The following is a 56192-nucleotide window of genomic DNA, read 5'->3' on the forward strand; positions in this document are numbered from 1 at the left end:
CAGCGCCATGCCCACTACACGGTGGAGATGGACCCGGCCGAAGGCTGGGCGCCCGAGATCTTTCGCTGGTACGACGAAGAACACATGCCGGGCCTGGCCGCCGTGCAGGGCAACATCCATTCACGCCGCTACCTGAACCACGACGGCGGCCCGCTGTCCCTGGCCTGCTATGACCTGCAAAACCCCGACGTGCTGGGCAGCCCGGCCTGGCTGCAGGTGCGCGCCACGGCCTGGAGCGACATCACGCGGCCGCATTTCACGCACACCGTGCGCACCATGTTCGCGACCGTGGACGCGGGGGATGGGGCCTGGCCGCCCTATTGAGCGCCCTATTGAGTGCCCTATTGACCGCCCTGCCCGGGAATCAGCAGCAGCTTGCCCACGCTCTGGCCCGACTCCATGCGCCGGTGCGCCTGCGCGGCCTCGGCCAGCGGCCAGGTGCTGTCGATCACGGGGCGGATGGTGCCGGCCGCCAGCGCGGGCAGCCAGCGCTGGGCAAAGCGCCGGACCATGGCCTGCTTGACTTCGGGCGGGCGCGACTTCATCACCGTGCCGAAGATCCTCAGGTGCCTGTACAGCAGCACGTCCATGGGCACGGCCGCCGCCAGCGCGCCGCCCAGCAGGCCCACGCAGACCATGCGCCCGCCCATGGCCATCGAGCGCAGGTTGCGCTCCAGATACGGGGCACCGATGAAGTCCACCACCACATCCACACCCTGGCCGCCGGTCTGCTCGGCCACCACGGCCTGGAAGTCTTCGCTGCGGTAGTCGATGAACACGTCGGCGCCAAGGCCCAAGACAGCCGCCCGCTTGTCGCCGCTGGCCGTGGCGAACACGCGCGCCCCGGCCGCATGCGCCAGCTGCACCGCCGCCGAGCCCACGCCGCTGCCGGCCGCGTGGATGAGCACGGCTTCGCCAGGCTGCAGTTGGGCCAGGTGGAACAGCGCCTCATGCGCAGTCACGAAGACTTCGGCCACCGCGCCGGCATCCGTCAGCGAAAGGCCCTCGGGCACATGCATGGCCATGCGGTGGTCGATGCGCGACAGCTCGGCATAGGCGCCGCCGCCCACGATGCCCATGACACGGTCGCCCACGGCGAAGCCCTGCACCTCGGCGCCCACTTGCACCACCGTGCCGGCGATCTCCAGGCCCATGAGGTCGGATTCGCCAAAGTGGGCGCGGCCATAGGCGCCCTTGCGGTGCGAGACATCGGCACGGTTCACGCCGATGGAGGCATTGCGCACCAGAAGGTCATGGGGCCGGACTTCGGGCCGGGCCACGTCGCGGGCCACGAGCACTTCGGGGCCGCCGAAATCGTCGAAAACAATGGCTTGCATGCGGGCGTCGTCATTCATGGCGAAAGAGTGTCCAAAAACAGGTTGAAGAAACGAATGCCCCGAGCTTACGACTGCCGCCAGCCGCTCGAACGCAGCGATTTCGCTCTACAGTGCTGCAAATCTGCATCACGCCAAACGCCATGAACTGGGATGACACCCGCATCTTTCTCGCCCTGACACGCGCCCCTTCCCTGCGCGCGGCCGCACGCATCCTGGGCGTGGACCAAGCCACCGTGGGCCGCCGCCTGAACGCGCTGGAGGCCGAGCTGGGCAGCAAGCTGTTTTTGCGCGCCAGGGATGGCTACCTGCTCACGGCCGCTGGCGAGGCAGCGCTGGGCGCGGCGCGACGCATGGAGGGCGCGGCGCTGGACCTGCGCACGCGCATCGAAGGCCTGGACGACAGCCCGGCCGGCTTGGTGCGCGTGACCAGCACCGACTCGATTGCCACCGAATTCCTGCTGCCCGCCATCGAGCGCCTGCAGCAGCGCTGGCCCGGCATCCGCGTGGACCTGGAGGTGTCCACCCAGATGCTCAACCTGGGCCGCCGCCAGGCCGACATCGCGTTTCGCAACGTCCGCCCCGAGGCGCCAGAGCTGGTGGTGCGCCGCGTGGCGGCATGGCCGGTAGGACTGTTTGCGAGTGCCGCCTATGTGGCGCGCTTTGGCGAGCCCGTGGCCGAGGACGAACTGCGCGGCCACCACCTCGTGGTCTACGGCCCCTTCCTGGAGCAGCGGCCCGTTCCCACCATGGTGGACGTGCCCGCGCGCCAGGCCAGGATCGCCATGGCCGCCAACTCCAGCCTGCTGGTGCGCAAGGCCGTGGCGGCCGGCATAGGCCTGGGCGAAATGCCCGTGAGCATGGGCGAGCGCGAAGGCCTGCTGCGCATCTGGCCGCAGCGCCAGCGCTCGGACGACTACGAGGTCTGGCAGGTCATGCACCCCGACCTGCAGCGCACGGCCCGGGTGCGCGTCACGGCCGAGTTCCTGGCCCAGGCGCTGGGCGCGGAGCCTGCGTGATGCCGAGCTTGTCCAGGGCGGCGGCAATCACGGCGGCAGGGATGCAGGCATGCAGCGGGAGCCGATGATCGGCAGAACCTGCGCCAGCGCACCGGACAGGCTGCCCGGTGGCCACAGGCTTCGCCTTCAGTCTTGGGAAGCAGGCCTGTGCCTGTCCTTGCGCAGCATCTCCAGATAGAGCGCCTCCACCTTCTCGCGCGCCCAGGGCGTCTTGCGCAGGAACTTCAGGCTGGAGCTGACGCTGGGGTCCAGCGCAAAGCAGCGCACCGGAACCTGCCGCGCAAGCCCGGCCCAGCCGTAGCGGGCCTCCAGGGCAAGGACGATGGCTTCGAGCGTGACGCCGTGCAGCGGATTGCGGGGCTGGGCGGCGGGAGGCGGGGTTTCTTGCATGGCGCGATTTTCGCCCGCCTTTGCAGTGCTGCGGACCGCAGCTTTATTTGTAATTACATGCAACCATGCCGTAAGTTTCTGTAGCATTGTGGCGTTCCTGGCCTTCTGCTGCACTCCCCGACCATGCCCGCCCTGTCCCTTCGCCAGAAACTGCTGGCACCGCTGGTTTTCTGCCTTCTCGCGCTGCTTGCGCTCACCCTCTTCAACGCCTACCAGGCACGCGACAAGGCCTACGAGGCCCGGCAGCAGGCGCTGCGCGACTTCGTCGATGCGGGCGACAGCCTGATTGCGGCGATTGCCGCCGAGGCCAAGGCCGGCAAGCTGACAGAGGAAGAAGCCAAGGCCACCGCCATTGCCCGCGTGGGCCAGTTGCGCTATGCAGGCGGCGCAGGCTACATCACCAGCATCACCACGGATTCCGTGGTGCTGAACAATCCCGCAAGCCCGGGCATCAACGGCAAGAACATGGGCGGCTTCCAGGATGCCAAGGGCAACTACCTGTACCGCAACATTGCCGCCGTGGGCGCGTCGGCCCAGGGCAGCGGCTACCTCACGTACTGGTGGCCCCGCCCCGGCGCCAAGGAGCCCAGCGAGAAGCTGGCCTATGCCAGGCGCTCCACGGCCTGGAACTGGGACCTGATCGCTGGCGACTATGTGGACGACATCCAGCAGGCCTTTGTCGCCACCATCACCAAGTCGGTGGCGGCACTGGCCGTGCTGGGCGCACTGCTGTCCCTGATCGCGTGGCTGGCCACGCGCAGCGTGCTCAATGCCATTGGCGGCGAGCCGGCGGTGGCGGCCGAGATTGCCAACCGCATCGCCTCGGGCGACCTGTCGCAGTCGGGGCTGGCGGGCGCAGCCCAGGCCCCCGAAGGCAGCGTGATCGCCGCCGTGCAGCGCATGAGCGAGCAGCTGCGCCAGCTGGTGACGCGCATCCATGAAACGGCCGGCGTCATCCACCGCTCGGCCGGCGAGATCGCCACGGGCAGCGTGGACCTGTCGCAGCGCACGGAGCGCCAGGCCAGTTCGCTGGAAGAAACCGCCGCCTCCATGGAGCAGCTCACGGCCACCGTGCACCAGAACGCCGAGAACGCCCAGCACGCCAGCCAGATCGCCTCGGGCGCCTGTTCCGTGGCCGAGCGCGGCGGCTCCGTGGTGGACCAGGTGGTGGCCACCATGGGCGAGATCAACAGCTCCTCGCGCCGCGTGGTGGACATCATCGGCGTGATCGACGGCATTGCCTTCCAGACCAATATCCTCGCGCTGAATGCGGCCGTGGAAGCGGCGCGCGCGGGCGAGCACGGGCGCGGCTTTGCCGTGGTGGCGGGCGAGGTGCGCACGCTGGCACAGCGCAGCGCCTCGGCCGCGCGCGAGATCAAGACGCTGATCCAGACCTCGGTGGAAAGCGTGGACGCCGGCGCCACCCTGGTGGACCAGGCCGGCCAGACCATGCGCGAGGTGGTCACCACGGTGCGCAACATCACGGGCATCGTGACCGAAATCGCCTCGGCCAGCCGCGAGCAAAGCAGCGGCATCGAGCAGGTGGGCCATGCCGTGACCGACATGGACCGCGTGACCCAGCAAAACGCCGCCCTGGTCGAGCAGTCCTCGGCTGCCACGCAGGTGCTGCAGGAAGAATCGGAGAAGCTGTCGCGCCTGACGGCTTCGTTCAAACTCTAGAGCCGGCTCTGCCCTCCCTGCCTCCCCTTTCCTTTCCTCCCCTTCTTCCATCCCCATGATCACCTGCTACCTGCGCTACATCATCGACCCGTTCAAGGCCAAGGAATTCGAGGAGTACGGCAAGACCTGGATTCCTCTGGTCGAGAAATTCGGCGGCAAGCACCACGGCTACTTCCTGCCGTCCGAAGGCGCCAACAATGTGGCGCTGGCCATGTTCAGCTTCCCCAGCATGGCGCTGTACGAGGAGTACCGCATCAAGTCCATGCAGGACCCCGAGTGCCAGGCCGCCTTCCGCTACGCGGAGGACACGCGCTGCATCCTGAGCTACGAGCGCAGCTTCATGCGCCCGGTGTTCGGCTGAACCTCCCCCGCGCCACGCCCATGTGCGTGGCGCGCGTTTGCAAATACGGAATCGGTATTTTCACAACTGAAGCACGCTAACTAGCATCCATCCCATTGCAATCTTTTGAGGATGGAGCGCGTGAACAAGCGTCGTTTCCTGCTGGCCGGCCCTTCTCTGCTGGCCGCTGCCGCCCTGGCTTCCACCACCGCCGCGCGGGCTGCGGCCGACCCCAGGACCCGATTGGTCGTCGCCGACCAGAGCGAGCTGCTGCGCCACCTGCTGGATGCCAGCGGCGAGCGCAAGCGCCTGGGCTTTCAGCTGGAGCTGCCCAACTTCGCGGGCGGCCCGGCCATCTTCGAGGCCATACGCGCAGGCGCGCTGGACATTGCCTATGTGGGCGACACGCCGCCCATCCAGGCGCGCGCCGCCGGTGTGCAGCTGCCCATCATCGCCACCTTCACGCGCGAGCGCGCCCAGTACCGGCTGGTGCAGCGTGCCGATGCAGGCATAGAGCGCCTGGCCGACCTGCGCGGCAAGCGCCTGAGCTATGTGGAAGGCTCGGGCCGCCAGGTCTTCCTGATCGAGGCATTGACACGCGCGGGCCTGACGCTGGCCGACGTGAAGCTGGTCAACCTGCGCGTGGCCGAACTCAACGACGCGCTGCGCGCCAAGGCCGTGGACGTGGCCGTGCTCATGGAGCCCCATGTCACGCGCCTGGGCAAGCAGATCGGCGCGCGGCCCGTGCCCGATCCGCAGGAGCGCACGCTGCTGCCCGCCACCTCGTACCTCTATGCCCGGCCCGAGGTGCTGGCCGACCCGGCCAAGTCCCAGGCCATCGTCGATTTCCTTGGCGCCTTCGTGCGCGCAGGCAAGTGGAGCAATGGCCACGAGCAGGAATGGGGCCGCCACTACTACACGCAGTTCCAGCGCATCGATGCGGAGAGCACGGCGGCCATCCTGGCATCGCAGTCCGACCTGCTGTTCCAGACGGCCGCCGAGGCGCAACCCCACCACCAGAAGCTGATCGACATCCTGCACGCCGCCGGCAGCCTGCCGCAGCGGCTGGATGCGGCCGGCTCCTTCGTGTCCACCTACGACCGCGTGATCGTGGCCAACCGATGAACCGGCCAGAAAACACACGATGACGCAAGCGCAACTGGATATCAACGCGGCCGGTCTGGCACCGGCCACCGCAGCCACCGCTCAATCCGAGCCCGCCACCCGGGCCGCCGTGCAACTGGTGCCCGCGCGCCTGTCGCAGGGCGCGCTGCTGGTGGGCCCCGGCCTGCTGCTGGTGCTGTGGGAGGCGGCCTCGCGCCTGGGCTGGCTGTCGCCCGAGACACTGACCGCGCCCTCGCAGGCCCTGGTCGCCGGCTACGGCATGGTGGCCGACGGCAGCCTGCTGCCCCACCTGCTGGCATCGGCAGGCCGTGCCTACAGCGGGTTGCTGCTGGGCGTGGTGGCTGGCGTGCTGCTGGCCCTGGCCTCGGGCCTGACGCGCACGGGCGAGGCCCTGCTCGACGGCTTGGTGCAGATCAAGCGCGCCGTGCCCACGCTGGCGCTGATTCCCCTGGCCATCATCTGGCTGGGCATTGGCGAGTCCATGAAGATCTTTCTGATCTTCACGGCCGTGCTGGTGCCCGTCTACATCAATACCCACGCGGCCCTGCGCGGCATCGACATCGGCCATGTGGAGCTGGCCCAGACCCTGGGCCTTTCGCGCGCCGAATTCATCCGCAAGGTGGCGCTGCCGGGCGCGCTGCCGGGCTTCTTCGTGGGCTTGCGCATTGCCGTGTCGCTGTGCTGGACGGCGCTGGTGGTGCTGGAGCTGATCAACACGCAGACCGGCATCGGCTACCTCATGAACCGCGCCCGCGACTGGGGGCAGACCGATGTGATCGTGGTGGGCATCCTCATCTACGCCCTGCTGGGCCTGCTGTCCGACGCCGTGGTGCGCCGCGTCGAGGCGCATGTGCTGTCCTACCGGAGGTCGCTGGGATCATGAGCCATCACCCCACCCCGGGCGCCGTGCGGCTGCAGCGCTTCACGCGCAGCTTTGGCGGCAAGAACGTGCTGGACGCCATCGACCTGGACATTGCCCCGGGCCAGTTCGTGGCCCTGCTGGGCGAGTCCGGCTCGGGCAAGACCACCTTGCTGCGCGCGCTCGCCGGGCTGGACGGCCATGCGCAGTCCAGCGGCGCGGCCAGTGCGCAGGGCAATGTCTCCGTGCTGTTCCAGGACGCGCGCCTGCTGCCCTGGCTGTCGGTGCTGGACAACCTCACGCTGGGTCTGGACGCCCGCGCCGTGCTGCCCGCAGCACGGCAAATCCTGCACGACGTGGGCCTGCAGGACAAGGCCGGCGCCTGGCCCGCCACGCTGTCGGGCGGCCAGAAGCAGCGTGCATCGCTGGCCCGCAGCCTGCTGCGCGACCCGCACGTGCTGCTGGCCGACGAGCCCTTCGGCGCGCTGGACGCGCTCACGCGCATGCGCATGCACGGACTGCTGCTGCGCCTGGTCGAGCGCATACGGCCCACGGTCATCCTCGTCACCCACGACGTGGACGAATCCCTGCTGCTGGCCGACCGCATCCTGGTGCTCAGGGACGGCCGCATCGCCGAGGACCACGCCGTGGACCTGCCCCATCCCCGCCGCCCCGACCATCCTGCCTTCATGCAGCTGCGCGCCACCTTGCTGCGCAGCCTGGGCGTCGAGACAGAGATCGCCTGACGCCGGCCCCGCCCGCGAAACACCCCACACAACAAAGGACTGCTCCCATGTCTCGGCAACTGCACCTGAACCTGTTCCTCATGACGCGCGGCCACCATGAAGGCGCCTGGCGCCATCCCGGCGCCAACCGCAAGGCGCTCACCGACCTGGAGCTGTACGTCGATGCCGCACGCATCGCCGAGGCCGCCAAATTCGACGCCGTCTTCCTGGCCGACAGCCTGGTCGGGCCCGAGAACGGCCAGCAGATCACCTCGGGCCTGCTGGACCCGCTGGTGCTGCTGACGGCACTGGCACTGCGCACCGAGCGCATCGGCCTGATCGGCACCGCCTCCACCACCTACGGCCATGCCTACACGCTGGCGCGCCAGTTCGCCTCGCTGGACCATCTGTCCAAGGGGCGGGCGGGCTGGAACATCGTCACCTCCTGGGCGCCCAATGCGGGCCTGAACTACGGCCTGGCCGACAGCGTGGACCACGGCGACCGCTACCGCATCGCCGAGGAATTCGTGTCCGCCGTCGATGCGCTGTGGCGCAGCTTTCCAGCCAGCGCCCTGCTGGACGACACGGCGGCCGGCCAGTTCCTGGACGCATCGCAGATCCGGCCCATCCACTTCGAGGGCAAATACATCCGCACGCGCGGCCCGCTCAACGTGCCCGGCAGCCCGCAGGGCCGGCCCGTCTTCGTGCAGGCCGGCCAGTCCGAATCGGGCCGTGCCTTTGCCGCGCAATGGGCCGAGGCCATCTTCACGGCCCACGGCTCGCGGGAATCGGCCCAGGCCTTCTATGCCGACATCAAGGGACAGGCGCAGCGGCTGGGCCGCCGCCCGCAGGACATCGTGATCCTGCCCGGCATCAGCGCCGCCATCGGCTCCACCGAATACGAGGCGCGCCAGGTCTGGGAAGAGCTCGACAGCCTGACCAGCATCGAGGTCGGCCTGGCCCGCCTGTCCGCACGCTTTGGCGGCCACGACTTCTCGGCCGTGCCGCTGGACCGCCTGCTCACGCGCGACGACTTCCCCGATCCCGACAAGGTCGAAGCCTCGCGCAGCCGCGCCGTGGGCTACGTGGAAACCAGCCTGCGCGACGGCCTCACCCTGCGCGGCCTGCTCAAGCGCCTGGCCGGCGCCCGCGGCCACCTGGCCGTGGCCGGCACGCCCGAACAGGTGGCCGACATCATCGTAGACTGGTTCAGGCACGGCGCAGCCGACGGCTTCAACGTCATGCCGCCCATACTCAACCAGCAGTTCGAGCTGTTCACCAGCGAAGTCGTGCCGATCCTGCGCAAGCGCGGCCTGTTCCGCGAGGAATACGAAAGCCGCACGCTGCGCGGGCACTTCGGGCTGGGGGAGCTGGCGGGGACGGGGGCGGGTGGTGCCCCAGCCGCCCGCCCAAGGGAGCAAGCGCTGGCGGCTTGACCGATGCGGCGCAGCGGCTGCACAGACAGGCCTACAGCAGAATGTCCGCCGTGGGGTACTTCCAGAAGTCGCGCAGCAAATAGCTGATCGGCAGGTTCAGATTCGTGGAGTTGGGTGGAATCGGCTGCAGGAACCACTTCTCGTAGATGGGGTGGATTTCGCGGCTGGTGATGATCCGCTTCATCTCTTCATCGACCAGTTTCTTGAACGCGGTATCGGCCTTCGGCAGCATGATCGCCAGGGGTTCGGTGGACAGGAACTTGCCCACCACCTTCAGGGCACGTGGATCGGGCCGTGCAGCGGCCAGCCCGTTGAGAAGCACGTCATCCATCACGAACGCGTCGGCTTCGCCCTTCTCCACCATCTCCAGGGCCCTCGCGTGATCGGGGGCCTCCACAATGGTGATGCCCATGAGGCGCTGCCTGTTGGCCTGCGTCACCAGGGCCATCGGGCTGGTGCCCTTGGTGGAGACCAGCTTTTTGCCCTTGAGATCCTCCATCGCGTTGATGGTGCTGTCGGCCTTCACGAGCATCCGGGCGCCGGTGATGAAATGGGGAACCGTGAACGCCACGGTCTGGCGCCGCTGCGCGTTGTTCGTGGTCGAGCCGCACTCCATGTCGGCCTTGCCCTGCTCGATCACGGCCATGCGATTGGCGGGCGTGACCATCAGGAACTCCACCTTCATGTCCTTCCTGCCTGTCTGCTTGCGCACCGCCTCGGCCAGGCGAAGGCACAGATCCAGCGCATAACCGACGGGCTTGCCGCTGCGGGTGTCGATGTAGGAGAAGGGAACCGACGATTCCCGGTGCGCAATCACCAGCGCGCCACCGGCCTGGATCTTGTCCAGCACACCGGCTGCAGATACACCGCTCAAGGCCCACAGGCCCAACGCACCCAACGCGATTCCCCACTGGCGAAAGATCATCTGAGTCCTTGGCTCGCAAGCGCCGGGCGGCGCCCAGCAGGTTGTGACAGGTTATACACGTATTGTTACCAGGTGCGCAAACCTGGGCTGCTGGCGGTTTCGGTGGCAGCTTGGGCACTGGCTTTTCCCCCTCCCCCGTTATGGCAGGATCACCAGCACCAGAATTACCGAGGGAACTCCCATGCTGATCAACTGCGTTGCCTACGAAAACGGGGCCAAGCTGGCGGACATTCCTGTCGCCGACATCAGCAACTACATAGAGCGGCCCGGCTGCTTCGTCTGGGTGGCGCTGGCGGACGCCACGCCGGCCGAACTGGAGGAGATGCGCCAGGAGTTCGGCCTGCACGCCCTGGCCGTGGAGGATGCGCTGCACGGCCACCAGCGGCCCAAGCTGGAGGAGTACGGCAGCTCGCTGTTTGCCGTGATGCACCTGCTGGAGCCCGAGCCCGAGCGGCCCGGCCACTTCAACCACGGCGAGGTCGATGTCTTCGTGGGCTCCAACTACGTGCTGTCGGTGCGCAACCGCAGCAAGCGCGGTTTCCTGGGCGTGCGCGAGCGCTGCGAGAGCGAGCCCGAGCTGCTGCGCCATGGCTCGGGCTTTGTGCTGTATGCGCTGATGGATGCGGTGGTGGACCGCTACTTTCCCATCATCGACGCGCTGGAGGTGGAGCTGGAGCAGATCGAGCAGCAGATCTTCACCAAGGGCGCGGCGCGCGACAACATCAAGCAGCTGTATGAACTCAAGGGCCGCGCCATGGACCTCAAGCACGCCGTGGCCCCCCTGCTGGAAGCCGTGGGCAAGCTCAACGGCGGGCGCGTCCCCCAGATCTGCGTGGGCTCCAGGGACTACTTCCGCGATGTGATGGATCACCTGGGCCGCATCAACGCCCAGATCGACACCATGCGCGACACCGTGGGCACGGCCATCCAGGTGAACCTGTCCATGGTGTCCATCGAGGAAAACGAAGTCACCAAGCGGCTGGCAGCCTGGGCCAGTATCTTCGCCATCTGCACGGCCTTCTTCGGCGTCTGGGGCATGAACTTCGAGAACATGCCCGAACTGAAGTGGCAATACGGCTATCCGGCCGCGCTGCTGTTCGTGCTGGGTGTTTGCGGCCTGCTCTACTACAAGTTCCGCAAGGCGGGGTGGCTGTAGGCGGCGGGAAGGCGAGCGGTGCCAGGGTATTCACCCAGCCGCACCGTCACAGCCGCGTCACACATCCACGCCACCATCCCAGGCGCCAACTCCTGGACGCCCGGATTCCCCACCATGTACGACGAACTTCTGCCCGACCACCATGATTCGCTGATGCAGCGCATCGAACGCGATCTGCTCGACAGCTACGACGAAGAACTGGAGATGGAGATAGACGACGCCCGCCTGGGCAGCGGTGGCGACGATCTGGACGGTGCCGACACCGTGAGCCGCCAGACCTACTTCCGCGAGCTGCTGCGCCTGCAGGGCGAGCTGGTCAAGCTGCAGGACTGGGTGCAGCACCACAAGAAGAAGGTGGTCATTCTCTTCGAAGGCCGCGATGCGGCCGGCAAGGGCGGCGTGATCAAGCGCATCACCCAGCGCCTGAACCCGCGCGTATGCCGCGTGGCCGCCCTGCCCGCGCCCAACGACCGCGAGCGCACGCAATGGTATTTCCAGCGCTATGTCTCCCACCTGCCTGCGGGTGGCGAGATCGTTCTCTTCGACCGCAGCTGGTACAACCGCGCGGGCGTGGAGCGTGTGATGGGCTTTTGCTCCGACGAGGAGTACGAGGAGTTCTTCCGCTCCGTGCCCGAGTTCGAGAAGATGCTGGTGCGCTCGGGCATCACGCTGGTGAAGTACTGGTTCTCCATCACCGACGAGGAGCAGCACCTGCGCTTTCTGGGCCGCGTGCACGACCCGCTCAAGCAGTGGAAGCTCAGTCCCATGGACTTCGAGAGCCGCCGCCGCTGGGAGGACTACACCAAGGCCAAGGAAGCCATGCTGGAGCGCACCCACATCGCCGAGGCGCCCTGGTGGCTGGTGCAGGCCGTGGACAAGAAGAAGGCCCGGCTCAACTGCATCTCCCACCTGCTGACGCAGCTGCCCTACGAGGAGATAGAGCACCCGGCCATCGTGCTGCCCGAGCGCACGCGCAACCCGGAGTACACGCGCAACCCGGTTCCCCAGCACATGTACGTTCCGGACAAGTACTGACACCCCCTGAGGCGCTTCGCGCCTTCCCCCTCTCTACCCGCTTTGCGGGGGAGGGGGACGACACCCTCGGTGCGGGGGCGGCCCTTCCTTGGTGTCTCTGGCTTCAGCAAGTGCCCATTTCATGCGCACGGCCGACTTTCAGACCTTATGTGCCTCGCCGTCCTCCACGGATGCCTCGGGCCACTCAGAGGACGCGGAGGGCTCGGAAGACTCGGACGCCTCAGGCGTCTCTGGCGCTGGCTCTGCCTCGGCGACTGCAGCCGCCTGCGGCACCTCGGCAACCTCTACAACCTCGGCCGCACGCTTGCGCCGGTCCTGCTCCAGCAGCGCGGTCAGCGCCGCGTGGATGCGTTCCAGCGTGCCGCCCGGGTTGACCCACCAGTCCGTGGACCAGATGCGCAGAATCTGCCAGCCCAGGCCGCGCAGCACCTGCTCGCGCAGCTTGTCGCGGTCGCGCGCCGTGGCCGAGCGGTGGTAGGTGGCGCCGTCGCACTCCACGCCCGCCAGGTAGCTGCCCGCATGGTCCGGGTGCACCACGCCCAGGTCCACGCGGAACGAGGATGCGCCGATCTGCGTGTGCACGCGCCAGCCCTTGCGCTCCAGCGCCTGGGCCACGCTGGCCTCGAAGGGGCTGTCGAAATCGCCCTGGCTGCCATGGTGCGACTCGGCCAGCGCGCGCGGGCCGCGCTCGGCAAATTCCAGGAAGTGCTTGAGATCGCGCACGCCCGCCGCCTGGGTGCGCGACAGGTCCATCTGCTCGCCGCGCAGGCTGGAGAAGATGCGCAGCTCCTGCCTCGCGCGCGTCACCGCCACGTTCAGCCGCCGCTCGCCGCCGTCGCGGTTGAGCGGGCCGAAGTTCATGGACACGGCGCCCGAGATATCGGGCCCGTAGGTGATGGAAAAGTACATGATGTCCCGCTCGTCGCCCTGCACGCTTTCCAGGTTCTTGACGAAGACGGGCTCCAGCAGTGCATCGGAGAAAAACGGCTCCAGCCCCGGGTCCTTGCGCCGCTCTTCGTCCAGCAGGTCCTCGATCAGGCTTTGCTGCTCGGAGTTGAAGGTGACCACGCCGATGGTGGCACCCGACTGCGCAAACCCCGGCGACTTCAGCCGCGCCACCAGGTCGGCCACCAGGGCCTTGGCCTCGGGCTGGTTGATGCGGGCGCCACCTTTTTCATAGCGGCCCTGCACGGCGTGGAAGCTGACGGCGCGGTCATCGGTGACGGGCGAGGGAAAGGTCACCAGCCCGCCGCCGTAGTAGCGGTGGTTGCTGAAGGCGATCAGGCTTTCATGGCGCGAGCGGTAGTGCCACGACAGGTTGCGCGTGGGCAGGCTGGCACCCAGGCATTCGTCCAGGATGCTTTCCATGTCGCCTTCCACGCCCTGCGTGTCGTCGTCGAAGGTGTCGGAGGTGTCGGCGCGGCCGAAGAAGCTGGTGGGCGGCAGTTGCTTGGGGTCGCCCACCATCACCACCTGCCTGGCACGCGCCATGGCGCCGATGGCGTCCCAGACGGGGATCTGCGAGGCCTCGTCGAAGATGACGATGTCGAAGTTGCTGGTCTCGGCGCTCAGGTACTGGGCAATGGACAGCGGGCTCATCAGCAGGCAGGGCGTCAGGCGCAGCACGGCCGACGGGATCTGCTCCAGCAGCTGGCGCAGCGGCAGGTGCTGGCGCTTCTTGGTGATCTCGCGCCGCAGGATGCCCCACTCGCTGTTGCGCTGGATGCTGTCGGCCGACGGCAGGCCCGCGCACAGCCGCGCACGTATCCACTGGCGTGTGACGGAGGTGAATTCATCGTCCAGCGCGCGGAAGTCGGCAATGCGCCGCTCATGCTCGGCAGAGACGAAGCGCTTGAGCACCTCGTCCTCGTCCACGGCCAGCGCCAGCCACCAGCGCGCGTAGTTGACCTCGAAGGCCTGGGGCGCCTGGGCCGGTTCCAGGCTGCCGGACTCGATGGCGTCGGCCAGCGCACCCAGCCCGCCCGCGCGGGCCGCGGCCTGGGCATTGCGCCAGGCGCACCAGGCATGCAGGCCGCCCTGCCCGGCCAGCACGCCGCCCGCCGTGGCCGCCAGCTGCTCGGCCGTGCGCTGGGCCAGGGCACGCTGCTGCGACTCGCCATGGGCTGCCGCCGCGCTGAAGGGGTCTATGGCCGCGTGCAGGCCGGCCAGGCTGTCCAGCAACTGCTGGCAGGCCATGCCGACCGCGGCACCCTCGCCCAGCTCGGCGCTGCGCAAGGCCAGCACCTGGTGCAGCGCCTGGCGTGCCTGGGCCAGCTCGGCCTCCTGCCAGCCCAGCCCGGTCAGCCCTGCCTGCAGCGATCCCTGCAGGCGCAGCGCATGCTCCACGGCTTGCGGGCGCGTGTCCAGGCCGTCCCAGACGCCGGGGCAGCGCAAGCGCAGCTCGTCCAGCGCCAGCAGTTGTTCCTCGATGGCGCTGCGGGCCGCCAGTTGCGCATGGGCCTGCTGCAGCGCCGCGCCACAGCGGCCCTGGGCCACGGCGGCGTGCGATGCCATCAGGCCGCCGCGCCGCGTCAGCTGCAGGCGCTCGCGCTCGAAGGCCAGCGCGTCCTGCAAGGCCTGGGCATCGGTTTCCAGGCCGCGCCACAGGCCGTGGCTGGCATCGGCCAGCGGCAGGTAGCCATCGAGCTGGCGGTCGATCTGGTACAGGGCCTGCAGGCGCTGCACTTCGGCCGCCCAGCGCTCGCCGCCATGGCCTTCGGCCACGGCCTCCAGTCCATCGAGCGAGAAGGACTTCTGCGCACGCGCGGCCAGCAGGGCCGCATTGGCCTTCAGGGCGCTGCGCGCATGGTCGGTGCGCGTGCGGTGTCCGGCCCACAGGCCGTCGGCTGCGGCGCCGGGCTGGATCTGGTCCAGTTCCTCGCGCAGGCCCCGGATGCGCACCAGGGCGGCCAGGTCATCGGCCACGCGCGGCTCGCCCGCGCCTTCGATGGTGGCCTCCAGCGCCGCGCGCACCTTGCGCCGGCCCAGCCAGGACAGCGGCCACAAGGACTTGCCGGCTCTGGCCCATTCGCGCTGCAGCTGCGAGACATTGAGCTGGCCCACGCCCGCGCCGTACTTGACGGACAGGCCCTGGCGCAGCGCCGCGATCTCGTCGATGCACTGCAGGCCGCGTTCCAGCTCGTCGCCCAGGGCCACGGGCCAGGGCGTGCCCAGCCCGGCCTGCAGGCGCCGGCGCTGCGCCAGCAGGTCCAGCGCCTGGGCCAGGCGCGCCTGCAGCTCGGCCGGCCAGGGCGCCAGCATCTGTGCGGACAGATCACCGTGCTGCGCCAGCAGCTGCAGGCCCGATTGCAGGGATTCTCCAATGCGCGCGCCGTCAGGCAGCACGCAGAAAGCCAGGTTGCGGCCTGCGGCCGCAGGCAGCGCGCGCGCGATCACGCCCAGCGCCGAGCGCGCCTGGCGTCCCAGCGCCGGCCACTCGATGCGCAGCAGCCGGCCCAGCTGCTGCGCCGCCTCGGCAAAGCCCTGGCCTGCATCGTGCAGGGCCTGGGCGGCATCCACCATCTGCTGCTGCCAGCGCACGGACCAGTCGCTGGCCTGCACCGTGGCCAGCGGCCCGTCCTTCAGATGCTGCGCGCCAACGGCCTGGGCATTGGCCTGCAGGCGGCCCGCAGTCTCGCGCAAAAGGGCCAGGCCCGCTTCGTCATGGGCCTGGGGCGTGGGCCAGTGAAATCCCAGGCGCGGCAGCGCCTGGCCACCGGCCACGGCGCCAATGGCGCGGTAGATGGTCCAGCCGTTGGCGTGGCGCCGGTGCAGGCGCTCCACATAGGCCGACAGCTGCTCGCGCAGGCGGCCGAGCTGGCTGGCCTTGGCGGCCCAGGCCTCGGCATCCACCTGGCCATGCGAGTCCCAGGATTTCTGCAACTGGCCCAGCACGTCGAGCTTGCGGCTCTTGTTGGAGTGCAGCTCCAGGCAGAACTCGCCCAGGCCCACTTCGCGCAGGCGGCGGTAGACCACGTCCAGCGCGGCGATTTTCTCGGCCACGAAGAGCACGCGCTTGTCCTCGGCCAGGCACTGCGCGATCAGGTTGGCAATGGTCTGGCTCTTGCCCGTGCCCGGCGGGCCGATGAGCACGAAGTCCTTGCCGCGCGCAGCGGCCATCACGGCCGACAGTTGCGATGAATCGGCCGGCAGCGGGCTGAAGACCTGCTGCGGCGCGAACTCCTGGTCCAGCCGCCGCGTGTCGGGAAAGGCGATCTCCGAGCGATAGGGCTCGCGCGGCGTGTCGATCAGGTGGGCGACCACGGGCGAGCTGCGCAGCTGGTCGGCGCGCTCGGCCAGGTCCTTCCACATCAGGTATTTGGCGAAGGAGAACATGGACAGCACCACGTCCTCGCTGACCTCCCAGCCGCGCACGTCCTTGATCGCCTCGCGCACGCGGGCCCAGATGCCGGTGATGTCCAGCCCGGCCTCGTCGCGCGGCAGGTCGCCTGCGGGCACGCCCAGCTCCAGCTGGAAGTCCTGGCGCAGCATCTCGACCAGCGTGGGGTTGAAGCGCGGCTCGTCCTCATGCGCCTGCAGCGTGAAGCCCGAGCGCGCGCTCTTGCGCTCCAGCGTGACGGGCAGCAGGATCAGCGGCGCGCGCACGCGCACATCGGGCTTGTCGGGCCGGCTCCAGACCAGAAAGCCCAGGGCCACGAACAAGGTGTTGGCGCCGCCTTCCTGCAGCGCGTTGCGCGCGCCGCGAAACAGCTCCACAAAGCGGCTGTCCAGCTCCAGCGGCTCCAGGTCGATGAAGACCTCGCGCCGCTGCAGCGCCTCTTCGGCGTGCGCGCCGCGCAGGTCTTCCAGGCTGCGCGCCTCGTGCAATGGCTGGCTGCGCGGGTCCTTGCCCTGCATGAGCTCGGGGCTGGGCAGCAGCTTGAGCACCTGGCCCCGGGCCAGCGTGTCCTCCAGCGCGGGCGCGGCCACCTGCAGCAGCAGCGATTTCTTGCCAGGCTTGAAGTTGAGCAGCGCATTGCGCAGCGACAGGTCCAGCAGCCGGCGCTGCCAGCGCGCCAGCCTGTCCTTGGGATCGAGCTGGGAGGTGGGCACTTCGCGTGTCTGCGCCTGCGCCAGGAGTTCGGGCGGCGGCTCCACGGTGAGCCGTGGCTCGGCCTGTCCTTCACCGGCCTCGGGCGCGGCGTCCTGCGGCTGGGCCAGCGCCAGCGGGCGGATGCGCTGCATGCGCGCGCGCCGCACATCCACCAGCAGCTCGAACTGGTCCTCATGCTCTTCGGCCAGCTGGCGCGCGCCCTGGGCAATGGCCTGGCTGAAGGCCACGGCCTGGCCTTGCGCGGCCAGCGTGGTCTCGAAGACCACCAGCTCCTGCAGCTTGAGCCGCTTGCGCACGGCCGTGATGTCATCGACCACGGCGGTCGAGAATTCCTGCCTGCCCAGCCACAGGCCCACGAAGGCATGGCCGCGCGTGAAGACCAGCAGCGGGTTCAGGTGCGCCTGCTCCAGGCAGGAGGCGAACAGCAGCGTCAGGTCCAGGCAGGTGGCCAGGCCCGCATCCAGCACCTGGGACGCGCCGCGTATCTTCTGGCCCGCATGCTCGAAGCTGGCCGGCGGCAGCGCGTAGTTGAGTTTCTTCTGGAGCACGGAAGTCCAGATGGCCGAGGCCAGTTCCCAGGCGCGCTGCGGCCCCTGCTCATAGCCGTTGATGGCGCCGGACTTGCCCGCCGCCTCCAGCGCCTGCGCCGCGCCCTTGAGGATGCGGTCCACGGCCGGATCGTTGGGTTGCACGAAGGCCGCCACCATCTCGGGCAAATGCCCCAGGCCGCCCCACTGGTTGCGGGCCAGCAGTTCCAGCGGGTGTTCGTGCCGGGCCAGCACCGTCTGTGCCGGCTGGCCGCTGCGCAGCTCCAGCCGCAGCACGGCAGGCTCGGCCTCGGTCAGGCGCGAGAGCAAGGCGCCGTCCAGCGCCACATCCAGGTCGGTCAGCGCATAGGTGCTGTGCGCGGCCACCGACTCCAGGCGCCAGGTGCGCGGCTTGATGAAGGCAGGCTCCGAGGCCAGGTGCAGGCTCAGCGCCTGCAGCGGCAGCTCGCCCTCGTTGACGATGGCCAGCTCCAGCAGCGCGGGCACGGCGTTCTGGAAGTCGGCGAGATTGAGCTTGGCGACGGTGCCGATGCGCAGCTGTATGGCCGTTTGCGGCGCCTGGGCGGCGGCGGGGGCGGCATCTGCGGGGGAATCTCGGCGGGGGTCTTCTGTCATGCGCGGTAGTCCTTGGCTGGCCAGCAGGCGGCGGGAACTGTCGAAATCCCGTCATATTCCTGGCCCGACGATTGTCCGCTGCGAATGGGGCGCCGTGTCCGAGATGGGCGGTTTTCAGGGGTCACTGTTTGCAAAAAATGAGAGCAGGAAACCGCGCCGAGAGCGCCAATCCGCAGGGCCGGCCATCACTTCATCAATCACTTCATGTACGAGCGCATCACCGACAGCACAAGGTCCACCTCGTCATCACGGGCCTGGCCGCCGGCCGTGCCATCGGCCAGATGGGTGCGCACATGGCCCTCGAGCACCTCGAAGATCATGCCGTTGACGGCGCCGCGCACGGCTGCCAGTTGCTGGAGGATGGCCGCGCAGTCGTGCTCGGCCTCGAGCGCGCGCTCCAGCGCCTGGGCCTGGCCCTGGATGCGGCGGATGCGCGTGAGCAAGCGCTTCTTGTTCTGAATCGTATGTGCCATGAAGGCCATTCTAGGCGCCTGCATATACTGGGGTACAGTATCTGCATGCGCAGCATTCCATCCCTCTCGACCGCTGGCGGCGCCAGCCCCAGGCAGCATTCACACCGTTTCGACGAAGGCAACCCGCTGGGCGAGCGCCGTGCCATGCTGGCTGCGGGGCTGACGGCGGCCATGATGGTCGGGGAGATCGCAGGCGGGTACGGATTCAACTCCATGGCGCTGCTGGCCGATGGCTGGCACATGGGATCGCACGCGCTGGCGCTGGGGCTCTCAGCTGGCGCCTATGCGGCCGCGCGCAGATTGGCGGGCGATACGCGCTTTGCCTTCGGCACCTGGAAGATCGAGGTGCTGGCCGGCTACACCAGCGCCATCTTGCTGCTGCTGGTGGCGGGCGGCATGGCCTGGCAGTCGGTGCAGCGCCTGTTCTCGCCCTCGCCCATCCATTACGAGCAGGCACTGGGCGTGGCCGCACTGGGCCTGCTGGTCAACCTTGTCTGCGCCTGGCTGCTGAAGGGCGGGCACGGGCATCACCATGGTCACGACCACGGACATCACCACGGGCACGGCAGGCATGCGCACGGCGGCCACGCGGGCGACCGCCATCACGGCGACCACGGTGACCATGACGACCACGGCGATCTCAACCTGCGCTCGGCCTACCTGCATGTGCTGGCCGATGCCGCCACCTCGGTGATGGCCATCGCCGCCCTGTTCGGCGGCATGGCCTGGGGCCTGGGATGGCTGGACCCGGCCATGGGCCTGGCCGGCGCCGTGCTGGTGGCGGCATGGGCCATGGGCCTGCTGCGCGACAGCAGCCGCGTGCTGCTGGACGCCGAGATGCACGCCCCCGTGGTCAGCGAGGTGCGTGAGGCCATCGCCCAGGCGCCGTTTGCCGCGCAGATCTCCGACCTGCATGTCTGGCGCGTGGGCAAGGCGCGCTACGCCTGCATCGTGGCACTGGACGCGCCCGCAGGCGTGGACCCCGATGCCGTGCGCCAGTTGCTTGGCGTGCATGAGGAACTGGTCCACGTCACGGTGGAGGTCAACCGGCCGCAGCCGGCTGCGACACACTGAGCCTATTGCGCGCCGGCCACCGCAGCCTGGCGCGCACCGGGCTGCTTGAACAGCTTGAAGTACGGCGTGTTCGACGGATTCACCGGGATGTCGAACTTGCGCACCATGGCATAGGTCTGGATCTGGTCGTGCAGCGGCAGGTAGATCAGCTCCTTTTGCACCGTGCTCCAGATGGAGTGGATGGTGGCATCGCGCTTGCGCGCATCGCCCTCGGAGGCCAGGGAGACGATCTGGCTGTCCAGCTCGGCATTGCTGTAGCGCGTGGCATTGGTGTTGCCCCGGCCATTCTTGCCGCGCGTGTGCACCAGGTAGTCGAAGACGTAGGCCGAGTCATAGGTGGGCACGCCCCAGCCGTAGAGGTAGAAATCCGTCTCCTGGTTGTTGATGGCCGCCGTCTGGATGGCCAGCGGCCGGGACGACACGGCCGTCTTCACGCCGATGCGGCCCAAAAAGCCGGCGATGGCCTGGCAGATGGCCTCGTCGTTCAGGTAGCGGTCGTTCGTGCAATGCAGGGTGATGCCGAAGCCGTTGGGATAGCCGGCCTCGGCCAGCAGCTTCCTGGCCTGGGCCAAGTCGGCCTTGCCCACGGCGCCAAAGGATTTCTCGTAGCCATGCACAAAGGGCGGCGCAATGATGTTGGTGGGCACGGACAGGCCGCGCATCACGGCGCGCTGTATGGCCTGCCGGTCTATGGCCAGCTGGAAGGCCTGGCGCACGCGCAGGTCAGCCAGCGGGTTCTTGTCCTTCACATCGGAATGCGACAGCGGGGCGGCGCCCACGTTCAGGCCCAGGAAGATGGTGCGGTTCTCGGCGGCCTGGTTGATGCGAAAGCGCGGGTCGGCGCTCAGGCGCGCAATGTCCTGGATGGGCAGGTCCTGCACGAAGTCCACCTCGCCCGACAGCAGCGCCGCCACGCGCGTGGCCTGGGACTTGATGGGCAGGTAGACCAGTTCGTCGATCTCCAGCGGGAACAGCCCCTTGCCCCAGTAGCCGGGAAACTGCCGCAGCACGGTGCGCGTGTCCTGCTCGCGCGAGGCGATGACGTAGGGCCCCGTGCCGTTGGCGTTGCGCGTGGCGTAGTTCTCTTCCTTGGCCAGCGCGTTCTGCGGCTGCTCGGCACCATGGGCCTTGGCCCAGGCGGCGCTCAGGATCTGGATGTTGATGAGGCTGGCCGGCAGCAGCGGGTTGGGCCCGTTGGTCCTGATGTGCACGGTGAAGGCATCGACCTTGGTCACGTCGGTGATCGAGGTCAGCAGCGAGCGCATGTCCGAGGTGGCCGAGCGCGCGCGGCGCAGCGAGAACAGCACGTCGTCGGCCGTGAACAGGCTGCCGTCATGAAACTTCACGCCCTTGCGCAGCTTGAACTCCCAGACCGAGGGGTCGGCAGTCAGCGCCCAGGACGTGGCCAGGGTGGGCAGCAGCTTGCCATCGGCCGTGCGGATGATCAGCGGCTCGTAGATCTGGTGCAGCAGGTTGTGGTTGGGGCCGTTGTTCAGCGCGTGCGGGTCCAGCGTGGATGCGTCGGTGGAGCGCGCCCAGCGCAGGGTTTCGGCCTGGGCGGGCGGTGCGCACAGCAAGGCTGCGGCCAGGGCGGGGAGCAGTGCGGAAGTTCGCAGGGTGCGCAAGTGGGTGCGCAGCAGGGAAAGGCGAGGCAGGAAGCGTCTTTGGGTCATGAAGTGTCCTGGCAGCCGGAACAAGATCGCAGAAAGGCGGCGGCGGGTGCCGCGCCGGCTGCACCAGACGGCCGATTGTGTGGAGCCACCAGCCCGCCGCAAAGCCCGATTGCGCCTATGCAAATGCGCTGCGCGCAGATGCAAAGCGCTGCGACAGCAGGGCGTACAGCGCGCGCAGGCCCTGGGCTTCGCCGCCCCTGGGCCGGCCGGGGCGCTCCTCCAGATTCCAGGCGAACAGGTCCAGGTGCAGCCAGGGCAGCTCGGGCGGCACAAAGCTCTCCAGGAACAGCGCAGCCGTGATGGCGCCGCCCTGTGGCGTGCTGGCGGCGTTGAGCAGGTCGGCCTGGTCGGAGCGGAGCATGCGGCGGTACGGCGCCCACAGGGGCAGGCGCCACAGCGGGTCGGCCTGCGCGCGGCCCTGGGCCAGCAGCTCATCGGCCCAGCCGTCATGGTTGCTGAACAGCGCGGGCAGGTCCGGCCCCAGCGCCGTGCGCGCAGCGCCCGTGAGCGTGGCCAGGTCGATCAGCAGCGCGGGCGGCGTGGGCGCGCTGCGAATGGCGTGGTGCAGCGCATCGGCCAGCAGGAGCCGGCCTTCGGCATCGGTGTTCTCGATCTCCACGCGCCGGCCGTCACCGGCCTCGATGATGTCGCCGGGCCGCAGCGCACCGGCACCCACGGCGTTCTCCACCGCAGGCACCAGCAGCTTCAGGTGGATGGGCAGGCCCGCCTGCATTAGCAGATCGGCCAGGGCCAGGGCGTGTGCGGCGCCGCCCATGTCCTTCTTCATCCAGCGCATGCCTGCGGCGGGCTTGAGGTCCAGCCCGCCGGAGTCAAAGCACACGCCCTTGCCGATGAGCACCACATGGGGCAGCGCGGCATCGCCCCAGGTCAGCTCGGCCACGCGCGGCGCCTGGGCCGCCCGGGACGCCGCCCGACCCACGGCGTGCACCAGGGCAAAGCCTGCGGCGGGCAGCTCGTCGCCCACCCATTGCCGGTAGCGCGCGCCATGGCGCGCGGCCAGGTCGGCCACGGCCTGGGCCAGCTGTTCGGGACCCAGCTGGTTGGCAGGCAGGTTGACCAGCCGCCGCACCTCGCCAATGGCGGCGGCCATTGGCGCGACGGCGGCCTGCTCATCGGGGCTTGCCACCAACCGAGCGAGTGATAGAGCGAGTGATGGAGCGGTTGCCGCATCCGACTGCCGCGCCTGGCGGGTCGATGGCAGCGCGCCCAGTGCCCAGCCCAGCAGCAGATGCGGCCTCTGAGCCTCATCCGCATCGGCGAGCGCATAGGTGCCGGGCGGCAGCGCAGCCGGCAGGCCGGCCAGCTGCCACAGCAGCTGGTCCGGGTCCACGCCGACCAGCACGCCAGCGAGGGCAGTGCCCTCGCCCTGCCCTTCCCTCTGCACTTCGCTCTGCATGCCGGGCAACAGCAGGATGCGGCCCGGCTGCGCATCAAAGCCTGCGGCGCGCGCCCATCGGGCCTGGGCCGGGGACAGTTGCTCCAGCACGGCCGCCAGCGTGGCGGGCGTGGCACGGTGCAAGGCCGTGGCGGGTTGGGATGAAATGGCAAAGGCGCCGGGGCGGGAATCGGAATGGACGGTTGTGACGGGGCTGGACATGGCGTGGTCAAAGCGCGCCAGCCTAAAGGCCAACCTGGCTATCGCAAACAAGCCTGCCGCATATGGATATGCGCAAACCCCTGATGGAAGGCAGCGCCAGAGCACAGCCATCGACGGCACAGGATGCCTGCCATGGTGCCAGCATATAATTAGCTGCCATACAATATACCAGCATCACACCCGGCGCACAGCGCCTCAACCCCAGGAAACACCATGTCCCACTATCTGGTCGAGCTCTATTCCCCCAACCCCGCCTGGCTGGCCCTGCCCGCCGCGCAGCGCCAGCAGTTTCTGGACGCGGTTGCCAGCGCCATGGGCGGCCTGGCTGCCATGGGCGTGCAGGTGCTGGCCCTGGCCGAGACCGAGCGCGGCCTGGACCAGGCCAGCCCGCACCGCTTCCTGGGCATCTGGCGCTTTCCCGATACCGCCGCGCGCGATGCCCTGCTGGCGGGCATCAAGGCCAGCGGCTGGTACGGCTACTTCGACCATGTGAACGCGGCCAGCGGCACCGGTGGCCTGGAAAGCCATCTGAAGGCGCTGGCCGAGGTCTGAGGCGGACGGGCGATGGGTGATGAATGGGTGCAGGATGGATGCTGCAGCGCCGGCGCTACGGCTGAATCGGGCAGCCCAGACGCTTGAGCGTCTCGTCGATCCATGGCGCGCTGTAGGTACCGGCAGCGATGTCGGCCACCATCTTGGCCTCAACCATCTGTTTTCCATGTGCTGCATCCAGCAGGGCCTGCGCCTGCGCATAGGGTACGCACAGCAAGCCGTCGTCATCGCCAATCATGAGGTCGCCGGGCTCGATCACCATGCCATCGATGGCGATAGGCACATTGATTTCGCCCGGGCCATCCTTGTAGGGTCCGCGGTGCGTGACGCCCGCGGCAAATACCGGGAAGCTGCCAGCACGAATCCATGCCGCGTCGCGGATCGCGCCGTTGATCACGATCCCGCCCAGCTGGCGGCGCATGGCGTCTCCGACCATGATTTCTCCGATGAGTGCGTTGGTGAGGTCGCCGCCCGCATCCACCACGATCACGTCACCTGGGCTGGCCAGTTGAAGTGCCTTGTGGAGCATGAGGTTGTCGCCCGGGCGTGTCTTGATGGTCAACGCGGGGCCGGCCATGCGCCCGCCGCCGTGCATGGGGCGCAGCCGCGCGCCGCCAGCCGTCATGCGGGCCATGCAGTCGCTGACGTTGGCGACAGGCACGTCGAGATAGCGCCTGGCAATATCCAGGCTGACAGCGCGTTGCCGCTTCAGAATTTGAAGACCGATCATGGTGTGGTGCTCAGAGTGGATGGAATGAAAGCCGTGCCGCTCAATCGAGCGTGGTGCCAGAGCTCTTGACGATGGGTGCCAGGCGTGCGCGGTCGCTGGCGTAGAGCCTGGCCATGTCCTGCGGTGTGCCGGTGATGAGTTCGGCGCCGGAGTCGGCGATCTTCCTGGCCGTGTCGGGTGCGTTCACCACCTTGTTGATGGCTTCGTTGAGCTGCCTGACGATGGCGTCGGAGGTGCCGGCCGGGGCCATCACGCCCCACACGCTGGCCAGCTCCACGCCCTTGATGCCGGATTCGGTGTAGGTCGGCACGTCGGGCAGCAGCTTGGAGCGGCTCGCGGTGGTCACGCCGATGGCGCGCACCTTGCCCGACTGGATGTGCGACAGCAGCGTGGGGATGGAGCCCATGTACATGTCGATGCGCCCGCCCAGCAGGTCGGGCATGGCCTGCGCCATGCCGCGAAACGGCACGTGGGTGAACTTCACATTCGAGCTTTTCTGCCAGGCCTCGCTGATGAGGTGCGAAATGGTGCCGGTGCCCGGCGTGGCAAAGCTCAGGCGCCCGGGTTCCTTCTTCGCCGCCTGAATGATGTCGTCCAGGGACTTGTACGGGGAATCGGCATTCACCACGAGCACGGCCGGGCCGGCTGCGACCAGGGCCACGGCGCGCAGGTCCTTGTCGGGGTTGTAGGTGAGCTTGGAGTACAGGAGCGGGTTGAGCACCACGTTGTCGGTCTGCGCCATCACCAGGGTCAGGCCGTCGGCGGGGGCCTTGGCCACCTGGTCCAGAGCCAGGTTGCCACCGGCACCGGGCTTGTTCTCCACCACGATGGCCCACCCATGGGCCTCGGTGAGCTTGGTGCCGACCAGCCGCGTGAGGTTGTCGGTGCCGCCACCGGCCGGAAAGGGCACGATGAACCTGATGGGCCGCTGCGGATAGGTGCCCTGGGCATGGGCCGGGGCCACGGCGGCAGCAGTCAGTGCCAGCAGGCCGGCGAGGGCCAGGCGGCGTCGGGTCGGGGTCGTCATTGCGGATGTCTCCTTTGGTGGTGTCGGTTGGCGCAGGGGTACGTTGATCAGGGGCGGCTGGCGAGCACGTGGCTGCCCAGCCAATCGATGGCCTCGTCGGTGGAGGTGCCGGTGAAGGGCTGCACCGCATGCGCCCGGGCCGTGGCGGCGAACAGCGCCTCGACGGCGGTCAAGGCGATGGGCGCCAGGCCGTTGCGGGCCATCTGCTGCCGGGCCTCGGCCACCTCGTTGCGGCGGCGTGCGGAATGCGGGATGTGCGTGCGCACCATGGACTCCATCAGCGTGCGCAGCGGTGTCTCGTCGATGTCCTGCAGCACGGCATGCAGTTGCTCGCGCAGGCCCATCTGCTGGGCCGTCACCAGGCACTCCACGGCCAGCGCCTCGGCCCCCTTGGTGTAGATGCTGCGCAGGAGCTTGAGCGCGGCGGCATCGCCCGGCTGTCCGCCCACCACGCGAACGGAGCCGCCAAGGGGCAAGAACAATTCCTGTACAAAACCGGCCTTGCCACCGGCCACGAGCAGCGGCGTCTTGCTGCCGCCCAGGTTGACCGCGCCGGTGATGGCCACGTCCACGAAGTGCACCGCCCTGCCCTGGGCGACGCGCCGGGCCAGCTCGCCGCATTCGCGCATCTCCTGCGGGTCGGCCGTGGTCATGTCCACATAGACCACGCCATCGCGCAGATGGGGCAGGCAGGCCTCGAACAGGCTGCGCGCCACGGTGCCGAACACGGCGCTCACCACCACGTCGGCCTCGGCCAGCCAGGCGCCGGGCGCGGCATGCACCTGCGCGCCAGCGGCCTGCACGGCGTCGGCAACCGCAGCGTTGGGCTGCAGCTCGCACAGGCCCACCAGGCTGTGCCCCTGCTCCAAAAAGGCCTGCATGTAGCAGGCGCCGACCATTCCAACACCCAGTATTGCGAACTTCATAAAAGTACAAATTTAAAACATTGAGCGCAGTCTATGGAGTGCATCCCAGATTCACTCATAGAGATTTCCCGTAGAACTGCGAATTTTTGTACTTATTTTGTACTTTTCTGGATGAAGCGCACCGCAGCGAGCCCTTCCGCCGTCACCTAGAATCGGCGCACCATCCCCACCCACCTGGTGCAAACACAGTGCAAAACGTGAAAGACAAGGCGTACGAGGTTCTGCGGCAGCGGCTTATCGGCGGCCACTACCGACCCGGCGAACAGCTCAAGGAGGAGCCCATTGCCCGCGACCTGGGACTGAGCCGCACGCCGGTGCGCAATGCGCTGCACCGCCTGGTGGAAGATGGCCTGGCCACCGATGGCGCGGGCCAGGGTATCCGCGTGTCGGAGTGGAGCGACTGGGATGTGGAGGAGACCTTCCAGCTGCGCATGCTGCTGGAGCCGTACGCCTCGTTCCTCGCGGCCACGCGCGGCGGCGAGGGGCTGGCCGATGAGCTGGAGGCCAGCAACCAGCGCATGGAGGCCGGCATTGCCGCTGGCCACGACGGCATTGGCGAGGTGCAGTCAGCCAACCGGGATTTTCACCACGCGCTGATCGAGGCATCGGGCTCGCCGCGCCTCAAGACCATGCTGGCGACGATGATCGACATGCCGATCATCAAGCGGTCGTTCTACATCTACACGCCCGAAGAGCTGGTGCAAAGCCTGCACCACCACTGCGACCTGGTGATCGCCATACGTGCCAGGGATGGAGAGCTGGCACGCCAGGTGATGCAGCTGCACCTGCGCATGTCCTACCACCGGTTCATGAAGCATCGGGGTGAATACCGCGCGGATGCATGAGCGGTGTCATGACCGGGGCTGAACCCTTTGCGCTGCCCCCACCCGGTACAGCCGCGGCAGCCAGACAAAGGCGATGAGGACCAGCACAACGCCTGCCAGCGCCATGGGCAGCACCATCGGCCAGGCACCGTGGTGCATCGTCGGATCGACAAATTGCGCCGCCAGCTGGCCGGCGCAGAAGGCCACGCACATGATCGCGAAGCCCGAACACGACACGGCCCGCCCGGCCAGCTGCGGCGGCAGACCACCCACCGCGCCCGCCTGGCCGCAAGGCTGGTGCAGGCCATGGCCCAGTGCATACACCGCGTGCCCCAGCAGCAGTGGAAAGGGCGAGGTCGGCGCCAGCACGCAGCCGGCGATCTGGATGCACGGCCCCAGCAGACTGAGCGTAGCGCCCAGCTGCACCGTGCGCACCGGCCCGTGGCGCGACAGCAGGCGCCGGCACCATGTGATGCCCAGGATGTAGACCAGCGAGCCGCCCGCTGGAATCCAGCCGTAGAGCACGGGCGACAGGCCGAACAGGTCGACGTACACCATCGGCGACAGCAGCAAAAAGCAGAAGATGCCGCCGTAGGTGGTTGCGGCCAGCGCCGTCCAGGCGCAAAAGCCGGGGTCGGCGAACACCTGGCGCACACCGCCAGCGGATACGGATACGGGTACGGATGCGAGGACCGGGGCAGACTCCGCCGGCGCTTGCCGCGTCTCGCTGAACATGCGCCAGCACAGTGCCAGCAAAGCCAGCGAGTAGACACCCATCGCCCCCAGCACCCAGCGCCAGCCGGCGGCCTGGACTGCCCATGCACCGGCAATCGGCGCCACCAGGGCCACCAGCCCCAGGCCCATCAGGCCGCGGGCCATGATGCGCGGCCCTTCATGGGCCGGATACAGGTCGCGCACCGCAGCCCGTGCGCACACCAGGATGGCCGCCATGGCCGCGCCCTGCACGGCGCGCCAGGCCACCAGTGCGTCCGCGCTGCCCGCCAGCGCACAGCCGGCCGCCGCTGCCGTGTAGCAGGCCAACCCCGTCAGCAGAACGGGCCGGCGCCCGAAGCGGTCTGCCAGCGGCCCGCACACCAGCTGGGCGACACCGAAGGCCAGCATGAACACGGTCAGGCTGCTGCTGGCCGAGCCCAGGTCGCGCGCGATCTCGGGCAACGCTGGCAGATAGCCATCGGTGGCGACCGGCTGCGCGGCCAGCAGCAGCGGCAGCAGCAGAAGAAAGGAAACGGAGCGGCGCGGGCCGGGATCGGCGAAGTTCATCTCAATGAAGCCTGGTCACGGCATGCAGCGCGTCGAGCGAGGGAGTTCGAAGGACGATACATGGCCAGTTGCGCGCCATGCATCCTATGCGACGGCGGACAGCACGGCCCGCAGGCCCAGCAGGTAGCTGTCCGCGCCGAAGCCGCAGATCTGGCCCCGGGCGATGTCGGCAAACACCGAGTGGTGGCGAAAGGGCTCGCGCGCATGGATGTTGCTCATGTGGATCTCCACCACGGGCACGGTGAGCATGGCAAGCGCGTCGCGGATGCCGTAGCTGTAGTGCGTCCAGGCACCGGCGTTGATGAGCACGCCATCGACGCCGTCCCGAAAGCCCTGGTGGATGCGCTCGCACGTGGCGCCTTCGCAATTGGTCTGGAAGCTGTCCACCTCGCAGCCCAGCTGGCTGCCCAGGCTGCGCAGCGAGGCGTCGATCTCGGCCAGCGTGACCGTGCCGTACTGCGCCGGATCGCGCTGGCCGAACATGTTGTGGTTGATGCCGTGCAGCATCAGGATGGTCTTCATGGGGTGTCCTCGATTCAGGGATTCGTTCATGCCACCGGGGTCTCGACGGCGGCACCGGTACGCGCCGCCTCTGCAATGGCCTCGGTGATCTGCAGGTTGCGCAGGCCGTCGTGCACGCTGACCAGCGGCTGCGCCAGGCCGCGCGCCACCTGCGCGAAATGCGCCATCTGGCGCACCAGCGGGTCTTCGCGCTCCACGGCGGCCACATCCAGGTCGAAGGGCTCATTCCAGGAGCGCTGGCCGGCCGATGCATAGGTCTTGAGCCGCATGCTCGGTATGGCCAGCGAGCCGAAGGTGCCCGCCACCAGGTAGCAGTCTTCGTCCTCATAGCTGGCATAGGCCTTGTTCTCCTGCGATGTCTGCTCCCAGCTGCGCGCGCTGGCGGCCGTGTCCGAAAGCACAAAGCTGCCCAGCGCACCGCTGGCAAAGCGCAGGTTGATGGCCACCGTGTCTTCCACGGCAAAACCGCGCGTGGCATGCGAGGCGAAGGCCTGCACGGCCACGATGTCGCCGCACAGCATGCGCAGGTTGTGGACCTCGTGGATCATGTTGAGCAGGATGGGGCCGCCCCCGGCCTCGCGGCGCCAGGGGCCTTCCTCGAAATAGGCGTCCGGCTTGTAGAACAGGGCCGCGCCGGTCACGGCCACCAGGCGGCCCAGCCGCCCCTGGGCGATGAGGGCCGCGGCCCGCGCCATGATCGGGCTGTGGGCGCGGTGGTGGCCCACCAGCACGCGGGCGCCGCTGCGCTCGGCCAGCGCGGCCAGGCGCTGTGCCTCGGCCACGGTGGAGGTGACGGGCTTTTCCAGCAGGATGGGCAGGCGCGCATGCATGCACTGCGCCGCCTGCGGGGCATGCAGGCGGTTGGGCGTGGCCAGCACCACGGCGTCGGGCCGGTCATGGGCGATCAGCTCGCCCAGGTCGCGCCACAGCGGCACTCCGGCCCTTTGGGCAAGCTCCCGGGCTGCGGGCGCCGGGTCCACGATGGCGGACAGGCGGCAATCCGCCTGGGCCCCCATGGCGGCGATATGGGCCTGGCCGATCGCGCCGGCGCCGGCCACTGCAATGCGAAGCGGGTGCAGCTGTGCCATGGCATGCCCCCTCAGAAGCGGTGCAGCACGCCCAGCTGCACGCCCTTGATGGTGCGGCCGTTGACGTCGTCGGCCGATGTGCAGTTGGGCTTCATGCCGCCCGAGGCCGCCAGCCGGAAGCCCGCATTGCGGTCGTTCTTCAACTGCTCGGCCACCGCGTAGAGCATGGTGCGCCTGGACAGGTCGTAGTAGGCCGCGATGGCCCCGCCCGATGCGCCGCGCCCGCTGTCCGAGCCATCCTGTATGCGGCCCCACAGTGCGCCCACGCGCAGCTGCGGCGCCACGCGGTAGTCGGCCGACAGCTGCCAGACGCGGTAGAAGCGGCGCACATCGGCATTCGTGCCCGCCACCAGCCCGCCCACATTGCCCAGCACCGTGCCCGTGTTGTTGCCCGCCGAGCCCGCCGTGCTGTTGTTGGACCGCACAAAGGCCAGCTGGACCTTGCCCTTGCCGTAGTCGTAGTTGGCGTAGAGGTTGTCGTAGCGGACCGCGTCGGTATAGGCCGCGCTCTGCGGCGCACGCGCATACAGGCCTGCATAGCCGACGCGGTAGGGGCCGTTCAGGTAGTCCAGGCCCAGCTGGTAGATGGCCTGGCGCGCTGGAGCACCGGTCTCGGCCATGGCGTAGTGGGCCTCGAACAGGAAACCGGCCATGCGCGGCGAGGTGTAGGAGATGTCGTTGTCGAAGCGCGAGGGCACGCCAAAGTTGTTGACCATCGATCCCAAGGTGCGCGAGGTGAAGTCGATGTAGTCGCCGCGCCCGAAGATCACGGTGTTCTGCCGGCCCAGCCGCACCTCGCCCCAGCCGCCGCCCAGGCCCACCCAGCTTTGGCGGTCGAAGCCGCGCGTGCTGTCGGCCTGCGTGCCGTTGTCGGCGTTGATGCCCATCTCCAGCTGGAACTTCGCGTACAGGCCACCACCCAGGTCTTCCTGACCGCGAAAGCCCAGGCGGCTGCGAAGCAGGGCGCCGTCCTCCAGCGTGGTCATGGATGCGCCCGAGCTGCTGCGCATGTGGTTGATGTACTGGTCCACGCTGCCGTAGATGGTGACCGAGGACTGGGCCTGGGCGCCCGCTCCCCAGGCGCCCAGCACGGTGGCCAGGGCCAGGATGCGAAGGGCCCCGCGCTGCGGCACTCGCGGTGTCTGGTGCATTTGCTGTTGCATGGTCTTGTCTCCTTCTCTGTGAAAAATGCTTTTTCGGGCGTGGCTGCGCCCTGCCCTGGACGCATTCAGGGCCGGTTGTCTGTCGGCTGGATCAGTAGGAGATGTGGGCGGTGGCGCGCAGCTGGTCGGGCGTGGCGCTGCCGAAGCCGAAGAATTCGAGGTAGGCGGGAATCATCTCGAACAGCATGTCCGTGCCCACCTGGAAGTCGCAGCCCTTGTCGCGCACGGCGCGCAGCAGCGGCGTGAACTCGGACTTCATCACCACCTCGCCCACAAAGGTGGCGGGTGCGATGCGCTGCACATCGAACGGCAGCGGGTCATCGTCCTTCATGCCCAGCGGCGTGGCGTTGACGACCACGTCAAAGCCCCGCGGGTCCCTGGAGCCCGTGCCCACCTTCATCCTCGGGTAGTAGGCAGCGAGCCGCCCGGCCAGGGCCTGCGCGCTCTCGTCCCGCGTGTCGAACAGCATCAGCTCGCCCACGCCGGCCGCCGCCAGCGAGGCGGCAATCGCCGAGCCCACGCCACCCGCCCCGGAAATCAGCACCCGCGCGCCCTGCAACTGCCGCCCCTTGCGCAGCACGCCGCGCACAAAGCCCGCGCCGTCGAACTGGTCGCCCAGCAGCGTGCCGTCCTCGCGCCGCAGCACGGCATTGCAGGCGCCTGCAATGTGCACGGCGGGCGTGACCTCGTGCACCAGGTCCACCACGGACACCTTGTGCGGCATGGTGATCAGCGCGCCGCGCAGGTTGGTGAAACGCATGATGGCGGCAAAGTCGCCGGCGAAATGCGCCGCCTTCACGCCCATGGGCACGACGCAGGCATCAATGCCCCGGCTGTCGAACCACGGATTGTAGATCATGGGCGACTTGAAGGTCTCGGTCGGGTCGCCGATGTGCGCGATGAGGGTGGTTTTTCCGGAAATCATTTCCTGGGGCCTTCGGATGCCTTGGGTTGCAGGATTCAGCGGCCGGACTGGGCCAGGGCCTGGTTGCGCAGGCGGTCGTACTCGGCAGCTGCCACGGGCTGCGCACCGGCCTCGCCCAGGTCTTCCATGCGCACGCGGTAGGTCTCGCGGGCGCTCCACGCGGCCAGGGCGGCCACCACGGTGATGCCGAAGGCGATCAGGCCCACGGTCAGCCAGATGTTGTGCGCACCCGGAGGCGCCACGGCCGTGAACAGCGCGGGCAGCATGGCGGTGATGGCCGTGCCCACGTTCTGCGAGATGGCCATGGCCGAGACACGGGTGCGGGTGGGGAACAGCTCGGGGTAGAAGCTGGGGAACACCGCGTTGTAGCCCTGGTAGACCACGCCCCACATCAGGATGGACATGGCGAAGGCCAGCGGCATGTTGCGTTCGCTGATGGCGTAGAGGTAGCCGATGGCCAGCAGGCCCGACAGCAGCGCGCCGAAGATGATGGGCGGGCGCCGGCCGATGCGGTCGGACAGGTTGCCCACCATGGGGATCACCAGCACCGCGACGATGTTGCCCACCACGGGAATCCACAGGTACATGTCCTTGGCGAAGCCGATGCCGTAGGCGGGCTGCACCGCATAGGCCGCGCCGAAGATGGTGGCCACCACCGGGATCACGTTCATCAGCGCCATGCAGACCACGCGCAGCATGTCGGGCGAATGGTGGCGGAAGGCCTCGACCACGGGCGAACGCGGACGCGCCTCGCTGCGGCCTGCTGCCGTGAAGGCCGGGGTCTCGTTGACCTCGCGGCGGATGATCCAGCCCGCGATGATGACGACGAAGCTCAGGATGAAGGGAATGCGCCAGCCCCAGCTGTTGAACTGCTCGGTGGGCATGTAGTGCGCCAGCGGCAGGAACACGGCCGCTGCCAGGATCTGGCCGGCCTGCACGCCCTGCAGCGTGAAGCTGGCGAAGAAGCCGCGCCGCCCGAACGGGGCATGCTCCAGGATCATGGAGCTGGCGCCCGAGATCTCGCCGGCCACCGCGAAGCCCTGTATCAGCCGCATCAGCACCAGCAGCGCGGGCGCCCACGGGCCGACCTGGTCATAGGTGGGCAGCAGGCCCACGGCGATGGTGGAAAAGCCCATCAGGAACATGCACCACACCAGCACCTGCTTGCGCCCGTGCGTGTCGCCCAGGTGGCCCAGCACGAAGGCGCCGATGGGCCGCGCCACATAGCCCACGCCATAGGTGGCCAGCGAGGCGATGATGGCAATCGCCGGATCACCCTGCGGAAAGAAGATCTGCGGAAAGATCAGCGCAGCCGCCGTGGCGTAGATGAAGAAGTCGTAGTACTCCAGGGCCGAGCCTATCCAGCCGCTGGTGGCGGCCTTGCGCGGCTGGTGCCCGGTGGGCTGTGTGTGTATCGGGGTTGCGCTCATGTGTTGTCTCCTCCATGTAGAAAAGGCCCCTGCCCGATGCTTGCGGCCAGGCCGGCGGGATGTAAAAAATGTAGTTCCCGCCTATGGATGGGCCCAAGCCAATTTCGAAAGGCATGTGCGCTGATCGCACCGCGCTGTTCGATAATCGCACGCACCCAGGGTTAATACGGAAAAATCAAAACCGTCATGACAACACCTTCCACCCTCGCCCAGCGCGACTGGATTGCCGGACTGGAACGCGGCGTATCGATCATCGAAGCCTTTGACGACGCCCACCCGCGCATGACGGCCGCCGAGGCCGGCCAGCGCACGGGCATGACGCGCACCGCCGCGCGGCGCTACCTGCTGACGCTGCAGCACATGGGCTACGTGGCGGGGGACGGCAAGCTGTTCTGGCTCACGCCGCGCGTGCTGCGGCTGGGGCAGTCGTACCTGGAGTCGGCGCGGCTGCCGCGCATCGTCCAGCCGTTCCTGCAGCGCGTGGCCGCCGGCACCCATGAAACCGCCTACCTGGCTGTGCTGGACGACGACGAGGTGGTCTACATCGCGCGCAACGGACCCAACCGCAACATGAACACCGGCTATGTGCTGGGCGCGCGCGTGCCGGCCCAGGTCACGGCGGCCGGCATGCTGATGCTGTCCATGCGCAGCGACGCCGAGCTGGAGCACTGGCTGGACAACCGCGCGCTGACGGTCTTCACCTCGCACACCATCACCTGCCCCGCCGAAATGCGCCGCGAGCTGGCCTTGATCCGCACCCAGGACTGGGCCCTGTGCGAGCAGCAGCTGAACCTGGACTCGCGCGGCATTGCCGTGCCGCTGCGCGACCGCCACGGCGCGCTGGCCGGCGCCCTCAACATCACCATGCCCATGGGCCGCGAAACCGGCAAGGACGCCGTGGCGCGCGTGCTGCCCATGCTGCGCGAGACGGCGCAGGCCATGCGGGATCTGATCTGATGGTGAACAACACGGCCATGGCGCAACTTCCTGGCCTGGACATGCATGGCGGCGACGACCATCTGCTGCAGCATCTGCAGGCACTGGAAGTGCGGCTGCACGATCCGCAGGTGCGATCGGACGCAGGCCAGCTGCAGGCGCTGCTGCATGAAGACTTCCTGGAATTCGGCCGATCGGGCGGCATGCACGACCGGGCCGCCACCGTGGACAGCCTGGCGGACGCCTTGCCAGCACAGGCCCCTGCCCGGCTGGTGTCAGGCGGCTTTGCGCTGGCGCGCCTGGGACCGGACAGCGCGCTGCTGACCTACCGCTCGGCCAGCGTGGCCGAGGATGGAACGGCCGGCCGGCATACGCTGCGCTCCTCGGTCTGGCTGCGCACGGTGCGGGGCTGGCAGATGCGCTTCCACCAGGGCACGCCCACGGCGCCATTCGACCTGGCCGCATCCATGCCATGAGCGGCCTGCGGCGTGTTCAGACGGTCTCGAACGCGTACTTTTCCGTATCCACCTCGCGCTGCGAGGCCACGGCATAGCGGTCGCCCTGGATGCGCTCGGGCTTGAAGAGGTCGTCCAGTTCGGCCAGCAGGGCCGCATCCAGGCGCACGGCGCCGCCGCGCAGGTCTTCGTGCAGGTGGTCCACGCTGGTGGTGCCCGGCAGGGCAATCACATGCTCGCCCTGGTGCAGCACCCAGGCGATGGCCAGCTCGGCCAGCGTGCAGTCGGCGCGCTCGGCAATGGACTGCATGGGCGCGAGCAGCTGCAGGTTCTTCGCATAGGCCTCGGGCGCGAAGCGCGGCATGGCGGCGCGGATATCGCCCTTGACCAGGCCCTGGACCTCCTGGAGCTTGCCGGTGAGGAAGGCGCGGCCCAGCGGGCTGAAGGCCACGTAGGCAATGCCCAGTTCCTTGCAGGCCTGCAGCGTGCCCAGCTCGGCATTGCGCGACCACAGCGAATACTCGCTTTGCAGCGCGGCGATGGGGAAGGTGGCATGGGCGCGGCGCAGCGCGTCGGCGCCGATCTCGGACAGGCCCAGGGCGCGCACCTTGCCCTCTTCCACCAGGCGCGACATCTCGCCCACCGATTCCTCGATGGGCACGCGGCGGTCCCAGCGGTGCAGGTAGTAGAGGTCGATGACATCGGTGCCCAGGCGCTGCAGGCTGTCTTCGCAATTGCGGCGCAGGGTCCTGGGGTGGCCATCGATCACGCGGCGCACCACGCCGTCATCGCCGCGCACGCCGGCCATGCCGCATTTGCTGGCCAGGGTGATGTGGTTGCGGTGGGACTTGAGCACGGGGCCGACCAGGGATTCATTGGCGCCGAAGCCATACAGCGCCGCCGTGTCGAACAGCGTGACACCGGCGTCCAGCGCCGCATGCAGCACGGCCCTGCCCTGCTCGGGCGACGGCGGATGGCCATAGGCGTGGCTGAGGTTCATGCAGCCCAGGCCGACGGCGCTGACGGAGAAGGGACCCAGGTTTCGTGTGGACAGGTTGGTCATGGTGGCTCACAGGGAAAAGAAGAAAGGGAGCGGCCGGCGCTCCCTTGCAGTGCATTCGCACAACGATTTTGCCGTCAAACCGCAGCGCCCCGCACGCCCGTGCGCGCCCAGGCCGGCAGCGGCACGGGCCGGTGCAGCACGTCGTCGTTGAGCCACTGCGCGCTGCGGCGCGCGCGCTCGGCCACGGTGTCCAGCGGCAGTTGCTGGTAGTCGTCGTTGAAGACCTCGAAGCTGTAGTCGCCACGGTAGCCCAGGCGGTCCAGGCGCAGCACCAGGTCGGCCAGGCGCTCGCTGTGCACGCCCTCGCCCGGAAACACGCGGAAGGTGCGCGCCGTGGCCATGCGTTCCTCGAAGGTGGGCGCGTCATGCCACATGAAGTCGGACAGCTGCACCAGGAAGATCTTGTCGCGGTCGATCAGCTCCAGCGCATCCAGCGGCGTCTTGGCGGCCAGGATGTGGAAGGAGTCCAGCCCGATGCCCAGGTTGGACGTGTCGGCACGGCAGACCACGTCCCAGCTGGTGGTGAATTCGTTGACGTTGCGGCCCCAGGACAGGCCCTCGTAGGCGATCTTCACGCCCAGCGGAATGCCGAGCATGGCCAGCTTGCGCAGGTCGCGCGCAATCACGTCGAGATCGCCCGTGGCATGGCGCGAGGTGGACGAGCAGGCCAGCAGCACGGGGCTGCCGATCTCGGCGCACATCTCCAGCATGGATTTGGCGATGTCCACCTTGTAGTGGTGCAGATGGTCGGACAGGCCCTCGAAGTCGCGCAGCACCTGAAAGCCCGTGGGCCGCAGGCCGCTGGCGCGCACCGCCGCCGCCGCCGCCTTGACGCCGCCGGGGTGGCCGGCCAGGTCGCGCGCGCTGAGCATGACCTGGGTGAAGCCCGCGCGCCGGATGGCGTCGAGCTTGGCCTCCAGCGAGCCATTCAGAGTGATGGTGTCCATGCCATAGCTGTCCAGCAAGCCCATGTTGCCCTCCAGGATCGTTGTGTGTATCGGCGGTTGAATCGGACGGCGGCGCGCCAGGCTTTGCGCTAGGCGTCGCGGTGCACCAGCTCGAACACCACGGTACCCATGGCGTTGCGCGTGAGCGCGCCGCGGTCATCGGGGTGCAGGCGGCTCGATTCCACGAACTCCACGCCGCGCTGGCGCAAGGCCTGCACGGCAGCAGGCACGTCGGTGGTGCCCAGGCCGATGCGCTGCAGGCGCTCGGGCATGTCGTCCCACTCCAGGCCCGGATCGGGCTCGATGAGCTGCCACAGGAAGCGCTTGCAGGGACTGCGCATGAGCTTGCCCTTGGGCAGGATGCCGAAGCGCTGCGCATCGGGCAGCAGGTGGAAGTCGAACATGCGTTCGAAGTAGGTGATCCAGTCGGCGCTGCGGCCACGCCCTATGTACTGGACCACGCCGAAATAGCCCAGGCCGGCCAGCGCCGGCGGATGGGGATCGGCCCCGGCAACGGGCTTGAAATCGATGTCATAGATGGAGAACTCCTGCCATCGATCGACAAAGTAGAAGCGGCTGCCACCCGGGCCGTGGATGGCCGGAATATGCAGCTCCATCGCCTGGGCCTGGCTGGGCGCCGCCCAGGCTCCCAGCTCGATGCAGCGCGTATGCGCCTGCAGGGCATCCTGCACGCGCAGCGCCACGGCCGAGATGACGGGCTGCCCGTCCGAGGCGGCATGGGCCAGCGCATCGGCAGCGCCCGCATTGACCACCAGGTTCATGTCCCCCTGCCGGTACAGCGTCACCTCGCGCGAGCGGTGCCGCGCCACGGGGCGAAAGCCCAGCCCCTCCAGCACCTGGCCCAGGGCCTGGGGCTGGCTGGTCGTGTACTCGATGAACTCTATGCCGTCGATCCCGAGGCGATTGGACGCCTCGGGCACGTCTTCCCGGCTGCTGGAGGAGGAATCGGTCATTGCGGTACTCCGGGTGGAAACATGATCGTCGTGCCACGCCCAAGTGGCATCGCTCTCCTACGATCAAATACGCGTAAAACTGGCGCGGCCCAACTCAGAGACACCGAGGAAGGGCCGCCCCGCACCGAGGGTGTCGTCCCCCTTTCAGGGGGAAGACGCGAAGCGGCTCAGGGGGTGAGCTGTTTTTCCAGATCGTGCAGGACCTGATAGCAGGGCAGCACCTGGGCCACGCTGGAATTGGGCTCGCGGCCTTCGCGGATGGCGGCGAAGAACTCGCGGTCCTGCAGCTCGATGCCGTTCATGGACACGTCGACCTTGGAAACGTCGATCTTCTCTTCCTTGCCGTTGACGAGGTCGTCATAGCGCGCGATATAGGTACCGGTGTCACCGATGTAGCGGAAGAAGGTGCCCAGCGGGCCGTCGTTGTTGAACGACAGGCTCAGCGTGCAGATGGCGCCATTGGCGGCCTTGAGCTGGATGCTCATGTCCATGGCAATGCCCAGTTCCGGGTGGATGGGGCCTTGCACGGCGTTGGCCTTCACGATGGGGCTGCCGGCCTGGTAGGCGAACAGGTCCACGGTGTGGGCAGCGTGGTGCCACAGCAGGTGGTCGGTCCAGCTGCGGGCCTGGCCCAGCGCGTTCATGTTGGTGCGGCGGAAGAAGTAGGTCTGCACATCCATCTGCTGGATGTTGAACTCGCCGGCCGCGATCTTCTTGTGCACCCACTGGTGGCTGGGGTTGAAGCGGCGCGTGTGGCCGCACATGGCCACCAGGCCGGTCTGCTTTTGCAGATCGGCCACGGCCTGGGCGTCCTTGAGGCTGTCTGCCAGCGGGATCTCCACCTGCACATGCTTGCCGGCCTTCAGGCATTCGATGGCCTGGGCGGCGTGCATCTGCGTGGGCGTGCACAGGATGACGGCATCCACCTCGGGCAGGGCCAGGCTGTCGGCCAGCTCGGTGGTCACATGCTGGATGCCGTACTTGTCGGCCACTTCCTGGGTCTTGGCCAGCTCGCGGCCCACCAGGGAGACGACTTCCACGCCGTCGATGTTCTTGATGCCGTCCAGATGCTTGATGCCGAAGGCACCGGCGCCCGCCAGGGCGACTTTGATGGTCTTGTTGCTCATATGAGTCTCCGTAGAGCCGCCTCAAGGAGGCGAAGGCCCCCTCGGGGGGCAGTGAATACACGCAGTGATGAACGTGGGGGCCTCAGCCGTTCTCCAGGATGAGATGTCCGACAGCGGTGTTCGATGCCGGCACATGGTAGAAGCGGTGGTTGACCTTGGGCAGCGGCGCGGGGCCGTCCACATCGGCCATGGCGCCGCGCGCGATCAGCCACATCACCAGCTCGATGCCTTCGGAGCCGGCCTCGCGCACGTAGTCGATATGCGGCATCTTGGCCAGGCCGGCAGGGTTCTCGATCAGCAGGTCCAGGAAGCGGTTGTCCCACTCCTTGTTGATCAGGCCCGCACGCGCGCCCTGCAGCTGGTGGCTCATGCCGCCCGTGCCCCAGATCTGCACGTTCAGGTCTTCGTCGAAGCTTTCCACGGCGCGGCGGATGGCGCGGCCCAGGTTGAAGCAGCGCTGGCCCGACGGCACGGGGTACTGCACCACGTTGACGGCAAACGGAATCACCGGGCAGGGCCAGGCGCCCGTGCGCGCGTCCTGCTCGCCGCACATCAGCGACAGCGGCACGGTCAGGCCGTGGTCCACGTCCATCTTGTTGACGATGGTCAGGTCGAAGTCCTGCTGGATCACCGACTGCGCAATGTGGCTGGCCAGTTCCGGATGGCCGATGACCTTGGGCACGGGGCGCGGGCCCCAGCCTTCGTCGGCGGGCTGGTATTCCGCGGCCGTGCCGATGGCAAACGTCGGGATGAAGTCCAGGCTGAACGCGGTCGCGTGGTCGTTGTAGACCAGGAAGATCACGTCGGGCTTGTTGTCCTTGAGCCATTGGCGCGAGTGCTCGAAGCCCTTGAACAGCGGCTGCCAATAGGGGTCGCCCACCTTGCCCAGGTCCATGGCCGCGCCGATGGCGGGCACATGCGAGGTGTAGACGGATGCGGTGATGCGCGCCATTTCAGTTGCCTTCCTTGTTGTTCTTGTCCACGCTGCCGGCCTTGCCCTGCGGCTGGCGGTGGGCCTGGGCATCGCCCTCCTCGCCCACGCGGCGGTTGCCTTCGGCCGAACGGCCTCCGCTCACCATCATGTTGCGGTATTCCTCTTCCGACATGCCGGTCATGGAGCCGGCCATTTGCTGGAAGCTCTTGCCATCCGTGGCGCCGATCTTGGCCAGGAAGTAGATGTTGCCGCCCGTGCGCATGCACCAGTTCAGATCGCGGGCCAGGACGGCCTGCTTCTGCTCCTCGCTCATGGCCCATTCGTCCAGGTAGGCACGCTCGTCGGCCTTGAAGCGCTCGCGGTTCTCGGCCTTCATCAGCGACATGCAGAACTGGTTGAGCCAGTAGCCTTTGCGGGACTGCTCGGCATCAAAAATGATGGTGCCGGGCACGTCCAGATAGGGTTTGTCCAATGCCATGGATATCTCCTTGAATATGTCCGGCACCCAGGCCGGACATGGTCGCCATCAGGCTTCTTCGGGCCAGTACAGACGCATGGGGTTGTCGACCAGCAGCTTCTTCTGCAGCTCGGCAGTCGGTGCAATGTGCGGGATGAAATCGACCAGCAGACCGTCGTCGGGCATGTGGTCCTTCAGATTGGGGTGGGGCCAGTCGGTTCCCCACAGCACGCGGTCGGGGAATTCCTCGACCACGCGGCGGGCGAAGGGCACCACGTCACGGTAGGCATTTTGCTCGCCGTCCAGCGCCTTGGGGCCGGTGACGGACAGGCGCTCGGGGCAGCTGACCTTGCTCCAGACGTTCTGGTGCTCGCGCATGAACTTGAGGAACAGCTCGAACTCGGGCCCGTCCACGGGCTTGCTCACGTCGGGGCGGCCCATGTGGTCCACGACCACGGTGGTGGGCAGGCTGGTGAAGAAATCCCACAGCTCGGGCAGGTCCACGGCCTCGAAGTAGATGACCACATGCCAGCCGAGCTTGGCGATGCGGCCCGCGATCTCCATCAGCTCGTCCTTGGGCGTGAAGTCCACCAGGCGCTTGACGAAGTTGAAGCGCACGCCGCGCACGCCGGCGGCGTGCAGTTCCTGCAGTTCCTCGTCGGTCACGCTACGGCGCACCGTGGCCACGCCGCGCGCCTTGCCGTTGGCGGCCTTGCAGGCATCGACCATGGCGCGGTTGTCGGCGCCGTGGCAGGTGGCCTGCACGATGACGTTGCGCGCAAAGCCCAGGTGGTCGCGCAGCGCGAACAGCTGCTGCTTGCTGGCATCGCAGGGCGTGTACTTGCGCTCGGGCGCGAACGGGAATTCATCGCCGGGGCCGAAGACGTGGCAGTGGGCATCGACAGCGCCTGCGGGCACCTGGAACTTGGGCTTGGAGGGGCCGGCGTACCAGTCCAGCCAGCCGGGGGTCTTTTCAAAAGCGCTCATATTCCCTCCTTCAATCGATGTAACGAAGGCCGGCCTTTTCGAGCGGCTCGCGCATCTTGTACATGTCCAGGCCCAGCACGCCGGAAGCCAGCTTGGCGCGCTTCTCGCCCTCGAAGCTCTCGCGCTTTTGCGCGGCAGCCAGGGTTTCGGCGGCCTTGGCGGCGGGCACGCAGACCACGCCGTCATCGTCGGCCACGATCACGTCGCCGGGCGTGACCCACATGCCTGCGCAGACCACGGGGATGTTGACCGAGCCCAGCGTGGCCTTGATCGTGCCCTTGGAGGAGATGGCGCGGCTCCACACGGGGAAGTTCATTTCCTGCAGCGTCTTCACGTCGCGCACGCCGGCATCGATGATCAGTGCACGCGCGCCGCGCGCCTGGAAGCTGGTGGCCAGCAGGTCGCCGAAGTAGCCGTCCGTGCATTCCGAGGTCACGGCCGCGACCACGATGTCGCCGGGCTGGATCTGCTCTGCGGCCACATGCATCATCCAGTTGTCGCCGGGCTGCAGCAGCACGGTGACGGCCGTGCCCGAGACCTGCTGGCCCGCGTAGATGGGACGCATATAGGGCTTGAGCAGGCCCACGCGGCCCATGGCCTCGTGGACGGTGGCCGAGCCCAGGGCGGCCAGGCCGTCGGCGGCCGCGCGGTCGGCGCGCTGGATGTTGCGGTAAACCACACCGAGTTCGTACATGGTGTTCTCCTTGATCTGTGGTGGCGGCCTGCTTACAGGCCCTTTTGCTTGAGGGCGGCGTCCAGGCGCGGGAACACGCGGCGCGCGTTGCCTTCGTAGACCTGGTAGCGCTCTTCTTCGGTGAGGTTGGCCGTGGCCTCGATGTAGCGCTTGGTGTCGTCGTAGTAGTGGCCCGTGGTCGGATCGATGCCGCGCACGGCACCGATCATCTCGCTGGCGAACAGGATGTTCTTGACCGGGATCACCTTGGTCAGCAGGTCGATGCCCGGCTGGTGGTAGACGCAGGTGTCGAAGAAGATGTTGTTGAGCAGGTGCTCGTCCAGCAGCGGCTTCTTGAGTTCCTGCGCCAGGCCGCGGAAACGGCCCCAGTGGTAGGGCACGGCACCGCCGCCATGGGGGATCAGGAACTTGAGCGTGGGGAAGTCCTTGAACAGGTCGCTGGTCAGGCACTGCATGAAGGCCGTGGTGTCGGCATTCAGATAGTGGGCGCCCGTGGTGTGGAAGCACGCGTTGCAGCTGGTGGAGACGTGGACCATGGCCGGGATGTCGTACTCCACCATCTTTTCGTAGATGGGGTACCAGGAGCGGTCCGACAGCGGGGGCGAGGTCCAGTGGCCGCCTGACGGATCGGGGTTCAGGTTGATGCCCACGTTGCCGTACTGCTCCACGCACTTGACCAGCTCGGGAATGCAGGTCTTGGGGTCCACCCCGGGCGACTGCGGCAGCATGGCGGCCGGGATGAAGTGATCGGGGAACAGCTGGCTGACGCGGTAGCACAGCTCGTTGCAGATGGCGGCCCAGGTGCTCGATGTCTCGAAGTCGCCGATGTGGTGCGCCATGAAGCTGGCGCGCGGGCTGAAGATGGTGAGATCGGAGCCGCGCTGCTTCATCAGCTTGAGCTGGTTGGTCTCGATGGTCTCGCGGATCTCGTCGTCGCTGATCTTCAGCTCGCTGGCCCGCGGGGCCTTGGACGGGTCCTTGAGTCCCGCGATCTGCAGGTCGCGCCAGGCGCCCAGGGCCGCGGGCGCGGTGGTGTAGTGGCCGTGTACGTCGATGATCATCGGAGGGTCTCCTGCGTCTTTATGGGGTGGAAATGTGTCAATGAAGGGGCGTGGCAGGCACCGCGCCGCCCTGCGGCTCGGGACTGCTGTACTGCTTGATGATGAGGGCGGCCATGGCGATCACGCCAGGAATGGCCACCACGGCAAAGATCTCGCTGAAGGCCATGTGGCGCGCCGACAGCTCGGCCACCAGGAAGGAGCCCGCGATGCCGCCGAAGCGCCCGATGCCCAGCATCCAGGCCACGCCCGTGGCGCGGCCGCGTGTCGGATAGAAGGCGGCGGCCAGCGCCGGCATGGACGACTGGGCGGTGTTCATGATGGTGCCGGCCAGGAAGACGGCCACCACCAGCCAGCCCAGGTGGCCGGCCGTCTGGCCTATCCACCAGATGGAGGCCGCCGTCAGCGCATAGCCGATGGCGATGATGCGGTTGGCATTGAAGCGGTCCATGAGCCAGCCGAACAGCACGGCGCCCACGCCGCCCAGCGGGAACAGCGCCGCCACCAGGGTGCCGGTCTTGGGGTCCAGGCCCGCTTCCTTGAACAGCACGGGCATCCAGTTCATCAGCGCGTAGAAGATGACCAGGCCCATGAAGTAGGCGATCCACAGCATCACCGAGCCCACGCGGTACTGGCGCGACAGCACCACGCCCATGCCGCTGCCGGCCTGGGCCTCGGGCCTGGCCTCGGTCAGCACGAAACGCTGCACGCCCTGCACGGCATCACCGGCAATGCGCGCCAGCACCTTGCGGATGCGCTCGGCCGGGTAGTTGTTGGCCACCATGTGGCGCACGGATTCAGGCAGCAGCACGACCAGGGCCACCAGCAGCAGCAGCGGCGCGGCACCGCCCAGGATGAGCACGCTGCGCCAGCCGAAATGCGGGATCATCCAGGCCGCCAGAAAGCCGCCGAAGGCCGCGCCCAGCGGAAATCCGCAGAACATGGCGTTGGTCAGCGTGGCACGGCGCGAATCAGGGCAGTACTCGCTCATCAGCGTGACGGCATTGGGCATGGCGGCGCCCAGGCCCAGGCCGGTGACGAAGCGCAGCACGGCCAGGGTCCAGATGTCGGGGGAAAAGCCGGAACCCAGGCAGGCCACGGCAAACACCGCGACCGAGCCCACGAGCACGGTCTTGCGGCCCAGGCGGTCGGCCAGCGGGCCCGAGAAGATCGCGCCTGCGGCCAGGCCGAACAGCGCAGCGCTGAGCACGGGCGCCAGCGCGGGCTTGCTCACGCCCCATTCGGTGATCAGCGAGGGCGCGATATAGCCGATGGCCGCCGTATCAAAGCCATCGAGCAGAACGATCAGGAAACACAGCGCAAAGATCACCCACTGGAATCCCGAAAACGGGTGCTCGTTGAGCAGGGTCTGCACATTGACGCCGGTTGCTGCGGCGTCCTTCTGGACGGATGTCATGACTTGTCTCTTCCACTGTCTCTCAGCCTGGCGGATACCGCATCTGCGCGCGCGGCCCGCCCCTTGCACCGCAGAGGCCGGCAAGCCCCTGCGCTGTTTCTTCAGTCCTGCCTGCGGCCGTCCCAGACCGAGCGCGGCACCATGACCTCGCCACGCATCAGCAGGCGCGCCGTGCGCAGCAGGGCCGCCTTGGTCACCACGTCGGGATGGGCCGGGTCGCTGTCCAGCGTGACGCTGAACTCGCCCGTGGGATGCTCCACCGAGACGGTGAGCGGACCCGTGCCCTGCTGCAGCTGTGCCACGCCCTCGCACACGGTGCCCGGCATCTTCACCGCCGTGCCCACGGTGACGGCCGCCAGCACGCCGATGGCGTCATGGCAGACATGGGGGATGAAGCTGCGCGTGGTCAGCGCGCCGCCATGCTGGGGCGGCGCGATCAGCGTCATCTTGGGGTAGTTCTTGGCCGAGACATCGCCCAGGCCCATGGTCTGCGAGATCTGCAGGCGCAGCGCCTCGATGCGGCGCTTGAGGTCGGTGTCGGCGTTGAGCTCGGCCACGGTCTCCTGCCCGGTGGCACCCACATCGGACGCCTTGAAGATCACCAGCGGCATGCCGTTGTCTATGCAGGTGACGTCAAGCGTGAAGGGCTCGAACCCCTCGCCCGTCACCGTGACCGTGTCCCGGGGCTTGCCCGTGGGCAGCAGGCCAGAGCAGACCGAGCCGGCCGTGTCCAGGAAACTGATTTCGATGGGTGCCGAGCTGCCGGGCGCGCCGTCGATGCGGGCCGAGCCTTCGTACTCGACCTGGCCGCCGGGCGTCTGCACCGTGATGTCGGCCGCCATGCCGGTGTTGAGTGTCAGCACGCGGAAGGTGCTGGTCTCGCCACGCGGCTGCACCATGCCGGTCTCCAGCGCAAAGGGAACCACGCCGGCCAGCATGTTGCCGCAGTTGGGCGTGGTGTCCACCGTGTCCTTGTCGGGCTGCAGCTGGGCGAAGAGGAATTCGAGGTCTATGCCCTCCTTGTCGGAGAGGCTGACGATGCCGACCTTGCTGGTCAGCGGATGCGCGCCACCCACGCCGTCGATCTGGCGCCTGTCGGGCGATCCCATGGCCGCCAGCAGCACGCGGTCGCGCGTGGGCAGGTCGGAGGGAAGATCGCTGGCCCGGAAGAAAGGGCCCTTGGAAGTACCGCCCCGCATCAGCAGGCAGGGAATGGCCGTTTGCATGGCTGTCTCTATCAGTATGGGTATGACAGCTATTGTGAGCATGGCGCGGGCCAGGCACTACTGGGCAAGCCCGCTAGCAGCTATAGCAAACCGGCATAGCTCAACACCAAGCCTGGGCCGCAGGCTGCGACGCCGGGGCGCCGCAACTGCTTGATACAACTTATTGGGGCGCAGTGCCGCTCAATCGCGGTCATGGCCCCGGCCGCGATCATGGCCATGCCCGCGGCCGCGGTGGTCGTCGTGGCGGTCATGCCGATCGTGGCGGTCGTGGCGGTCCCAGCGGCGGTCATCGCGGCGGTGCTCCCATTCGCGGTGGCGGCGCTCCTCGCGCCAGCGAGGATCGTGGCGCGGCGGCCCGGCGCGCCAGTGCGGCGGCGGATTGCGCAGGAAGTACACCGGGCGGCCGCAGGCACCGTAGCGTGCGCAGTGCTTGCCCCAGTGCTTGGCATGGCCGGGCGGCACCCACATGTAGACCGGCGGCGGGGCCATGGGCGCCGGCGCGATGATGACGGGCCGCTGGTACAGCAGCGGCGGAGGCGGGGCATTGCCTATGTCCACGGTGCCGTAGACACCCGGAGCCAACTGGCCCGAGACCGAGCCGCTGATATAGGTCTGCGCCTGGGCCGCAAGGGCCGAGCAGGCCAGCGCAAGGGCGGCCGCGGCGCGCAAGGTGGATCGCAAGGTGAGCATGGCCATGTTTTTTTGAAGGGGTGAAACAGGAAAGGCCCCGTTTCTACCAAGCGCCTGGGGCCGCATGGGCCGTTGCGCCTGAAAAGGTGTAAGAACCCGTTCAAGCCAGCGCCCGTTCCTGCTCAACGCGCCAGGGCTGCCTGCGGTGTACAGCAGACCGCAATGGTCCGCTTGCTGGCCTGCACGCGCTCAGTCCAGCTTGAGCCGCGAATCCTTCACCACCTTCTGCCATTTGGCGATCTCGGCGCGGCGGAATGTCTCCAGCTCGGCCGGCGTGGAGCCTATGGGCTCGGCACCTATGCCAGCGAGCCGCTCCACGATGGCAGGCTCGCGCAGCACCTTGGCCAGCACCGTGGACAGCCGGTTCACGATGGCGGGCGGCGTGCCGGCCGGCGCAAAGATGGCGTTCCACTCGTAGGTCTCGTAGCCGGGCACGCCCGACTCGGCAATGGTCGGCAGCTCGGGGGCGGCCTTGGAGCGCTCCAGCCCGCCCACGGCCACCGCGCGCAGCTTGCCGGTCTTCACGTGCTGCCAGGCCGAGCCCATGCTGGCAAACATCAGCGGCACCTGGCCCGACATCACGTCCATCATGGCCGGGCCGCCGCCCTTGTAGGCCACATGGTGCAGCTGCGTCCTGGCCAGCAGGTTGAACAGCTCGCCCGCCAGGTGCTGGGCCGAGCCCGGGCCTGCCGACGCAAAGTACAGATGCCCGCCCGCCTCGGAGCGGCCGGCCTGGATCAGGTCCTGCACGCTCTTGATGGGGGACGATGGCGCCACCACCAGCACATTGGGCACGCGCAGCAGCAGCGAGACCGGCGCGAAGGCCTTGAGCGTATCGAACTGCATGCGCGCGTGGATGGCGGGATTCTGCGCGTGGTTGGAGGCATCGAGCATCAGCGTGTAGCCGTCGGGCTGGGCCTTGGCCACCTGGGCGCCGCCGATCATGCCGCCTGCCCCGCCCCGGTTCTCGATCACCACGGGCTGGCCCAGCTCGGCAGACAGACGGGGGCCGATCAGGCGCGCCACCACATCGACGGTGCCGCCCGGCGGATAGGTCACGACCAGGGTGACGGGGCGCTCGGGGTAGTTGGCCGCTGCAGCCGCAGCGGCTGGCGCGGCCATGCCGGCAACGGCCGAGATCAGGCCTGCGGCCGCCCACAGGCCGGCGGTGCGTCTGGACAGGGATTTCATGGTGTGTCTCCTTGGGTTTGAATCGGGCTCGGAAATCGGAACAGCTCGACGGCGCTGCGGCCCAGCACGGCCTGCAGCGAGGCGGCATCGTCCAGCGGGTCCAGCCAGTCGTGCATCCAGCGCACGGCCGCCGGATAGCTGGCCTGGCCCGCGTGCTGGGTGTGCGGCCAGTCGCTGCCCCAGAGCAATCGCTCGGCCGCAAAGGCCTGCAGCAACTGCGCGGTGGCCTGCCGCCCCGAGGCGGCGCAGTCGGCGGCGGGCCAGATGCGGTAGGGCGCGGACAGCTTGACCCACACACGGCCGCTGCCGGCCTGCTGCAGCAGATAGCCAAAGCCAGGGTCGCGCACGCCCAGGGCCGGGTCAGGACGCCCGAAGTGGTCGACCACCACGCGGCAGCCGGCGGCCAGCAGGGTGGGCAGCAGGTCAGGCAAGCGCCCGGCCTGCAGGTGCAGCTCCACATGCCAGCCCAGGGTGTTGGCCTGCTCCAGCACGCGGCGCCAACCGGGCGCATTCAGATCAGGCAAAGGCAGGCCGATCAGGTTCAGGCGCATGCCCACCACGCCGGCATCGGCCAGGGCCTGCAGGTGGTCCTCGCCCGTGTTGTCATCGACCACGGCCACGCCGCGCAGGCGCTGCGGCCGGGCGCGCAGGGCCTGGAGCATGTAGCGGTTGTCCGTGCCCAGGAAGCTGGGCTGCACGAGCACGCCATAGGCCAGGCCGTGCGTGTCCAGGTGCTGCAGATACGTGGCCAGGGACGCATCTGCGTCGGGCGCGTAGCGGCGCACATCGGGCATGGGCAGGCCGCGCTCGAAGACATGGGCATGGGTATCGACGCTGGAAGCAATGGCGAACCTGGGCAGGGCAGACACGGGGAAAAACTCCTTGCGGGTGGCGCGGCACAGGATGCGGCGCAGGGGGTATGCGGCCGGATTCTAGGAAGGGGGGATATATATTTCCATTCTTCAAAATGGATTTATTCATACTGGATCGATATGGAAACCCGGCATCTGCGCTACTTTCTGGCGGTGGTGGACCAGGGCAGCGTCAGCCGCGCAGCCGACTGGCTGGGCATTGCCCAGCCCGCGCTGAGCCAGACCCTGGCCCGCATGGAGAAAGACCTGGGCGTGCAGCTGTTCCAGCGCTCGCGCCAGGGCGCCCTGCCCACGCCGGCCGCCCTGGCCATGCTGGATGACGTGCGCACCAGCGTGGCCCGCATAGATGCCGCCGCCAGCCGCGCGCGCGAGATCGCCAGGGGCAGTGCAGGCCAGCTCACCGTGGGCCTGGTGTCTTCGGCGCTGTTCGGCACCCTGCCCCGCGCCCTGCGCGCGCTGCGGCAGCAGGCGCCCGGCGTGCGCGTCATCCTGCGCGAGATGAGCAATGCCGAGCAGGCCGAGGCCCTGCAGACCGGCGCCATCGACATCGGCCTCATGCACACACCCGTGGCCGTGGGCGGGCGCATGCGCGAGCGCCAGCTGCTGCGCGAGCGCCTGGTGGCCGCCGTGCCCGACGAATTCCAGATCGGCGAGGACGGCCAGGTCAGCCTGGCGCAGATCGCCGAGGCCGGGCTGGTCATGTACCCGCAGGCCCAGCTGCCCGTGCTGCACGCCGGCATCCTCGACGCGCTGCGCAAGGCAGGCCACGAAGCCCATGTGGCGCAGGAGGCCAACCGGACCCTCACCGTGCTGGCCTGCGTGGCCGGCGGCTGCGGCGTGGCACTGCTGCCCAGCTGGATACGCTCCATGGACTTTCGCGGCGTGCGATTTTGCGAAGTGCGCGATGGCCGGTCCCTGCCCAGCCTGGACCTCAGCGCCATCTGGCCCGCACGCTCCACGCCCACGCTGGCCGACCTGTTCGCACACCTGGACCTGGGCAAAGACTGAGTGCGGCCCGCATTGGCGCCGCACCGGTGCAAGAAACGGGATGCGCCCGCGCCTGCGCCGCACTACAAACCGCTTTCCCTCATTCACGGAAAGAAAAGGTGCCAGATGCAGCCATCGTCACAGCAACTCCACGGAAAAGTCGCCCTCATCACGGGCGCCAGCTCAGGCATAGGCCGCGAAGCCGCCAGGCTGTTCGCACGCCACGGCGCCAGGCTGGTGCTCACGGCCCGCCGCCAGCCGGAACTGCAGGCCCTGGTGGCGGAGATAGAGCAGGACGGCGGCCAGGCCATCGCGCTGGCCGGCGACGTGCGGGACGAGCCGCTGGCCCGGGCCCTGGTCGAAACCGCCACGGCGCGCTTTGGCGGCCTGGACATCGCCTTCAACAATGCCGGCATGACGGGCGATCCCTGCGCCCTGCCCGACCTGTCGCTGCAGGCCTGGCAGGAGGCCATCGCCACCAATCTCACCAGCGCCTTTCTGGGCGCCAAGCACCAGATACCGGCCCTGCTGGCACGCGGCGGCGGCTCGCTGATCTTCACCTCCACCTTCGTGGGCTACACGGCGGGCCTGCCCGGCATGGGCGCCTATGCCGCCAGCAAGGCCGGCCTCGTCGGCCTCACCCAGGTCATCGCGGCTGAATACGGCCCCCGCGGCCTGCGGGCCAACGCCCTGCTGCCCGGCGGCACCGACACGCCCATGGGCCGCGCCAGCACCCCCACGCCCGAGGCACGCGCCTTTGTCGAAAACCTGCACGCCCTCAAGCGCCTGGCCACACCGGCGGAGATTGCAGCGGCAGCGCTGTTCCTGGCGTCGGATGCATCCAGCTTCGTCACGGGAACGGCCATGGTGGTCGATGGCGGTGTGTCCATCCAACGGACTTGAAGCAGAGCCCCGCCAAAGCCGTCGCGGCAATGGCGGCCCGCTCGGATCTTCCGGTCGCCTGCGGCGGCTTTATCAGGGGAGTTTTGAAAGTGGCATTCCTGCCCCAATAATTCCCCTGGAAACGATGCTTGCGCTTTCGCTGTTCATTCCCGCATCGTGGCCAAGGAGCTGGCTGATGTTTTCTGACCACGCAATTCACGACGAAGCAACTGCGGCGAATGGTGCCCGGATGCTGAATCGACATGTGGTGACATGAACCATTACGGGATGGCCGCACCTTTCTTCCAGGGAATGGATGATGGACAAACGAGGTGCATTGAGGCAATCTGCTTGAATCGGTAATACACTGCCCATGCAATCCATTGCATCGCGTCTCCAGCAGTTACCGTCGGATTCAGGACCTGCGCGAAGTCCCGCACAACCCTTGTTTCAAGCATTCTTCAGACAATAGATCAATTACATCCCATTACAGCATTGTGGACGGCTATGGTATTTAACCTTCGCACAAGGTCCATCGAATGCTCACGACATATACTCGCGCAAAACCGCAAGAATGGAATACCTGTTGTCCGTCCGATGTGATTTTTTCTCTTTGAAGAAAAGAACCGTTGCAGGGATTGCATCCCCATGCTTGCAGGAGCTACAGGCAGGCACAGTTCCATTTCGGCTGTGAGCGTTCGTGAACACTGATTAATCGCTTCGAGATTGTTATAGTAAATAACGGAACTACCATGACTAGACACACTCAGCCCATCGTGGAGCGCTTGTTCAGGCCAATGGAACGCTCGACCCGCCAGCGCAGTTCGATACGCACGGTCATGGAAGAGGCTGGGCGCCCCCTGCTCCCCGCTGAAATCCTGGGCGCAGCGCAGCGCGAAGTGCCGGCCATCGGTCTGGCCACGGTGTACCGCAACATCAAGCAATTGATGGAAGCCGGTGAGGTGCAGGCCGTGGACCTGCCCGGCGAGGCCACGCGCTACGAACTCAGCGGCCGCGCCCATCACCACCATTTCCGCTGCATGAGCTGCAACCGCGTGTTCAACGTGCCCGGTTGCCTTGGCGACATGCAGCGCATCGTGCCCGAAGGCTTTGTGGTGGAGCGCCATGAGATGACGATGTACGGCATCTGCAGCGACTGCCACCAGAACGTGCAGTAGCGGCGGGCCCCGGGCCTCAGGCCCAGGCATCGGCAAGCCGACAGCCATGGCGCAGGCCTTCCCTGCGCCATGGCTGTTTCTTTTTCCCCGGTCCGCTGCCTCAGCGCCTGCCCGGCCGCACGCGGCCTGCGGCAACGCCCCCGGCCAGCAAGGCCAGCGCAGCCACCGCCCAGAGCATCGCCACCTGACCCCAGGTCTGCGGCGCATGGCGCGGACTGGCCGTGAAGACCGGCTGCGCTGCAAAGTCCTTCGCGCCGAATGGACGGTCCTCGAACAGATAGGGATAGAAGAAAGTCCGCAGCCGCGCATGGAAGGCGGCAATGTCGTCCTGGTAGGCCAGCTGCGCCAGCAGGTCGGTGCCGGCCTGGCGGTGCAATGCGGCCTGCACGCCCACGCCGGGCAGCAGCCAGCCCAGGCGCCCGGTCCAGGCCTGGCGCGCCTGCAGGCCTTCCCGATAGGCGGCGAACTGGGGGGCGACGCTTTCATCACCGAGCTGCTGGAAGGCGTAGTACCACTTCCAGTGAAAGCCCGCAGGCAGCGGCGCGGTGTTGCGCCATTCGGGGTGGTTGCGGAAGAAGCGCTCCATGGTCTGCTCGCGCGGCAGGTCCCAGGCACCATGCACGGTCTGGCGCTGGGCCAGCATCAGCTCCACGCCCTGGCTCACGGGCACGGCGCGCGACAGCGCGGCATTGGCCAGCGTGGGCAGCACCAGGGTCAGCACGGCCCAGCAGCCCATGAGGGCCATGGCGTTGGCCACCGAACTGCCGCCCAGCGTGGCGACCACCAGGCACAGCCCGCTCCAGAAGGCCACATAGGCCGTGGCGCTCAGCAGCACGGAGGCGATGGCACCCGCCTGCGCACCGCTGGCCAATGCCCCTGCCAGGGCCGGCAGCGCCAGGCATGCCAGCAACAGCACCGAACGCAGGCCCGCACGGCGCAGCCACAGCCGGCGCCCGCTGCCGGGCATGGCCTGAAGCGTGCCCAGGCGTCCCGATTCGCGCTCGCCCGAGACCAGGTCGTAGAGCAGTGCAATCAGGAACAGCGGCGCCAGGTAGACCAGCACAAAGGCGAAGTCGAAGCGGCCCGCCAGCGCCAGTTCGGGGTTGAAGCTCTCGCCTTCATGCAGCTGCGCCTGCAGCGCCAGGGCACGCACGCGCAGCACATAGGGCGCGGCATCGCGCAGGCCCAGGGCGAGGAAGGCCGTGGACGACGGTGCATCCCAGGTGCTGTGAAAGCCGTAGTAGGCCACCGAGCCCGCATCGCCGGACTGTGCATGCCGACCTGCCTGGGCCGCCATTTCCTGCTGCTGCATTTGGGCCAGACGGTCCAGGGTCTGGCGCTGCGACGAGATCTCGCGCAGGCCCGACAGCACGGCCAGCGTGGACAGCAACAGCAGCAGGGCCAGGGCGCACAGCGCCAGGCGCGAGCGCGTCAGAAGACGCCATTCATGTGGTAGCCAGCTCATCGCACCACCCTCCCCAGACGTTGCGTGGCCACCAGCAAGGCGGCCGCAAGCGCCGCCAGCCATCCCAGCAGCACGCAGGCTGCGGGTGCCGCGCGGCGCAAGGCCGCCAGCGGCGGATCGGGCTCGTGATGGAAGTCGGAGACGCCGCGCCAGTGCTCGTGGCTGATGCGGTTGTCTCGGCTGGAACGGTCACCCGCGTAGCTGAGCTTGTCCACCTGCAGCTGGTTGAGCGCCTGCACCATGCGGTAGCGATGCTGCTCGGCCTGCTCCAGAAAGCGCCGATAGCCTTGCAGGTCGGTGCCGGCCACGGCCATGGACAGGCGGCGCAGCGCAATCAAGGGGCTGACCAGGGCAAAGCCGTCGGCGCTGCGCAGTTGCCGGGCCTGCAGATCGAAGCTGGCCTCGGCATGGCGCCTGAAGAGCTCGCTGGTCAGCCGCTCGCCCTCCATGCCGACCAGGCCCTTGTAGTTGACGGGCAGATCCTCCACACGCGACACGCCGTACTGTGCAAGCACTTTGGCGCGAAAGGCGGCGAAGTAGGGATCGTCGGGATTGTGGCTGTCGCCCAGCGCCGCCAGCTCGCGCGCCGTGGCGATGTCGGTCTCGAAGCGCGTGGGCAATGCCAGGGCCGCGCCCACCAGCTCCGGCGCCAGCCGGGGCACCAGCACCACGCCAATGGCCCAGGCGGCCAGCAGGGCCAGCAAGGCATCGCGCCCGCGCCGCATGAGGGCCGAGACCGCGGTGATGCCCACGGCCCACAGCAGCAGCCACAGCACATGGCCAGCCGCCAGCGCGGCCACCAGGCTGATGGGCACGGGCGTGGCCACCGCCATCCAGGCCAGGGCCAGCAAGGCGGGCAGCAGCACCAGGGCCGCCACGCCCGTCAGCGCCAGCAGCTTGCCTGCCACGAACTGCCGCATGCCCACGCCCTGGGCCAGCAGCACGCGCAAGGTGCCGGCCTCGCGCTCTCGCGCGATGCAGGCATGGCCCACGAAGATCAGCAGCAGCGGTGCCAGCACCTGCAGCACAAAGGCCGGCGTGAGCTGGCCGAAGCGCAGCAGCAGCGACGACTGGCGCACATCGCCGAAGTTGGCGCTGTTCTGGCGGTGGCCTTCGAGAAACAGCGTGTGGCCGGTGTAGGCGTCTATGCCCGCATCGAAGGCCGCCAGCGGATTGAGCGGGCGGAACACGAAATGGCCGTAGTGCACCATGCGGTGCGGATGGCGGTCGGGCTGGGCCTCGAACTCGTGATCCACCTGCGACTGGTGGCGTTCGCGCTGGGCCTGGGCCGCGCTGCGCTGGTCCCAGGCGGTGAAGGCGGCAGTAGCACCGAGCAGCAGCCACAGCACCATGCCCAGCACGGCCACGCGGTCGCGCAGCAGCAGGCGCCATTCCTCGCGTGCAATGGTCCAGGCCGTGCTCATGCCGCGGCCCCCTGCACGCCTGCGCCTGCGCCTGCGCCTGCGTCTGCGTCTGCGTGTGCGTTTGCGTCTGCACTCGCACCCGTACCTGTACCCGCGTAGTGGCGGTGCAGTGCCCGCACGTCAAAGCGCTCTTCCCCACGGGCCGCCACCTCCTCCACCAGCCTGCCGCCCGCGATGAAGCCCATGCGGTCGGCCACATCGGCCGCCCCCAGCAGGTCGTGCGTGACCATGAGAATGGCCACGCCCTGGCCGCGCAGCTGCGTGATCAGCCGGCTGAATTCGGCCGTGGCCTGCGGGTCCAGGCCCGAAGTGGGTTCGTCCAGCAGCAGTGCCGGCACCTTGCGTGCCAGCGCCAGCGCAATGGCCACCTTCTGCCGCATTCCCTTGGAAAAGCCCGAGACGCGCCGGTCATGCGCGGCCGCATCCAGCCCTGCAGCGGACAAGGCCTGGCCGATGGCATCCCTGCTGGCGGGCTGGCCCGCCAGGTCCAGCAGATAGGCCACGTTCTCGCGCGCGCTCAGGTGCTCGTACAGCGCCACGTTCTCGGGGATATAGGCGATCAGGCCGCGCGCCTGCGCGGCAGCCGTCACCGGGTCCACGCCCTGCACGCGCACCTGGCCGCTGCGCGGCCGCACAAAGCCCAGGAACAGGCTCAGCGTGGTGGTCTTGCCCGCGCCGTTGGCGCCCAGCAGCGCATAGATCTCGCCGGCATGCACGGCCAGGTCCAGGCCCTGGAGAATGGTGCGCTCGCCATAGTCCACCACGGCGCCCAGCGCTTGGAGCACGGGCGTGGAGGCAGAAGTGGGGTTGGAAGAAACAGGAAGGGATGGATGCATGGCGGGGCTCAGAACTTGGCTTGAAGGCCTACGGTGACGGTGCGGGCGGTGCCCGGCGTCACCCACAGCCGGCTGTACGAGCTGGTGTAGTAGGTCTTGTCAAAGAGGTTGTCCACGTCCAGCGTCAGGCGCAGCGTGGGGCTGATGCGCCAGTAGGCCACCAGCTTGGCGGTGGTGTAGCCGGGCAGATCGAAGGCCGCCTTGCCAGCGTCGGCCTCGGCCTGCGTGCGGGCCTGGCCCAGGCGCTTGCCCACGCGGGTGACGCCGCCGCCAATGCCGTAGCGCTGGCCGTTGGAGAAGGCGTTCTCGTAGACCGCCAGCACGCTGCCGTTGACCTTGGGCACGTTGAGCAGGCGCCCGCCCACTTCCAGCGTGTTGTCGCGCGAGATCTCCACGTCGTTGAGCACCAGGCTCGCATTCAGGCGCCAACGCTGCGTGACCTGGCCGGCAAAGTCGAACTCCAGCCCCCGGCTGCGGATCTCGCCGGCCGAGACCGAGTAGCCGGCGTTGCCCGGGTCGGCCGTCAGCACGTTGCGCTTGCGGATGTCGAACAGCGCGGCCGTGGCACCCATGCGCCGGTCGGCGCTTTCCCACTTGGCGCCCAGCTCCATGGAGCGGCCGGATTCGGGGCTGAAGCCCGCGCCGGCCACATCGACACCCACGTTGGGCCGGAACGAGCGGCCCACGTTGGCATAGAAGGTCCATTGCGGCAGCGGCAGCCAGCTCAGGCCCAGGCGCGGAGAGGTCGAGGTCGGGTCCTGCTGCGTGGTCGCGCCCGTGCGGCGGTTGTGCAGCGACTGGTCATAGCGGTCCATGCGCAGGCCGGCCACCACGCGCCACTGGGGC

General features: G+C 68.2%; 52 protein-coding genes (2 of these 52 running past the window's edge). 18 read left to right on the forward strand and 34 right to left on the reverse strand.

Annotated elements, in window-relative coordinates; translation table 11 throughout:
- Window positions 1-324, forward strand: partial view of a hypothetical protein gene (locus tag ACN20X_RS20190; RefSeq protein ID WP_151019190.1) — the final stretch only. The gene continues 351 nt to the left of window position 1, outside the view; only the last 324 of its 675 coding nucleotides appear in the window; its start codon lies off the left edge, out of view; the stop codon is at window positions 322-324.
- 17 nt (window positions 325-341) lie between these two features.
- Here ACN20X_RS20190 and ACN20X_RS20195 read toward each other — a convergent pair whose 3' ends face one another.
- On the reverse strand, window positions 342-1355 hold the full coding sequence (locus ACN20X_RS20195) for an NAD(P)H-quinone oxidoreductase (protein ID WP_034366753.1): 1014 nt from the start codon (window positions 1353-1355) through the stop codon (window positions 342-344).
- Between the two features lie 122 nt (window positions 1356-1477).
- Between ACN20X_RS20195 and ACN20X_RS20200 the strand changes: the two genes are divergently transcribed.
- Window positions 1478-2353, forward strand: coding sequence for a LysR family transcriptional regulator (locus ACN20X_RS20200; RefSeq protein WP_016446407.1), 876 nt, complete (start codon window positions 1478-1480; stop codon window positions 2351-2353).
- 126 nt (window positions 2354-2479) lie between these two features.
- On the opposite strand, the gene ACN20X_RS20205 is transcribed toward ACN20X_RS20200, so the two are convergent.
- On the reverse strand, window positions 2480-2743 hold the full coding sequence (locus ACN20X_RS20205) for a VF530 family protein (protein ID WP_191625470.1): 264 nt from the start codon (window positions 2741-2743) through the stop codon (window positions 2480-2482).
- 123 nt (window positions 2744-2866) lie between these two features.
- Between ACN20X_RS20205 and ACN20X_RS20210 the strand changes: the two genes are divergently transcribed.
- The 6 genes from ACN20X_RS20210 to ACN20X_RS20235 all read left to right on the forward strand — a co-directional run bounded on the left by ACN20X_RS20210 (window position 2867) and on the right by ACN20X_RS20235 (window position 8908).
- Window positions 2867-4423, forward strand: a complete 1557-nt coding sequence (locus tag ACN20X_RS20210; RefSeq protein ID WP_046987955.1) for a methyl-accepting chemotaxis protein — start codon at window positions 2867-2869, stop codon at window positions 4421-4423.
- Window positions 4424-4478: 55 nt separating this feature from the next.
- A complete protein-coding gene (locus ACN20X_RS20215; RefSeq protein ID WP_012206218.1) occupies window positions 4479-4784 on the forward strand; it encodes an NIPSNAP family protein in 306 nt (101 codons plus the stop codon).
- Window positions 4785-4895: 111 nt separating this feature from the next.
- Window positions 4896-5888, forward strand: coding sequence for an ABC transporter substrate-binding protein (locus ACN20X_RS20220; protein ID WP_016446411.1), 993 nt, complete (start codon window positions 4896-4898; stop codon window positions 5886-5888).
- 19 nt (window positions 5889-5907) lie between these two features.
- Complete coding sequence (locus ACN20X_RS20225) at window positions 5908-6771, forward strand: ABC transporter permease (RefSeq protein ID WP_034366761.1); 864 nt, start codon at window positions 5908-5910, stop codon at window positions 6769-6771.
- Window positions 6768-7493, forward strand: coding sequence for an ABC transporter ATP-binding protein (locus tag ACN20X_RS20230; protein WP_013801847.1), 726 nt, complete (start codon window positions 6768-6770; stop codon window positions 7491-7493). Before ACN20X_RS20225 ends, ACN20X_RS20230 begins: the two co-directional genes overlap by 4 nt.
- 47 nt (window positions 7494-7540) lie before the next feature.
- Window positions 7541-8908 carry an LLM class flavin-dependent oxidoreductase gene (locus ACN20X_RS20235; RefSeq protein ID WP_473209810.1) on the forward strand — a complete coding sequence of 456 codons (1368 nt, stop codon included), beginning with the start codon at window positions 7541-7543 and terminating at the stop codon, window positions 8906-8908.
- Between the two features lie 31 nt (window positions 8909-8939).
- On the opposite strand, the gene ACN20X_RS20240 is transcribed toward ACN20X_RS20235, so the two are convergent.
- Window positions 8940-9833: an amino acid ABC transporter substrate-binding protein gene (locus ACN20X_RS20240; RefSeq protein WP_016446415.1), complete on the reverse strand. Its 894-nt coding sequence runs from the start codon at window positions 9831-9833 to the stop codon at window positions 8940-8942.
- Window positions 9834-10014: 181 nt separating this feature from the next.
- Between ACN20X_RS20240 and corA the strand changes: the two genes are divergently transcribed.
- Both corA and ppk2 read left to right on the forward strand, forming a co-directional pair.
- Window positions 10015-10989, forward strand: coding sequence for a magnesium/cobalt transporter CorA (gene corA / locus ACN20X_RS20245; RefSeq protein WP_012206223.1), 975 nt, complete (start codon window positions 10015-10017; stop codon window positions 10987-10989).
- Window positions 10990-11103: 114 nt separating this feature from the next.
- Window positions 11104-12024 (forward strand): polyphosphate kinase 2, encoded by a 921-nt coding sequence (gene ppk2, locus ACN20X_RS20250; RefSeq protein ID WP_074922895.1) that lies wholly within the window; start codon window positions 11104-11106, stop codon window positions 12022-12024.
- A 138-nt stretch (window positions 12025-12162) separates the two neighbouring features.
- Here the strand turns inward: ppk2 and ACN20X_RS20255 are convergent, their stop codons facing one another.
- Both ACN20X_RS20255 and ACN20X_RS20260 read right to left on the reverse strand, forming a co-directional pair.
- On the reverse strand, window positions 12163-18240 hold the full coding sequence (locus ACN20X_RS20255; RefSeq protein WP_473209811.1) for a DUF4011 domain-containing protein: 6078 nt from the start codon (window positions 18238-18240) through the stop codon (window positions 12163-12165).
- Between the two features lie 197 nt (window positions 18241-18437).
- Entirely contained in the window at window positions 18438-18713 is a 276-nt protein-coding gene (locus tag ACN20X_RS20260; protein WP_473209812.1) for a metal/formaldehyde-sensitive transcriptional repressor, read from the reverse strand.
- A gap of 45 nt (window positions 18714-18758) precedes the next feature.
- On the opposite strand from ACN20X_RS20260, the gene dmeF reads away from it, so the two are divergent.
- Window positions 18759-19787, forward strand: coding sequence for a CDF family Co(II)/Ni(II) efflux transporter DmeF (dmeF, locus tag ACN20X_RS20265; RefSeq protein ID WP_016450413.1), 1029 nt, complete (start codon window positions 18759-18761; stop codon window positions 19785-19787).
- A gap of 2 nt (window positions 19788-19789) precedes the next feature.
- On the opposite strand, the gene ACN20X_RS20270 is transcribed toward dmeF, so the two are convergent.
- A complete protein-coding gene (locus tag ACN20X_RS20270; protein WP_016451452.1) occupies window positions 19790-21460 on the reverse strand; it encodes an ABC transporter substrate-binding protein in 1671 nt (556 codons plus the stop codon).
- A 115-nt stretch (window positions 21461-21575) separates the two neighbouring features.
- Window positions 21576-23078, reverse strand: coding sequence for a leucyl aminopeptidase family protein (locus tag ACN20X_RS20275; protein ID WP_473209813.1), 1503 nt, complete (start codon window positions 23076-23078; stop codon window positions 21576-21578).
- 213 nt (window positions 23079-23291) lie between these two features.
- On the opposite strand from ACN20X_RS20275, the gene ACN20X_RS20280 reads away from it, so the two are divergent.
- Window positions 23292-23630 carry a DUF6616 family protein gene (locus tag ACN20X_RS20280; protein ID WP_017404661.1) on the forward strand — a complete coding sequence of 113 codons (339 nt, stop codon included), beginning with the start codon at window positions 23292-23294 and terminating at the stop codon, window positions 23628-23630.
- Window positions 23631-23685: 55 nt separating this feature from the next.
- Here ACN20X_RS20280 and ACN20X_RS20285 read toward each other — a convergent pair whose 3' ends face one another.
- From ACN20X_RS20285 to ACN20X_RS20295, 3 genes are read right to left on the reverse strand one after another with little or no spacing between them, the layout of a single operon-like run.
- On the reverse strand, window positions 23686-24360 hold the full coding sequence (locus ACN20X_RS20285; protein WP_016451449.1) for an RraA family protein: 675 nt from the start codon (window positions 24358-24360) through the stop codon (window positions 23686-23688).
- A gap of 40 nt (window positions 24361-24400) precedes the next feature.
- Window positions 24401-25387: a Bug family tripartite tricarboxylate transporter substrate binding protein gene (locus ACN20X_RS20290; RefSeq protein ID WP_061289450.1), complete on the reverse strand. Its 987-nt coding sequence runs from the start codon at window positions 25385-25387 to the stop codon at window positions 24401-24403.
- 47 nt (window positions 25388-25434) lie between these two features.
- On the reverse strand, window positions 25435-26313 hold the full coding sequence (locus ACN20X_RS20295) for an NAD(P)-dependent oxidoreductase (RefSeq protein ID WP_473209814.1): 879 nt from the start codon (window positions 26311-26313) through the stop codon (window positions 25435-25437).
- A gap of 188 nt (window positions 26314-26501) precedes the next feature.
- Between ACN20X_RS20295 and ACN20X_RS20300 the strand changes: the two genes are divergently transcribed.
- Window positions 26502-27158, forward strand: a complete 657-nt coding sequence (locus ACN20X_RS20300; protein ID WP_012206234.1) for a GntR family transcriptional regulator — start codon at window positions 26502-26504, stop codon at window positions 27156-27158.
- Window positions 27159-27164: 6 nt separating this feature from the next.
- Here the strand turns inward: ACN20X_RS20300 and ACN20X_RS20305 are convergent, their stop codons facing one another.
- From ACN20X_RS20305 to ACN20X_RS20330, 6 genes are all read right to left on the reverse strand, one after another.
- Entirely contained in the window at window positions 27165-28418 is a 1254-nt protein-coding gene (locus tag ACN20X_RS20305; protein WP_473209815.1) for an MFS transporter, read from the reverse strand.
- 84 nt (window positions 28419-28502) lie between these two features.
- Window positions 28503-28940: a type II 3-dehydroquinate dehydratase gene (gene aroQ / locus ACN20X_RS20310; protein WP_473209816.1), complete on the reverse strand. Its 438-nt coding sequence runs from the start codon at window positions 28938-28940 to the stop codon at window positions 28503-28505.
- A 26-nt stretch (window positions 28941-28966) separates the two neighbouring features.
- Window positions 28967-30028, reverse strand: a complete 1062-nt coding sequence (locus ACN20X_RS20315; RefSeq protein ID WP_473209817.1) for a Gfo/Idh/MocA family protein — start codon at window positions 30026-30028, stop codon at window positions 28967-28969.
- 11 nt (window positions 30029-30039) lie between these two features.
- Window positions 30040-31191 (reverse strand): porin, encoded by a 1152-nt coding sequence (locus tag ACN20X_RS20320; protein ID WP_473209818.1) that lies wholly within the window; start codon window positions 31189-31191, stop codon window positions 30040-30042.
- Window positions 31192-31282: 91 nt separating this feature from the next.
- Window positions 31283-32116: a shikimate dehydrogenase family protein gene (locus tag ACN20X_RS20325; RefSeq protein ID WP_473209819.1), complete on the reverse strand. Its 834-nt coding sequence runs from the start codon at window positions 32114-32116 to the stop codon at window positions 31283-31285.
- 35 nt (window positions 32117-32151) lie between these two features.
- A complete protein-coding gene (locus tag ACN20X_RS20330; protein ID WP_473209820.1) occupies window positions 32152-33546 on the reverse strand; it encodes an MFS transporter in 1395 nt (464 codons plus the stop codon).
- Window positions 33547-33732: 186 nt separating this feature from the next.
- Here ACN20X_RS20330 and ACN20X_RS20335 point away from each other — a divergent pair, with 186 nt between their 5' ends.
- On the forward strand, window positions 33733-34503 hold the full coding sequence (locus tag ACN20X_RS20335; protein WP_012206241.1) for an IclR family transcriptional regulator domain-containing protein: 771 nt from the start codon (window positions 33733-33735) through the stop codon (window positions 34501-34503).
- Window positions 34504-34520: 17 nt separating this feature from the next.
- Window positions 34521-34958: a nuclear transport factor 2 family protein gene (locus ACN20X_RS20340; protein WP_227472658.1), complete on the forward strand. Its 438-nt coding sequence runs from the start codon at window positions 34521-34523 to the stop codon at window positions 34956-34958.
- A 16-nt stretch (window positions 34959-34974) separates the two neighbouring features.
- On the opposite strand, the gene ACN20X_RS20345 is transcribed toward ACN20X_RS20340, so the two are convergent.
- From ACN20X_RS20345 to ACN20X_RS20410, 14 genes are all read right to left on the reverse strand, one after another.
- Window positions 34975-36000 carry an aldo/keto reductase gene (locus ACN20X_RS20345; RefSeq protein WP_016450426.1) on the reverse strand — a complete coding sequence of 342 codons (1026 nt, stop codon included), beginning with the start codon at window positions 35998-36000 and terminating at the stop codon, window positions 34975-34977.
- Between the two features lie 74 nt (window positions 36001-36074).
- Window positions 36075-36971 carry a sugar phosphate isomerase/epimerase family protein gene (locus tag ACN20X_RS20350; RefSeq protein WP_473209821.1) on the reverse strand — a complete coding sequence of 299 codons (897 nt, stop codon included), beginning with the start codon at window positions 36969-36971 and terminating at the stop codon, window positions 36075-36077.
- A 65-nt stretch (window positions 36972-37036) separates the two neighbouring features.
- Window positions 37037-37921 carry a 4-hydroxyphenylpyruvate dioxygenase gene (locus tag ACN20X_RS20355; RefSeq protein WP_034366790.1) on the reverse strand — a complete coding sequence of 295 codons (885 nt, stop codon included), beginning with the start codon at window positions 37919-37921 and terminating at the stop codon, window positions 37037-37039.
- A gap of 167 nt (window positions 37922-38088) precedes the next feature.
- The gene (locus ACN20X_RS20360; RefSeq protein WP_016450429.1) at window positions 38089-39048 is read right to left on the reverse strand and encodes a Gfo/Idh/MocA family oxidoreductase; all 960 of its coding nucleotides are present in this window, start codon (window positions 39046-39048) and stop codon (window positions 38089-38091) included.
- Between the two features lie 82 nt (window positions 39049-39130).
- On the reverse strand, window positions 39131-40000 hold the full coding sequence (locus ACN20X_RS20365; protein ID WP_047472058.1) for a class III extradiol dioxygenase subunit beta: 870 nt from the start codon (window positions 39998-40000) through the stop codon (window positions 39131-39133).
- Between the two features lies 1 nt (window position 40001).
- Window positions 40002-40460 carry a protocatechuate 4,5-dioxygenase subunit alpha gene (gene ligA / locus ACN20X_RS20370; protein WP_016450431.1) on the reverse strand — a complete coding sequence of 153 codons (459 nt, stop codon included), beginning with the start codon at window positions 40458-40460 and terminating at the stop codon, window positions 40002-40004.
- A gap of 48 nt (window positions 40461-40508) precedes the next feature.
- Window positions 40509-41426, reverse strand: coding sequence for an amidohydrolase family protein (locus ACN20X_RS20375; protein WP_016450432.1), 918 nt, complete (start codon window positions 41424-41426; stop codon window positions 40509-40511).
- A 10-nt stretch (window positions 41427-41436) separates the two neighbouring features.
- Entirely contained in the window at window positions 41437-42120 is a 684-nt protein-coding gene (gene ligK / locus ACN20X_RS20380; RefSeq protein ID WP_012206250.1) for a 4-carboxy-4-hydroxy-2-oxoadipate aldolase/oxaloacetate decarboxylase, read from the reverse strand.
- 32 nt (window positions 42121-42152) lie between these two features.
- Window positions 42153-43181 (reverse strand): amidohydrolase family protein, encoded by a 1029-nt coding sequence (locus tag ACN20X_RS20385; protein ID WP_016454681.1) that lies wholly within the window; start codon window positions 43179-43181, stop codon window positions 42153-42155.
- Between the two features lie 37 nt (window positions 43182-43218).
- Window positions 43219-44595: an MFS transporter gene (locus ACN20X_RS20390; RefSeq protein ID WP_047219549.1), complete on the reverse strand. Its 1377-nt coding sequence runs from the start codon at window positions 44593-44595 to the stop codon at window positions 43219-43221.
- Between the two features lie 101 nt (window positions 44596-44696).
- Window positions 44697-45821: a 4-oxalomesaconate tautomerase gene (locus tag ACN20X_RS20395; protein ID WP_016450435.1), complete on the reverse strand. Its 1125-nt coding sequence runs from the start codon at window positions 45819-45821 to the stop codon at window positions 44697-44699.
- A 180-nt stretch (window positions 45822-46001) separates the two neighbouring features.
- Entirely contained in the window at window positions 46002-46517 is a 516-nt protein-coding gene (locus ACN20X_RS20400; protein ID WP_016450436.1) for a hypothetical protein, read from the reverse strand.
- 183 nt (window positions 46518-46700) lie between these two features.
- Window positions 46701-47702, reverse strand: a complete 1002-nt coding sequence (locus tag ACN20X_RS20405; protein WP_016450437.1) for a tripartite tricarboxylate transporter substrate binding protein — start codon at window positions 47700-47702, stop codon at window positions 46701-46703.
- Window positions 47699-48571 (reverse strand): amidohydrolase family protein, encoded by an 873-nt coding sequence (locus ACN20X_RS20410; RefSeq protein WP_016454679.1) that lies wholly within the window; start codon window positions 48569-48571, stop codon window positions 47699-47701. Before ACN20X_RS20410 ends, ACN20X_RS20405 begins: the two co-directional genes overlap by 4 nt.
- Window positions 48572-48694: 123 nt before the next feature.
- Between ACN20X_RS20410 and ACN20X_RS20415 the strand changes: the two genes are divergently transcribed.
- The 3 genes from ACN20X_RS20415 (at window position 48695) to ACN20X_RS20425 (ending at window position 51621) form a co-directional block, all read left to right on the forward strand.
- Window positions 48695-49582: a LysR family transcriptional regulator gene (locus tag ACN20X_RS20415; protein WP_016450439.1), complete on the forward strand. Its 888-nt coding sequence runs from the start codon at window positions 48695-48697 to the stop codon at window positions 49580-49582.
- A 105-nt stretch (window positions 49583-49687) separates the two neighbouring features.
- Entirely contained in the window at window positions 49688-50464 is a 777-nt protein-coding gene (locus ACN20X_RS20420) for an SDR family oxidoreductase (protein ID WP_016454678.1), read from the forward strand.
- A 731-nt stretch (window positions 50465-51195) separates the two neighbouring features.
- Window positions 51196-51621 (forward strand): Fur family transcriptional regulator, encoded by a 426-nt coding sequence (locus ACN20X_RS20425; protein WP_016450441.1) that lies wholly within the window; start codon window positions 51196-51198, stop codon window positions 51619-51621.
- Between the two features lie 100 nt (window positions 51622-51721).
- Here the strand turns inward: ACN20X_RS20425 and ACN20X_RS20430 are convergent, their stop codons facing one another.
- The 4 genes in view from ACN20X_RS20430 to ACN20X_RS20445 are tightly spaced (at most 8 nt apart) and all read right to left on the reverse strand, a layout consistent with a single transcriptional unit that may run on beyond the window.
- Entirely contained in the window at window positions 51722-53086 is a 1365-nt protein-coding gene (locus ACN20X_RS20430) for a DUF3526 domain-containing protein (protein ID WP_016454677.1), read from the reverse strand.
- Window positions 53083-54510 (reverse strand): ABC transporter permease, encoded by a 1428-nt coding sequence (locus ACN20X_RS20435; protein ID WP_016454676.1) that lies wholly within the window; start codon window positions 54508-54510, stop codon window positions 53083-53085. The genes ACN20X_RS20430 and ACN20X_RS20435 overlap by 4 nt, the downstream gene beginning before the upstream one ends.
- On the reverse strand, window positions 54507-55346 hold the full coding sequence (locus tag ACN20X_RS20440; RefSeq protein WP_473209822.1) for an ABC transporter ATP-binding protein: 840 nt from the start codon (window positions 55344-55346) through the stop codon (window positions 54507-54509). The genes ACN20X_RS20435 and ACN20X_RS20440 overlap by 4 nt, the downstream gene beginning before the upstream one ends.
- Before the next feature lie 8 nt (window positions 55347-55354).
- Window positions 55355-56192, reverse strand: partial view of a TonB-dependent siderophore receptor gene (locus ACN20X_RS20445; RefSeq protein WP_043792450.1) — the 3' end only. Its footprint extends 1358 nt past the window's final position; 838 of the gene's 2196 nt are visible here — the last part of the coding sequence; its start codon lies off the right edge, out of view — the gene reads right to left on this strand; the stop codon is at window positions 55355-55357.

The organism is Delftia sp. PX-1, from assembly GCF_055797465.1.

Coding starts and splice junctions, on each gene's coding strand:
- ACN20X_RS20195 (WP_034366753.1), bottom strand. CDS start 1,355: ATGAATGACGACGCCCGCATGCAAGCCATTGTTTTCGACGATTTCGGC.
- ACN20X_RS20200 (WP_016446407.1), top strand. CDS start 1,478: ATGAACTGGGATGACACCCGCATCTTTCTCGCCCTGACACGCGCCCCT.
- ACN20X_RS20205 (WP_191625470.1), bottom strand. CDS start 2,743: ATGCAAGAAACCCCGCCTCCCGCCGCCCAGCCCCGCAATCCGCTGCAC.
- ACN20X_RS20210 (WP_046987955.1), top strand. CDS start 2,867: ATGCCCGCCCTGTCCCTTCGCCAGAAACTGCTGGCACCGCTGGTTTTC.
- ACN20X_RS20215 (WP_012206218.1), top strand. CDS start 4,479: ATGATCACCTGCTACCTGCGCTACATCATCGACCCGTTCAAGGCCAAG.
- ACN20X_RS20220 (WP_016446411.1), top strand. CDS start 4,896: ATGGAGCGCGTGAACAAGCGTCGTTTCCTGCTGGCCGGCCCTTCTCTG.
- ACN20X_RS20225 (WP_034366761.1), top strand. CDS start 5,908: ATGACGCAAGCGCAACTGGATATCAACGCGGCCGGTCTGGCACCGGCC.
- ACN20X_RS20230 (WP_013801847.1), top strand. CDS start 6,768: ATGAGCCATCACCCCACCCCGGGCGCCGTGCGGCTGCAGCGCTTCACG.
- ACN20X_RS20235 (WP_473209810.1), top strand. CDS start 7,541: ATGTCTCGGCAACTGCACCTGAACCTGTTCCTCATGACGCGCGGCCAC.
- ACN20X_RS20240 (WP_016446415.1), bottom strand. CDS start 9,833: ATGATCTTTCGCCAGTGGGGAATCGCGTTGGGTGCGTTGGGCCTGTGG.
- corA (WP_012206223.1), top strand. CDS start 10,015: ATGCTGATCAACTGCGTTGCCTACGAAAACGGGGCCAAGCTGGCGGAC.
- ppk2 (WP_074922895.1), top strand. CDS start 11,104: ATGTACGACGAACTTCTGCCCGACCACCATGATTCGCTGATGCAGCGC.
- ACN20X_RS20255 (WP_473209811.1), bottom strand. CDS start 18,240: ATGACAGAAGACCCCCGCCGAGATTCCCCCGCAGATGCCGCCCCCGCC.
- ACN20X_RS20260 (WP_473209812.1), bottom strand. CDS start 18,713: ATGGCACATACGATTCAGAACAAGAAGCGCTTGCTCACGCGCATCCGC.
- dmeF (WP_016450413.1), top strand. CDS start 18,759: ATGCGCAGCATTCCATCCCTCTCGACCGCTGGCGGCGCCAGCCCCAGG.
- ACN20X_RS20270 (WP_016451452.1), bottom strand. CDS start 21,460: ATGACCCAAAGACGCTTCCTGCCTCGCCTTTCCCTGCTGCGCACCCAC.
- ACN20X_RS20275 (WP_473209813.1), bottom strand. CDS start 23,078: ATGTCCAGCCCCGTCACAACCGTCCATTCCGATTCCCGCCCCGGCGCC.
- ACN20X_RS20280 (WP_017404661.1), top strand. CDS start 23,292: ATGTCCCACTATCTGGTCGAGCTCTATTCCCCCAACCCCGCCTGGCTG.
- ACN20X_RS20285 (WP_016451449.1), bottom strand. CDS start 24,360: ATGATCGGTCTTCAAATTCTGAAGCGGCAACGCGCTGTCAGCCTGGAT.
- ACN20X_RS20290 (WP_061289450.1), bottom strand. CDS start 25,387: ATGACGACCCCGACCCGACGCCGCCTGGCCCTCGCCGGCCTGCTGGCA.
- ACN20X_RS20295 (WP_473209814.1), bottom strand. CDS start 26,313: ATGAAGTTCGCAATACTGGGTGTTGGAATGGTCGGCGCCTGCTACATG.
- ACN20X_RS20305 (WP_473209815.1), bottom strand. CDS start 28,418: ATGAACTTCGCCGATCCCGGCCCGCGCCGCTCCGTTTCCTTTCTTCTG.
- aroQ (WP_473209816.1), bottom strand. CDS start 28,940: ATGAAGACCATCCTGATGCTGCACGGCATCAACCACAACATGTTCGGC.
- ACN20X_RS20315 (WP_473209817.1), bottom strand. CDS start 30,028: ATGGCACAGCTGCACCCGCTTCGCATTGCAGTGGCCGGCGCCGGCGCG.
- ACN20X_RS20320 (WP_473209818.1), bottom strand. CDS start 31,191: ATGCAACAGCAAATGCACCAGACACCGCGAGTGCCGCAGCGCGGGGCC.
- ACN20X_RS20325 (WP_473209819.1), bottom strand. CDS start 32,116: ATGATTTCCGGAAAAACCACCCTCATCGCGCACATCGGCGACCCGACC.
- ACN20X_RS20330 (WP_473209820.1), bottom strand. CDS start 33,546: ATGAGCGCAACCCCGATACACACACAGCCCACCGGGCACCAGCCGCGC.
- ACN20X_RS20335 (WP_012206241.1), top strand. CDS start 33,733: ATGACAACACCTTCCACCCTCGCCCAGCGCGACTGGATTGCCGGACTG.
- ACN20X_RS20340 (WP_227472658.1), top strand. CDS start 34,521: ATGGCGCAACTTCCTGGCCTGGACATGCATGGCGGCGACGACCATCTG.
- ACN20X_RS20345 (WP_016450426.1), bottom strand. CDS start 36,000: ATGACCAACCTGTCCACACGAAACCTGGGTCCCTTCTCCGTCAGCGCC.
- ACN20X_RS20350 (WP_473209821.1), bottom strand. CDS start 36,971: ATGGGCTTGCTGGACAGCTATGGCATGGACACCATCACTCTGAATGGC.
- ACN20X_RS20355 (WP_034366790.1), bottom strand. CDS start 37,921: ATGACCGATTCCTCCTCCAGCAGCCGGGAAGACGTGCCCGAGGCGTCC.
- ACN20X_RS20360 (WP_016450429.1), bottom strand. CDS start 39,048: ATGAGCAACAAGACCATCAAAGTCGCCCTGGCGGGCGCCGGTGCCTTC.
- ACN20X_RS20365 (WP_047472058.1), bottom strand. CDS start 40,000: ATGGCGCGCATCACCGCATCCGTCTACACCTCGCATGTGCCCGCCATC.
- ligA (WP_016450431.1), bottom strand. CDS start 40,460: ATGGCATTGGACAAACCCTATCTGGACGTGCCCGGCACCATCATTTTT.
- ACN20X_RS20375 (WP_016450432.1), bottom strand. CDS start 41,426: ATGAGCGCTTTTGAAAAGACCCCCGGCTGGCTGGACTGGTACGCCGGC.
- ligK (WP_012206250.1), bottom strand. CDS start 42,120: ATGTACGAACTCGGTGTGGTTTACCGCAACATCCAGCGCGCCGACCGC.
- ACN20X_RS20385 (WP_016454681.1), bottom strand. CDS start 43,181: ATGATCATCGACGTACACGGCCACTACACCACCGCGCCCGCGGCCCTG.
- ACN20X_RS20390 (WP_047219549.1), bottom strand. CDS start 44,595: ATGACATCCGTCCAGAAGGACGCCGCAGCAACCGGCGTCAATGTGCAG.
- ACN20X_RS20395 (WP_016450435.1), bottom strand. CDS start 45,821: ATGCAAACGGCCATTCCCTGCCTGCTGATGCGGGGCGGTACTTCCAAG.
- ACN20X_RS20400 (WP_016450436.1), bottom strand. CDS start 46,517: ATGGCCATGCTCACCTTGCGATCCACCTTGCGCGCCGCGGCCGCCCTT.
- ACN20X_RS20405 (WP_016450437.1), bottom strand. CDS start 47,702: ATGAAATCCCTGTCCAGACGCACCGCCGGCCTGTGGGCGGCCGCAGGC.
- ACN20X_RS20415 (WP_016450439.1), top strand. CDS start 48,695: ATGGAAACCCGGCATCTGCGCTACTTTCTGGCGGTGGTGGACCAGGGC.
- ACN20X_RS20420 (WP_016454678.1), top strand. CDS start 49,688: ATGCAGCCATCGTCACAGCAACTCCACGGAAAAGTCGCCCTCATCACG.
- ACN20X_RS20425 (WP_016450441.1), top strand. CDS start 51,196: ATGACTAGACACACTCAGCCCATCGTGGAGCGCTTGTTCAGGCCAATG.
- ACN20X_RS20430 (WP_016454677.1), bottom strand. CDS start 53,086: ATGAGCTGGCTACCACATGAATGGCGTCTTCTGACGCGCTCGCGCCTG.
- ACN20X_RS20435 (WP_016454676.1), bottom strand. CDS start 54,510: ATGAGCACGGCCTGGACCATTGCACGCGAGGAATGGCGCCTGCTGCTG.
- ACN20X_RS20440 (WP_473209822.1), bottom strand. CDS start 55,346: ATGCATCCATCCCTTCCTGTTTCTTCCAACCCCACTTCTGCCTCCACG.